Genomic DNA, 51,974 nt, shown 5'->3' with positions numbered 1-51,974 from the left:
CCGTCGCTCTTCGACCCGGCCCCGCCCCCGCTGCCGCAGGGCGCGACCGCCCTCGACGCCCTGCTGGAGGTCTATGCGGGACAGCTCGCCCGCGCCCAGGCCACGCCGCATCCCGACCGCATGGCCCTCCTCATCGCGGCGGAGTCCGCCGGCTGGCTGGTGGCGGCCGAGATGCGGCGCGCCGGCCTCCCCTGGTGCGCCGACATCCACGACGCGCTGCTGACGGAGCTGCTCGGCGGCCGCTATCCCGGCGGCCTCGAGCCCCCGCGGCTGGCCGAGCTGGCCGCCGAGATCTCCGCCGCGCTGGGCGTACGGGTCCGCCCCGACCTGCCCGCGGACGTGCTCCGCGGCTTCGCGAAAGCGGGCGTGAAGCTGCGCTCCACCCGCAAGTGGGAGCTGATGGAGATCGACCACCCCGCGGTCGCCCCGCTGCTGGAGTACAAGCGCCTCTACCGCCTGCACACCGCGCACGGCTGGTCCTGGCTGCGCCAGTGGGTGGACGCCGACGGCCGCTTCCGCCCGGAGTACGTGCCCGGCGGCACCGTGTCGGGCCGCTGGACGACGAACGGCGGCGGCGCGCTGCAGATCCCGAAGGTGATCCGGCAGGCGGTGGTCGCGGACCCCGGCTGGCGCCTGGTGGTGGCGGACGCGGCGCAGATGGAGCCCCGGGTGCTGGCGGCGATCTCCCGGGACCCGGGGCTGATGCAGGCGGCCTCGACGGACCGCGATCTGTACGGCCAGCTCCCAGGCGGCCGGGACGAGGCGAAGCTGGCGCTGCTCGGGGCCATCTACGGACAGACGTCGGGCGACGCGCTGAAGCACATGGCGGTGCTGCGGCGGCGCTATCCGGCGGCGATCGCGTATGTCGACGAGGCGGCCCGGGCCGGGGAGGAGGACCGCCTGGTCCGTACGCACCTGGGCCGGACCTGCCCGCCGTCGGCCGCCGCCGAATCGGTGTCGGGGGAGGCGGGGCTGCCGCAGGAGGCGGAGGGCGATGCGGACGCGGACGGGGGCGGGGCGCCGCGCAGCAGTCCGACGGCCCGGGCCCGGGGCCGTTTCACGCGGAATTTCGTGGTGCAGGGCAGCGCGGCGGACTGGGCGGTGTGCGTGCTGGCCCAGCTGCGCGGGCTGCTGGCGGACCGGGAGGCGGAGCTGGTCTTCTTCCAGCACGACGAGGTGATCGTGCACTGCCCGGAGGGGGAGGCCGCCTTCGTGGTGGAGGCGATCGCCGAGGCCTCGCGGGCCGCGGCGCGGGTCGCCTTCGGCGATACGCCGGTGTCGTTCCCGTTCACGACGGTGACCTGCGGCTCGTATGCGGAGGCCAAGTAGTCCGCCCCGCTCAGCCCGCTTCGGCCCGTTCTGGCATCATTTGATGCGGAAATACCGAAGCATCGCAGGAAAGGCGGGCAGCTCATGCGCATCGCGCTCGCGCAGACCGATTCCACCCTTGGAGACGTCGAGGGGAACCTCGAGGTTCATCGCGAGCAGATCGCCCAGGCCGCCGCCCAGAACGCCGATCTCGTCGTCTTTCCCGAGCTCAGTGTCAACGGCTACCACCTCGGCGCCCTCCGCCAGGACACCTCCCTCGAGCTGAAGGATCCGCGGCTGCTCGAGCTCAGCTCGCAGGGTCCCGGCGTCGTCGCCGGGTTTCACGAGCACACCAGCCTGCGCGCGTACAACACCTCCGCTTACTACGCCGCGGGCGATGTCGTGCACGCGCACCGCAAGCTCTACCTGCCGAACTACCTCGCCTGGGAGGAGCGCAAGCACGTCAGCCCGGGCCAGAGCATGCGCGCCTTCGACCTGCCCACCGTCGCCGGCGGCCGCGCCGCCACGCTGATCTGCAACGACGCCTGGCAGCCGGTCATCCCCTGGACCGCCGTCCAGGACGGCGCCGAGGTGCTCTTCATCCCGGTGAACAGCGCGGCCAGCCTGGACCCGGAGTCCATGGACACCGAGCGGTACTGGGACACCCTGCTGTCGTACACCGCGATCATGCTCCAGTGCTGGGTCGTCATGGTGAACCGCGTGGGCAATGAGCACGGAGCCTCCTTCTGGGGCGGCTCCCGCGTCATCGACCCGCGCGGGAATGTCGTCGCCCAGGCCCCGAAGTGGGAGCCGGCGCTGGTGACGGTGGACATCGACGTACACGAGGCGCGACGGAACCGCCGGGCCGTCCCGCTCGTCGCAGAGGCACGGCTCGGGCTGGTCGCACGTGAGGTACGCCGCTTGATTGACGAGGGCGGCGACAGCTGAGGAGCAGCTCGCCTCCTTTGCCACGCGCGTCACATCCGCACCAACACGCCACATCGGGAACACAGCGGAATCACTCGTTCACCACGCGTGCACGTGCATTTGCCCGTGCATACGCACGTCAACACGGCTATGATCCACGACAGTTGACCCCGGCAACGAGCTTGGAGAGACCGTGATCCACGCATATAACGGCATGGCGGCCAGGGATCTCCGGGGCGCCGTGTGGCAGAAGAGCAGGCACAGCAACTCCCAGGGCACCTGCGTGGAGTTCGCGAAGCTGCCGGGCGGGGAAGTCGCCGTGCGCAACTCCCGGTTCCCGGACAGCCCGGCTCTCGTCTACACCCCGGCAGAGATAGAGGCGATGCTGCTCGGCATCAAGGACGGAGAGTTCGACCACCTGGTCGAGAACTGAGCGGACACACCCTGCTGTTACGCGGGCTCCGGCCCGCCGGGCAGCGAGAACAGCGCCCAGACGACCTTTCCGCGCAGCGACCCGGCGAGCGGGTGCCAGCCCCAGCTGTCGCTGAAGGAGTCCACGAGAAAGAGCCCGCGCCCGGACTCGGCGGAGAAGTCCGCCTCCCCGGCGACCGGGCTGTCGGCGCTCGGGTCGCGCACGGCGCACACCAGCCGTGAGGCCCAGCGCATCAAGTGCAGCCGCACCGGCGGCATATCGGAATCCGACGCGAGCTCATCGGGGGATTGCGCCCCCTCGGGCGCATCGTGCGGCAGCGCGTGCCGCAGCGCGTTCGTCACCAGCTCGGACACCACCAGCGCGACATCGTCGCTCAGGCCGTCCAGCTCCCAGTGGTGCAGCGTGTCGCGGGTGAACTCGCGGGCGCCGCCCACCGCTTCATACGCCGCCGGCAGCGCGCACGAGGCCGCGCCGGACACCGCTCCAGGGTCGATCGGCGGCAGACCCTGCCATAAGGGGTCGAGCATGATCGATGCTTCGGTCCCCATGGCCTTCATGCGAGGCACTCCCAGGTCGCGGCTGACGTCACCCTTCACATGCTGTGCGGTGGCCCATCGTTCCGAATGCGTACGACAGATGCAAGGGCAGATGCACGTGCACCCGCCGTAATGCGTACCCCTGTCCAGGTCTGGGAGTCATGCCTGCCCCAAGGGAATCCACTTGAGTAATCATTCGGGCACGCAATGGAGCGTAAACATGGCACACTTGGCCGATGGCTTCGGGGGAGCCAGCTGAGAAGGGGCCTAAGTCGAGGTGGTGGGAGGGCTCTGATGGCCATGGACTCGTCGAGCGGTTCCGTTGTGCGCCGGATCCTGCTGGGGTCCCAGCTCAGACGGCTGCGCGAGGAGCGCGGCATCACGCGGGACGCCGCCGGCTATGCGATCCGGGCGTCCGAGTCCAAGATCAGCAGGATGGAGCTGGGGAGGGTGAGCTTCAAGACGCGCGACGTGGAGGACCTGCTGACGCTCTACGGAGTCACGGACGAGCGCGAGCGCGAGGCCCTGGTCGGGCTGGTGCGGCAGGCCAATGTCGCGGGCTGGTGGCACAGTTACAGCGACGTGCTTCCCGGCTGGTTCCCCACCTATGTGGGTCTGGAGTCGGCGGCCACGGCGATCGACGCCTACGAGGTGCAGTTCGTGCACGGCCTGCTGCAGACGGAGGAGTACGCGCACGCCGTAATCACGGCCGGCCAGCCGGACGCCCCGCGGGCGGAGCTCGAGCGCCGCGTGGGGGTGCGCCTGGAGCGGCAGAAGCGCTTGGTCGCGGAGGACGCGCCGGAGTTCAAGGTGGTGCTGGACGAGGCGTCCATCGCCCGGCCTTACGGCGGCCGCGAGGTCATGCGGCGCCAGCTGCGGCACCTCATCGACCTGTCGCACATGCCCAATGTCACCGTGCAGCTGGTGCCGTTCTCGTACGGCGGCCATGCCGCGGAGTCGGGCGCCTTCACCGTGCTCGGCTTCTCCGAGAGCGATCTGCCGGACGTGGCGTATGTCGAGCATCTGACGAGCGCGCTGTACCTCGACAAGCCCGAGGACGTCGGGAAGTATCGCGCAGCGATCGGCCGGCTGCAGCGCGTTGCCCAAAATCCGGAAGAAACAAGGCAGTTGCTGGCCGGAATCGCTCAACAGCTCTAGACCAGTCAGTAGCATGGCGTGCCATCGGGGGTCGTTAACTCAACGACGAGCACGGAGATGGCATGCGGTCTGGAGATGGGGCCTACTTCGGGGAACTGGCCTGCCAGTATATTGACGGCAAGTGGCGGCCGGGCGCCGGCTCATGGGACCTCATCGACGTCAACCCGTACACCGGTGAGAGGCTCGCGGCGCTGACGGTCGCCACGGCCGCGGAGGTCGACCAGGCCTACCGCGCGGCCGAGCGCGCCCAGCGCGAGTGGGCCAAGACGACCGCGTACGCCCGCAGGCAGGTGCTGGAGCGCGCGTTAAGGGTGGTCGAGCACCGCGAGGCCGAGATCGCCGCGGCCATCACCGCCGAGGTCGGCGGCACCCAGCTGACCTCCGGCTTCGAGCTGGCGCTGACCAAGGACGCGCTCAGAGAATCGATCCGCCTGGCGCTGCGCCCGGAGGGCGAGGTGCTGCCATCGCCGCAGGCCGGCAAGGAGAACCGGGTCTACCGGGTCCCGGTCGGCGTCGTCGGCGTCATCACCGCGCACAACTTCCCGCTCTTCCTCGCCATGAAGTCCGTCGCCCCGGCGCTCGCGCTCGGCAACGGCGTGGTCCTCAAGCCGCACCAGCAGGCGCCCATCACCGGCGGCACCCTGCTCGCGAAGATCTTCGACGAGGCCGGCCTGCCGCCAGGACTGCTGAACGTCGTGGTCTCCGACATCGCCGAGATCGGCGACGCCTTCCTCGAGCACCCGGTCCCCAAGGTGCTCTCCTTCACCGGCTCCTTCGAGGTCGGCAAGCACGTCGCGGCCATCGCCGCGCGGCAGTTCAAGCGCACCGTGCTGCAGCTCGGCGGCAACAGCGCGCTCCTCGTCCTCGACGACGCGGACATCGATTACGCCGTCGACGCCGCCGCCTTCAGCCGCTTCGCCCATCAGGGACAGGTCTGCATGGCGGCGAACCGGCTGCTCGTGGACCGATCGGTTCAAGACGAATTCACACAGAAGTTCGCAGCCAAGGTCCGCACCCTCACCGTCGGCGATCCCGCGGACCCGGCGACCCGTATCGGACCACTGATCTCCACCCGGCAGGCGGGCGCGCTGGCCGATCAGGTCGAGCGGGCGCTCGCCGAGGGCGCGACGGCGGTGGTACGGGGCGCTACGCGCGGTGCGCTGGTGGAGCCGACGGTGCTCACCGACGTGCCGCAGGACGCCGCGATCAGGCGGCGGGAGCTCTTCGGGCCGGTGGTGATGATCCTGCCGTTCGACGGCGAGGACGAGGCCGTCGCCGCGGCCAACGACAGCCCCTTCGGGCTCAGCGGCGCCGTGCACACCGCGGACATCGAGCGCGGGGTGCGGGTGGCGCGGCGGATCGAGACCGGGATGTTCCACGTCAACGACGGCACGATCCACGACGAGGCCGTGGTGCCCTTCGGCGGGGAGAAGGCCTCCGGGCTCGGCCGGCTCGGCGGGGAGGCGACGGTGGACGCCTTCACGGCGCTCAAGTGGATCTCCATCCAGCACGGCAGGACGCACTTCCCCTTCTGAGCGGGCCGGGCGATCTTCACTCGCCCGGCGGCGGGCCGCTCGCCGCCGTCCGCGGGGGCGCTCAGCATGGCGGGAGAACGGTGCCGACAGCCCGAGGAGACCGCCGATGACCGCCCCGACCGCCACCACCGCCCGCGATCTGATGAACCCGGGCGTCGAATGCGTACAGGACACCGACTCCGTGGCCGACGCCGCCCGCCGGATGCGCGCGCTGGACGTCGGCTGTATGCCCGTAGCCGGCCCCGACGGCGGGCTGACCGGCATCATCACCGACCGCGACATCGTGGTCCAGTGCGTCGCCGAGGGGAAGGACATCGCCACCGTCACGGCCGGCGAGCTGGCCGGCGGCCAGCCGTACCACGTGGATGTGAACGCCTCCAAGGAGGAGGTGCTGTCCGTCATGGGCGAGCACCAGGTGCGCCGGCTGCCGGTGGTCGAGAACGGCCAGCTGGTCGGCATGATCAGCGAATGCGACCTGGTCCGCGGCCTGGGCCGGGACGACGTGGCGGCGTTCTGCAATGCGGTGTACGGCGTCTGAGGCCGTACCCCACGACAGACGGACAACGGCCGGGCTCCCGTCACAGGGAGCCCGGCCGCTTGCCGTACGCGGGGCAGTGTCAGTCGCGCCCCAGCCGCCTGCCGGCCGCCAGCGCACCGGCGCCCACCACCAGCGCCCCGGCGGACAGGCCCGCCGGCGCGAGTGGCGAGGACGTCCCGGTCGCCGCGAGCTGGGCCCGCTCGCCCTGCGGACGCGGCAGCGCCTTGGCGTCGTCCTTGTCCTTGTCGGGCGGCGCCACCGGCACGGTCACCGGCTTGCTGGTGTTGTTGCCCGGCTTCGGGTCCTCGGGGGTCTTGGCCTTGACGGTGACCTTGTTGCCGAGGTCGCTGCCGTCACCGGTGTAGTCCGGGTCCAGGCGGACGATCAGGGTCCACGACTTCTTCTCGTCCTTCGCCAGCTCGTCGACCGGCCCGCAGGTGACCTTCTGGCCCTCGGCGGTGCAGTCGGCGCCGGACTGGAAGATCAGCCCGTCCGGGAGGGTGTCGGTGGCGGTGACGTCCTCGGCCGGGTCCGGGCCGTTGTTGGTCGCGGTCACCAGGTACCGGAAGGCGCCGCCCGGGGCCACCGGGCCGTCCGTCCTGACCTCCTTGCCACCGGCGACGTCCGCCTCCGGCGGTGCCGGCTTCGGCTCGGTGCCGCAGGCCGGGTCCTCGCTGTTCTCGGCGCAGTTGACGACCTCGGTGATGTCCTTCCCCGGCTCGCCCGGGCCCGGGGCCTCGACGATCACGTTGTTGCGCAGCTTGTCGTCGCCGGTCGGCGGGTCGTTGACGGTGACCGAGTAGGTGATGGTGGCCGTCTCGTGCGCCTTCAGGTCGCCCTTCCAGCGCACCCGCGGCTCCTCGTACGTGGCCGTGCCGGTGCTGGCGTCGGCGTCGTCGTTGTACTCCGCCTGGTCGAGGTTGTCCGACAGATCGTCGCTGAACTGGGCGTTCGGGTAGTCGACATCACTGACGTTCTGCACCTCGACCGTGTACGTGACCGTGTCCCCGGGCCGTACCGTCGTCGGCTCGGCCGACTTGGTGTACTTCAGGTCCGGGACCGGCACCGACAGCGCCACCTGGAACGGCACGTACGTGTCGCCGCGGGTGGAGAACGTCAGGTCGGCGCACGTGTCGCCGGGCTTGATCGCCCCCTCCGGGAGCTCGAACTCCTTGGCGTCCATGCCGAGCGCGTTGTCGTAGTCGGGGTCGAGCGCGTGGTCCACGGTGGAGTCGAAGAAGTTGTCGATCTCGCCGCGGGCGTTGCGCACCGCCGTGCCGTTGACCCGGAACTGGTCGCCCTTCACGCCCCGGTCGCCCTCCAGGATGGAGGTGGAGGCGCGCGGCGGCTCGCTGCCGGACTTGTAGAAGTCGCAGATCTCGACGGTGGTCGGGGTGTCCCGGGAGCCCTGCTTGACGTGCCCGTAGTAGAGGTCGACCGCGCGGCGCTGCGGGGCGTAGTCCGCGTTGGCCTCGTCGAAGGCGTAGACGAGCGTCAGCGACCAGCCGCCGACGCAGCCCTGGCCCTCGGGGGCCCAGACGTCGCCGACGTCGACGCGGAAGGGCGTCCCGTCGGGGGCGTTCTGGAAGAGCGACGTCACGTCGCTGCGGGCCGAGTAGTAGTGCGGGCCGTTCCCGGAGTCCTGGGTGAAGTCGTCGATCGACACCTTCTCCTCAGGGCCGCCGTCCACCCGCAGGATCGGTGCCGCGCCCTGCGGGCCCGGCGCGCTCGGGTGCTTCGCGGTGTTGCCGCTGCCGATGTCGCAGAGGACGCGGTTGTTCGAGCCGTACGTGCCGTCGTTGCCGCCCCACATCAGCTGGGCGTGCACGATCTTGGAGCCCGGCGGGATCTCGTACTGGCCGCTGCTGGAGTTGAAGGTCGCGGTCGACAGGCCCGCGCGGTCCAACTGGGCCATGTAGAGCGTGTTGTTGTTCGTGGTGTCGGACTCGGTGGCGCGCTCGCAGTCCGCCTGGTCCGGGGAGCCGTCACAGCCGAGCACCGTATTGCCGCCGGTGATGAAGTCGCCGTAGACGGCGTCGTCGTAGACCTTCTCGAAGGGCTTGGTCACCTCGGCGGCGGCCGGTGGTGCCATGCCCGTCAGCCCGGCGGCCGCGGCCGCCGTGGCGATCAGGGCGCCTTGGGCGGCCCTGCGGAGTCTGGAGGGGAGTGCCATGGTCGGGAAAATACGGCAATTCCGGCATTCCGCTTCTGAATCGCTGGCCCGGGCGCGTGTCGAGAGCCAGTCGCCTGACGTATGGTCAAAGTTGACTAGAGGTGATCCTCGGGTCCGTATGCAAGTCCGTACGCAAGGGAGGCGGAATGTCGGCGACGCGGCTGCTGGTCCTGGGCGCGGTGCGGCTGCACGGGCGGGCGCACGGCTATCAGGTGCGCAATGACCTGCAGTACTGGGGCGCCGACGACTGGTCGAACGTCAAGCCGGGGTCGATCTATCACGCCCTGAAGCAGATGGCCAAGCAGGGCCTGCTGCTCGCGCACGACGTCGCCCCGTCCACCGCGGGCGGCCCGCCGCGCACCGAGTACGAGCTGACCGAGGCCGGCGAGGAGACGTATTTCGCGCTGCTGCGGGAGGCGCTGCGCAGCCGTGACGAGAAGCTCGAATCCCTCGCGGCCGGTGTCGGCTTCATCGTCGACCTGCCCCGCGCCGAGGCGATCGGCCTGCTCAAGGAGCGGATCGCGGCGATGGAGGAGTGGCGCGCCGCCGTGCTGCAGCACTACTCGCCGCAGGACGACGAGGACTTCGGGCACATCGGGGAGATCATGCGGCTCTGGCTGCACACCGCCGAGTCCGGCATGGAGTGGACCCGCGGCCTGGTGGACCGGCTGGAGAAGGGGTCCTTCGTGATGGCGGGCGAGGGCGACCCGTGGGGCGCCGGCGGCTTCATCGCCGAGGAGGACCCGCGGCGCCAGGGTGACGCGGAGCACTCTTAATCAAGTTTGACTAATGGCGGGGCCGGGTTTACCTTCGCTCCAGTGGTCAAGTTTGACTACTGATCGAGGAGGAGGCACATGACCGCCATCACGGTCGAAGGACTGCAGAAGGCGTACGGGCCGAAAGCGGCGCTCGACGGTCTCGACCTGACCGTCCCGCAGGGCGCCGTGCACGGGGTGCTGGGCCCCAACGGGGCCGGCAAGTCCACGCTGGTACGGATCCTGTCGACGCTGCTCCGCCCGGACTCGGGCCGCGCCGAGGTGGCCGGTTACGACGTGACCGCCCACCCGGACGAGGTCCGCTACCGCATCGGCCTGCTCGGCCAGCACGCCGCGGTGGACGAGCAGCTGAGCGGCCTGCAGAACCTGGAGATGTTCGGCCGCCTCTACCACCTGGGCGGCAAGGCGGCCCGCGCCCGCGCGGCCGAGCTGCTGGAGCAGTTCGGCCTCGGGGAGACCGGCCGCAAGGCCATCGCCCAGTACAGCGGCGGCATGCGCCGCCGCCTCGACCTCGCCGCCAGCCTGATCATGGCGCCGAAGATCCTCTTCCTGGACGAGCCGACGACGGGCCTCGACCCCCGCGGCCGTACGGAGGTGTGGCAGGCGGTCCGCTCGCTGGTCGACGGCGGCACGACGGTGCTGCTCACCACGCAGTACCTGGAGGAGGCCGACCAGCTCGCGGACCGTATCTCGGTGGTCGACCACGGCCGGGTGATCGCCGACGGCACGGCCGCCGAGCTCAAGGCTGAGCTCGGCGGGGACCGGATCGATGTGGTGGTGCACGACGCGGCTCGGCTCGTCGCCGCGGCGGCCGTGGTGGGCAAGGCCGCGAAGGCGCCGGAGTACGAGATCGAGACCGACCCGGACGCGCGCCGCGTCAGCGCTCCGGTGGCGGACCGCATCGGCGCCCTGACCGAGACGGTCCAGGGCCTGGCCGCGGCGGGCATCGAGGCGGAGGACATCGCCCTGCGGCGGCCGACGCTGGACGAGGTCTTCATCCATCTGACGGACGGCGGACCCGCCGACACCGAGGAGGTACGGGCATGAGCCTGCAGACGGACGCCACCATCCCCGGCAAGCCCGCGCGCGGCAGCGCGCTCACGTGGGCCGTCGTCGACGGCTGGACCATGACCCGCCGCGGCTTCGCGCACTGGGCGCGGCAGCCCGGGCCGCAGATCGCCGGGCTGCTGTTCTCGGTGATGCTGCTGACGGTCTTCTACTACCTCTTCGGCGGTGGCATGACCATCGAGGGCGGCGGGGACTACAAGGAGTTCCTGATCCCCGGCATGCTCGCGCTGACCATGGCCTTCGGCCTCGAGACGACGATGACCGAGCTCACCCAGGACCTCAACAAGGGCGTCATCGACCGCTTCCGCTCCATGCCGATGGCCCGCTCAGCCGTGCTGGTCGGCCGCAGTCTTACGGACATGGCGCAGTCGGTCGTCGGCCTGCTGGTGCTGATCGGCGCGGGCCTCGCGATGGGCTGGCGCTGGCACGGCTCGGCGGGCGCGGCCCTCGCCGCGGTGGGCCTGCTGCTCCTGCTCCGCTTCGCGATGCTGTGGCTGGGCATCTTCCTCGGCCTGGTCGCGGGGCGGCCTGAGATGGTGATGGCCGTGCAGATCCTGGTGTGGCCGATCGGCTTCCTGTCCAGCGCGATCACGTCGCCGGGGATGATGCCGGGCTGGCTCGGCACGATCGCCGAGTGGAACCCGATGTCCGCCACCGCCACCGCCGCCCGCGACCTCTTCGGCAACGACCTCGGCGCGACCGGCGGCTCGTGGGTGGTCGAGCACGCGGTGCTGATGGCGGCGGTGTGGCCGGTGCTGCTGATCGCGGTGTTCTTCCCGCTGGCGGTACGGAAGTACCAGCGCCTCAGCCGCTGAGCCCCGCCTTCACCGCCTTGGCCACCTTCACGACCCGCGTCGCCTGCACCCGTGCGGCGGCGCGGGCCGTGTCGTCCACGGGCAGTGAGCCCTGGCCGTCGACGTGCGAGGTGCCGTACGGATTGCCGTCGGTGAACTTCTCCGGGTCGGTGTAGCCAGGGGCGACGAGGATGCCGCCGAAGTGATGCACCGTGTTGTACAGCGCCAGCAGCGTCGACTCCTGGCCGCCGTGCTTGGTCGCCGATGAGGTGAAACCGCTGTAGACCTTGTCCGCCAGCTTCCCCTGCTGCCACAGCCCGCCCAGGGTGTCGATGAACTGCTTCAGCTGCGACGTCACGTTCCCGAAGCGCGTCGGCGACCCGAAGATCACCGCGTCCGCCCACTCCATGTCGTCCGGCGAGGCCTCCTCGATATGAGCGGTGGCCTCGGCGTTCGCCTTCCAGGCGGCGTTGGAGTCGATCGCGGCCTGCGGCGCCAGCTCCGTGCAGCGGCGCAGCCGCACCTCCGCGCCCTCGGCCTCGGCGGTCTTGGCGATCTCCTGGGCGACGGCGGCGTTGGTGCCGGTCGACGAGTAGTAGATGACGGCGACGCGTACGGGCGAGTTGCTCATACCCGCAGATTAAGGACGATCAGCCCGCGCTGCTCATCGAGAGCTTCGCCGCGAAGCCCAGGAAGGCCGTGCCCGCGGCCGCGGAGGCGCCCGCGGTCAGCCGCTTGCGGCGGCGGAAGACCGAGGCGAGCCGGGTCCCGCTGAAGATCAGCACCGACAGATACGTAATGGAGAACAGCTGCGCCCAGGCCGCCAGCACCGCGAACGACACCGCCGGATGGGCGTACGACGGGTCCACGAACTGCACGAAGAAGGAGATGAAGAAGAGGATCGCCTTCGGGTTCAGCAGTGAGACCACGAAGGCCCGGCGGTACGGCCGCTCGGGTGCGCCCGCGGCCGCGGTCTCGGCGGAGGCGGAGGCGTCCGCCTCGGTCTGCTCGGCGACCGCCGCCTGCGCCCCGCCCTTACGGCGCCACAGCGCCCACGCGCCGCGCAGCATCCCGACCGCCAGCCAGGTCAGATAGCCGGCCCCGGCGAACTTCACCACGGCGAAGGCGGCCGACGAGGCCTGCAGCAGCGAGGCGACACCGCCCGCGGAGAGCGCCATCAGCACCATGTCGCCGCACATCACGCCGCCGGCGGCCCGGTACGCGGGCCGCACGCCGCGGCGGGCGGCGACGGAGACGACGTACAGCGAATTGGGCCCGGGCAGCAGAATGATCAGGGCGAGCCCGGCGAGATACGTCGAAAGGTCGGTGACTCCAAACACCGGATCAGGTTCACACGCCGGATCTGTGGGAAGCCAATGAGTTCCGCCTGACGGACAGTGAGACTCCTCACGCCCCATGCGCGAGCGCGACGCCCCCGTGACGGAAGCGGCTCCGCGGGCGCAGGGTAGGAGAGGTGGCCACAGGCGGAAGAGGCGGTGTGATGACCGTCATCTTATGCTTCGCCTTGAGTGGACCCGTATCCGAGAGTTGGGGGTGATGTGGGCGTGGCTGGGGAGGCCATACGGAACGGGCTCGATCCCGAGGACGGCGAGGACAAGCCGGTATCGGACGAGGTGCACAGCGCGTTCACGCCGCCGCACGGCGTGCCGATGCCGCCGGTGCCCGAGGACGAGCACCCGACCTCGGAGTTCGCGATTCCGGAGGGCCTGCGCGACCTTCCCGAGCCCGAGGCGGAGGCCTCGGCGTTCATGCCTCCGGGCGCCACGGCGCTCTCCGCGCTGTCCCGCCCGGAGCCCGCGACCGGGCCGCTGGCGAAGGCGGGCCAGCCCTGGCAGGACCGGATGCGGGTGATGCTGCGCACCCCGTCGGCGGAGCGGGTGACGCCGGAGCGCGCCTACATCACCGACGAGGTGCCGCTGCCGGTGCCCCGGATCCTCGACCTCACCCTCCGCATCGGCGAGCTGCTGCTGGCCGGCGGCGAGGGCGCGGAGGACGTCGAGGCGGCGATGTACGCGGTGGCGCACGCCTTCGGCCTCGACCGGTGCGAGACGACGGTGACCTTCACGCTGCTGTCCTGCACGTACCAGCCGTCGCTGGTCGACGACCCGGTGACGGTCAACCGCACCGTCCGCCGCCGCGGCACCGACTACACCCGGCTGTCCGCCGTCTACCGCCTGGTCGACGACATCGCGGAGCCGGAGGTGGACGTCACGCTGGAGGAGGCGTACCGCCGCCTCGCGGAGATGCGCCGCAACCGGCACCCGTACCCCACCTGGGTCCTTACCGCCGCCAGTGGTCTCCTCGCGGGCTCGGCGTCCGTGCTGGTGGGCGGCGAGATCGCGGTCTTCTTCGCGGCGGCCATCGGCGCGATGCTCGGCGACCGGCTCGCGTGGCTGGCGTCGGGGCGCGGGCTGCCGGAGTTCTACCAGTTCGTGTTCGCGGCGATGCCGCCGGCGGCGATCGGGGTGGCGCTGACGCTGGCGGACGCGGGGCTGCAGGCGTCCGCGGTGATCACCGGTGGGCTGTTCGCGCTGATCCCGGGGCGGGCGCTGGTGGCGGCGGTGCAGGACGGCCTGACCGGCTATTACATGACGGCTTCGGCCCGATTGCTGGAGATGGTCTATCTCTTCACGGGCATCGTCATCGGCGTGCTGCTCGTGTTGTACGCGGGCGAGGAGCTGGGCGCGAACCTCAACCCCGAGGGGGGCCTGAGCCGGGCCGAGTATCCGGTGGCGGCGCTGCTCGCCTCGATGGCGCTGACGGTGGCCTTCGCCATCCTGCTGCAGCAGGAGCGCTCGACGGTGGTCGCGGTGACCCTGAACGGCGGGGTGGCCTGGCTGATCTTCGGCGCGATGCACCACGTCGGCAATCTGTCGCCGGTCTTCTCGACGGCGATCGCGGCGGGCCTGGTCGGCCTGTTCGGCCAGCTCTTCTCCCGCTACCGCTACGCCTCGGCGCTGCCGTATGTGACGGCCGCGATCGGCCCGCTGCTGCCGGGCTCCGCGACGTACTTCGGTCTGCTGGGCCTGACCCAGGGCCGGGTCACGCACGGGATCGGCTCGCTGCTGACGGCGGTGGCGCTGGCCCTGGCGATCGCGGTCGGCGTGAACCTGGGCGGCGAGCTGGCCCGGCTCTTCATCAAGCGCCCGGGCCTGGAAACGGCGGCCCCGGAGCGGAAGGGCGCGAAGCGTACACGCGGCTTCTAGGTCCCTCCGGGGCCGGTGGTCCGTCGGTCAGTGACCGCCGCCGGAGGCCTGCAGGCGCTTGTACGAGGCCTCGACCTCGAGCTCGGCGTCGACGCGGCCGACCCAGTTGGCGCCCTCGACGGACTTGCCGGGCTCCAGGTCCTTGTAGACCTCGAATTGGTACCGGCTCCCGGGGCGCCATGGCGCAGCGTTATACGCGCTGGGAAAGCGAGCGGCGATAGGGCGGTCAATGGTGGTTGTTGGCGACCCGTGGCGGTGCCTTGACGGCCCAGAGACGGCCCGAGTCGGGGCCCAGAGACCGCGTGAATGGGCGGCCGACGGCCCACCCCTGAACGCGCTGTAGTGACAGCTACCGGAGCGACTGACGGACAGCGAGAGCCGCGCGTACGGTAGGACCCGAGCGTAAACGAGTGCCGGGAGGCGCGAACCGTGAGCGACCGTACATGGACCATTGAATCCATCTGTGAGGCGCTGGGGAACCCCATGCTCAGCAAGAAGTTCTTGGGCGAGATCAACCGCGCGCCTGCCCACGAGCTGCTGACGGTGTTCGCGAAGTGGCAGGGCATCGCTGCCGGCATGTCGGCGGCGGGGGAGCGCGGACGGAGCCTTGCCGAGGTTGAAGCTGCCACAGGGGAAGTACCGGGCGAATGGGTCGACGTGACCGAGCGGATTCAGGCTGAGGCTGCTGCGGCGCGCAGCCGAGGCGCTGCCTGATGACCTACCGGCTCAAGTACGACCGTGCCGCCGAAGCGGTACACGACGCTCTGCCGTCCGAGGCGAGCGAGCAACTGTCCTTAGCCCTTGCCGCAGCCTGTGACGACCCGATCGGCGCCACGGAACCGTACGGCGAAGACGACGGAGTGGTGCGGATGCTGATCACGGAGCACGTGATTGCCGTGCTCCTAGTCGGCGATGTCACAAAGACGCTGACGGTTCTCCAGCTGAGTTACCTGGGTTGAGCAGGCGGTGGCGTCTCGTCGGTGAAGCCATGCGCGCACGGGCGTGCTGGACGCTGCGCGAGCCATCCTGAGACGCGTGGTCCGCCGTTCACGGCAGTGCCTTCGAGCACCGTTCGTACGTACTGAAAGCCGTGCTGGAGGTAATACCTCTGGAGGGCTGTATTGCTGGTCCAGGCGTCAAGCCGGAGCCATTTGGCACCCGCTCTGTAGGCGCGGTCTCCCGCCCAGTCGAGTAGGCGGCCGCCGAGGTCTTGGCCAGCGTGGGTCCGGGCGACGGTGAGCTTATTGATGAAGAGCGAAGGCTCTCGGAGCTCATCGGCTGTCCACAGCCCAGCCTCCGCCTCTGGCGTGAGGGTGATGGTTGCGGCAGTCGCATCGCGGTCTCGGACCATGAAGACGGTGCCGGCCTCGATGGTGGCCAACAGCTTGTCTGCGGGATACGGACGCTGCCACTGATCAGAACCGAGGCGCGACAGCCAAGCTGCGGCCTCCTCACGGAAGGCCAGCAGCTTGGCTACGTCGTTCGGTTGGGCAGGGACGATCTTCACTTAGGTTCGTTCTCGCTTCGCCCCGAGAGATTGTCAATCTCGTAGTTCATGCGGTTCAGGTCGCCGCGGAGCGTGGTGACGGTGCACCGAACCGGGCGCTCGCCCGAGTACCCAGTTCGTGTCCAGAGGAGCACCGGGACACCCGCCCCGACCTCCAGTAGACGCGCTTCGTCCGGAGTCGGCATGCGCGTTGCGATCTCATCGAAGTACCTGTCCTGCACGGTCCCGCGCGCAGCGAGGTACCTCGTGGTGCCTTCCTCGATGTCCCCCGGCTCAGCGAGACGTGGTGCAGCGGAGACCAGCCATTCGGGGTAGTAGGTGGCCTGGGTGGACCACGGGACGTCATCCACGAACCGGTGGCAGAACCGCAGCACCGCCGTAGCGCCAGGCTCTACCTCAAGGCGCTTGGCGACGTCCTTCGACGCCGGTTGCACCTCAACGCGGAACGTCTGGTGCGGCCGACGGCCGGCACTCTTCACGTCCGTGCTGTAGGCGTCACCGTCCTGCGGAAACTCCAGGTTCTCGAACCGGGACGCGTTCAGCTCGAAGATCTCGTTGGCGTGCACCTCATAGCCGAGTCCCTGGCTTGATGAAATCAGCCCTTCCGAGACCAGCAGGTGTAGGCCCGAGCGGGCAGTGTTCCGCGAGACCTCGAAGCGCTCCATCAGCTTGTTCTCTGACGGCACACGCGCCCCGGGGGGCAGGCTGCCGTCTTCGATCTCGCGGCGTAGCGCGTCGGCCACCAGCCGGTACTTCGGTTGCTTGCTCATGCGCCCATCATGACGCACTCGGTCAACTTGTTGGTACATGTTTGCCTCAACCCCTTGACGCTTCACTCTCCGTCGGTGCACCATCACAGCATCAACTTGTTCCAATAAGTTGAACGAGTGGTGCAACAGGATCAAGTATCCACTGTGCCACTGACGACCGGCCATTGAGGCCCTTCTTTGGGCTGCTCAACGGCGGTAAGGGGCCCGGGACAGAGCGGGCCGAGGCGGCCCGGCGCCTGGTCATTAACCGGAGGGCTGAGACCGAAAGGTCATGTCTCCATACGCCTTCGCCAGGCATGGCGGCTCTACCTGAGCTGCCGCCTGAAGGAGACACCTGCACGACCTCACTGTTCCGCCGCGATCTCGCGGCGGCCGGTTGCCTCCTCCGTCCGTCTCGTACGGGCGGGGCTGAGGGGAGCCGGACGATTCCTGCTCTGCTCCGCACTTGCCCGGGCCGCTGCCTCTCGCCACTGCTTCGACCGCGGCGGCCCGGTGCTTCGCCCGCCTCTTCCCATTCCGCAGCAAGTCAAGGAGATCGCTATGACTGAGCGCACCTTCACCTCTGCTTCCGCCGGCCCGGTCGTGCTGGGGCTGGACCTGCCGGTTGGCAGCGTCCGTGTCCAGGTGCTCGACAGCCTCACCAGTGCCCGTGTGGTGCTCCGCACGAAGGACGCCAGCGGCCCGGCCGCCGACGCCGTTGCCCAGGCTCGTAGCCGTCAGGACGGGCAGGCCCTGGCGATCGAGGTTCCCGAGATGTCGGGCGACGTGAGCGGGCAGAGCACGGGCGGCATCTTCGTGCGGGGTTCCGGCAACGTCGTGTCCGGCGTCGTCATCTCCGGCGGTATGACCATGGTCAACGGCCGCGTCGTGGGCGGCAGCTCCGTGCCGACGGTGAGCGCCATCGAAGCCAGCGTGTACTTGCCCGCGGGCAGCTCGCTGGCTGCGGTGTCCACCTCCTCCACCGTGGAGGTCTTCGGCTACCTGGAGCGGGTGGAGTTCCGCTCCGTCTCCGGCGACCTGCACCTTGACGGCGCCCGTCAGCTGATCGCCTCCAGCACCTCCGGCGACATCCATGCCGGGCGCGTCACCGAGCGTCTGGCCGCGCGCACCGTCTCCGGTGACATCAGCATCCGCCTCTACGACGGCAGCCACGCAGAGCTGGACAGCACCTCCGGCGACATCATCGCGCAGGCCACCCCGGCATCGTCCGGGCTGTTCAGCGCCAGCACCGTTTCCGGCGACATCCACGCGGACGGCACCCGGCACTTGCGGGTGAACACCCACTCCGTCAGCGGCCACGTCCGCACTCACTGAGAGCAGGTTCCGCCATGGCTTTCCCGTGCGTTGAGATCACGTCGTTCGGCTATCTGCACGCCGCGCCGCCGGCCGCGCACCTGACCATCGACCTGCGGCATCACTTCCGTGACCCGCACGTCAGTCCGGCCATGAAGTACCTGACGGCGCACGACGCGGAGGTTCGCACCACGGTGCTGAACACGCCCGGCATCGGCGCACTGGTCGACTCCACCGCGATGGCCGTTGCGGCGTTCGCCCTCGGTCCGAGCGCGCAGAAGGTCCGCGTGGCCGTCGGCTGCGCGGGCGGCCGGCACCGCGCCCCGACGTTCGCTATGGCGCTGGCCGCGCAGCTGCGCGCGCTGGGCTTCGAGGTCACCGTCAATGACCTCGACCTGGCCAAGCCCGTCGTTCACCGCTGACCCCGAGACGGCCGCTCTCTCGCCAATGACCGCGGCCGTCCCGGTTCCACCTGCTCCAACCCAGCCAACTACAGGAGACAGATCATGCGTTCGTACGTCAGCGGCCACCAGGCCGTGACCGATGAAGACTTCGCAGAGCTGGCGCTCGGTACCCCGCTTGAGCTGTGGCTCGGTGCCGAGGGAGAGACGGCCGAGGAACGAGCGGCCCGCCTGGACGCGGGCCGCGACATCCTCACTGACAACCCCGCTCTGCCGTGGCGCGCGGACCGGATCGCCGACGTGATCGACAATCCGGATCTTGCGGAGATCATCACTCTGCCGCGTCCGGACCGGCGGCGCCCGCGCTCCCGGAAGGGGGCAGCGGCATGACTACCGACGACCGTGCGAGCGTCGCGCGCCGCCTGACCGGCCCGCAAAAGGCCGTACTGACCATCGCCTTCCTGCCCATGCTGGCCACCGGCATCACCGGGGCTGTGGGCACGTTCAGCAACATCTCCCACGCCTACGGCACCGGGACCGCGCTGGGTGCGGTTGCCGCCGGTGAGGGCGCCACCGCTGTACTCGCGCTGGTGCTGCTCGGACTGACCATGCTCGGACAGTCCTCGCCGTGGCCGATCAGGGCCGGTCTGTGGGCGCTGCCGACCGCGGCCGCGGTGATGGCTGCGATGGCGGGCCCGGATGCGGGCCGCACCGTCATCTACGCCGTGACCCCGATGGGCATGTGCGTATCGGCGGAAGGCATGGCCTTCCTGGCCCGCCGGATCGTGGTGCACACCGCCGGCCGGGACGCGGAAGCCGAGCGCAAGGCCGCCACGATCGTGCGGGCCCTGGCCTACCACCAGGCCCGCGCGGCCAACCACCCCGTAGACAAGGTTCGGGGGCGCTCCGAGCGCAAGTCGTGGCGGCTGGCCCGCCAGGTCGGCGGCGGCGATGTGGTGCTGGGTGAGCGGCTGTTGACGGTGCAGCGCGAACGCGTCGTCACGGGCGCGGACGCGGCCCTGGCTGGCATGTTCGCCATCACCACCGCGGACACCGGGACACCGGCTAAGACCGACCCGGAACGGTCTACCGGCGAGCTGCCTGAATCGGACCCTGCTCCGATCACGGCGACGGTGGAACGGCTGCCCGCCCCGGCTGCGGTCGACTGCCTGAAGTCGACTCCTACGCTCAAGCCGCTGCCCTCGATCGCCCCGCCGATCGGGCCGCGGACCGTGGCGGCCGATGTGCGCCGTCCGCGGCGTGCCACCGGTCGGGTGCCCGACGCTGCACGTACTCCGCGGACCAAGCGCACACCGGAGCAGCTGCTTGCCGAGGCCCGTACGGTGACCGCCGGTTGGCCCGACGCCAAGATCACGGCGGAGGGCATCCGCCGGGCGGTGCACACCTCCCCGGCCAATGCCCGGATGCTGCGGGACGCTCTGCGCGCTGAGCGGGCTGCCTGATGTCGGCGGCGTTCGGCAAGTGCTACGACCCGCACGGTGCCCGCTACGGCGTGCCCACCTACCCGTGGAAGTACGCCCCGGACGGGCTGGCCACGCGCCGGCAGCTACGGGCCCGCGGACTGCGGCCGGGCGGGCAGGACATCGCCGCGCAGCTCATGCGGCAAAACCGGCGCGCAGGCGGGGTGAGCGTGGCCTACCTCTACCGCGAAGACCTGGCCCGGCCCGTGCGGCCGATGACCTCGCGGAAGTGGGGCGCGCTGGCCCTAGCCATGCTCGCCCGCCGTACCTGCCCCAAGTGCCGGATCACCTACAGCTACTGCCTGCCGCGCTCGCTCGGCATGTGCCTGCTGTGTGCCTCTGCCGACCGTGCCGCGTGACTGCTGCACGAACAATCCATCAACCGGGCCCGGCCGCCCACCTCCTACAGCACGCGGCCGGACCCGTCCTCGCGCCATCTCTCGCGACAAGGAGTCTCCACCATGCCCGATAACGTCGTTCCCCTCTTCAAAGCCCCGCCCGATGTGGCCGACGTGCCGCCGCCGGTCGACCTCGCCCTGGTGCCGGACCACGTACCGACCCGCTGGTGGTCGAGTGCCGGCCGGTTCCTTCGTGCGGCTGCCACCCACAAGCGGGTGGGCACCATCGTGCGGCCGACGGTCCGCCACAGCGCGTACCTGCTCGGTGGCGTGCGGATTCTGACCCGTCGTGCGTGGGATGACCGCACCACCGCCCGCTATGCCCGGATGATCCGGGGCGCGGAAGCGGCCGGGAACTACGAGGAAATCAAGGAGTGGGAGAAGCGCGCCGCCGCGTTCCGCAAGGCGCGGCACAAGCGGCGCATGGACCTGCTCAAGGCCATGCTGTATGCACCGAAGGCCATCGCCTACGGGACCGCTGCTGCGGCCGGGGCGCTGCTGGTGCTTGGCATCATCCTGGCCGTGGCCAGCAAGGACGTTGGCCTGGTCCTCGCCCCGATTGCGACCGTGATCCAGCTCATCGGCTGGATCGCGTTCATAGTCGGCTTCATCTGGAATCCGCTGCTGATCGCGCTGCCGTTCCTCGCGATCGGGTCGATCTGGAATGTCGGTCGGCAGCGGCAGGCGGCCCCTCGATGGGCGCTGCCGGTCGAGGAGAAGCGGGACGTGGTGCCTGATGAGGGGGCGATCCTTCACAGCCTCAAGCACCTGTCGATCCCGAAGCTGAACCAGGCGTTCAAGGACGGCTGGCAGCCGCGCTGGTCGCAGGGCACCGTCAGGTTGGGCAACGGCTACCACTCCCGGCTGCAGCTGCCGATGGGCGTCACGGTCGAGATGATCAACGGCAAGAAGCCGGTGCTCGCGCACAACCTGCTGCGCCTGCCGATCGAGGTATGGCCGACCGAACCCCGCGACCAGCCCGGGATTCTCGATCTGTGGGTGGCTGACCAGGGCTCGCTGTCCGGGAAGGTGCCGGACTGGCCGCTGCTGACCGAGGGCACCACCGACTACTTCAAGGGCGTGCCGGTCGGCGTCTCGCAGCGCGGTGACACCGTGCACGGCAAGCTGATGGCCTCGAACTACATGGTCGGCGGCATCATGGGCTCGGGTAAGTCGTCGCTGGTCGTCTCGCTGCTGCTGGGTGCGATGCTCGATCCGCTGGTCGAGATCGACGTGTACGTGATGGCCTTCAACGTCGACTACGACCCGATGAAGCGCCGGTTGAACACCCTGGTCAAGGGCGATGATGACGAGCAGATCGAGGCCGCGGTCAAGGCCCTGCGCAATCTGCGCGGTGAGGTCACTGAGCGCGGCAAGCTTCTCGAAGCGTTCGGCGGTGACGAGGTCCGGCTGACTCGTGAGCTTGCTGAGCGGGACCCGCGGATGCGGCCCAAGGTCGTTGTCTTCGATGAGTGCCACGAGCTGTTCATGCACAAGAAGTACGGCGCCGAGGCGGCCGAACTGGCGGAGCAGGTGATGAAGAAGGCCCGCAAGGTCGGCATCACCCTGATCTGGGTCACCGTGTCGCCTACGGCGGACAGCATCCCGAAGGAGGTCACCCGCAACACCTCGCACCGGGTGGCGTTCGCCGTTGGTGACCACATCGCCAACGATGGGCTGCTGGGCACCGGCAAGCATCGTGCCGGCATCACCGCCACCAACCTGAATCCGGCCGAGGACATCGGCACCTGCCTGACGGTCGGGTTCACCCGCAACAACTTCGAGCTGGTCCGCGCGCACTACGTCCGCAAGGACGCCGAACGCGACCAGATCACGCCCGTCGTTGAGCGGGCCATGGGCCTGCGTGAGGGCATCACTCCGGCTCCCGCACAGCCTGTGGATGAGCCGGTGGACCACCTCGCCGACATCGTCGCCGTGGTGGGCGACGTGGAGCGGCCGCGTACCGACGTGGTGCGGCAGCTGCTCGCCGAGCGCAACCCGGCCGAATACCGCAGCTGGACCGCCTCGGAGCTGACCCGGGTTCTGCAGGAAGTCGGCGCGGCCCCGTACAAGTCCGGCGGCGTCATGGTCGTCAGCCGCGACCGCGTCCGCGCCGCGCTTCGCGCCCGGGACGACGACACCTCGCTCAGTGACGCTGAGTGAGGGAGTTGGCCGGGGAGGCGGGGAGTTCTCCCTACCTGCCTCCCTCGCCCTGCCTCCCTCGCCCTACCTGCGGTGACACCCCGTTAGGGAGGCAGGGAGGCGGCCCGCCGCTGGCCTGCAAAACCCCCGGAAACGCTGTCTCTCCGGGGCGTGCTCTGCCTCCCTCCCTGCACGCTCTGTAATCGTGAGAAGGGATCTCGCATGTACCCCGAACGGTACGAACACGGGTCCGTGGAACGGCCCGTGACCGTCCACCACCCGACCCCGATACCGCCCGCCGACACGGCGGCGCCGCTTGTTCCGGTGGCGCCCGGCCAAGTGCCGGCCGTGCAGAGCGTCGTGCTGCCGGACGGCCGCGTCGTCACCGGCTACGCCATCGCCCCGGCCGCGTCCGCGGCCCCGGCCGTGGTGCAGTCCCGGCCGGTGGTGTCGCGTACGGCGGTGAACATCGCGCTGGGCGGGATCGGGTTCGCCGCCATCTGCGGCGGGCTGATCCTGCTCACCTCGTTCATTGCCGCGCTCGCCGCGCTGCTCCACCAGCTCATCATCCTGGTGGCGATCGTCTTCGGCCTGTACGTCGCCGTGCAGCTCTTCGGCAGCGGCGGCGGTCGGGGCGGCGTCACGGTTAACGCCCGCAAGGCGGTCTTCAAGAACAACCACTTCCGCGGCTGAGTGGCGGCGGCGCAACGTTGCCGCCCTCGAACCGTCCCGGCCCCCTGGCCGGTCGCGCCCGGGCGCGGAGCGAGCGCAGGAAACACCGCCCCAGCGGAGTTTCCAAGCTCACAACTTGCTCCGCGCTCGCGCGGCCCGCACGCGCGCATATCACGGGACCCGGAGCCTGCCCAAGCGCACCTTCATGTCTCACGATCACCCCGTTCCGCGTGCCACGACCCGTCCGCGAGATGAGGAGGAAGAGCTGTGCCCAAGCCGCCCCAGGTGAAGTACGTGATCACCGAACCGGCCGTCCCTGGGTGGTGGCGCCTCCATCGCCATCAGGTCTACGGGATCACCTGCCTGCTGCTCGGCATGTGGCTGTGCCACGAGTGCACCGGCACTGCCGCCGACCCCGGCCACCACCCCACCCCAGGCCCAGCGCACAGCACCACCCGCGACCCGAGCATTCAGCCACTGCCGGACAAGGAGTCCACCCGATGAATCCGCATCTCAAGCCCCCGGCCCACCATGCTGAGGCCGCCGCCGAAGCCGTCCGTGCGCTCAACCACACCACGCAGGCCCGCAAGGACGGCTTCGACTATCCCAGCGACGCATACGAGGTCGTCGGGCCGCTCAATCAGCTCGCCATGCGCCTGCCGCAGAGCTTCGCGCAGCTGTCCAGCTTCCTGGTTGGCCTGTCCAAGGCCGGTGCGGTCACCGCCGATCACGGCGAGGCCAAGGAGCACCTGGGCGATGCCTGCTCCGCTCTCGCCTCATCCGCGCTCATCGCGCAGACCCTGGCGGAACACCTGGAGCGTGCTCACTCCGCTCTTTCCCCGCTCGGCTACGACACCAGCGACGAGGAAGAGCCCTGCGGCGAAGGCATGTGCATCTGCTACTGCGTCGGCGCCCGCCACCCGTGCGGGTGCGATTGCCCGCACGACGAGGACTGCGACTGCCCGTTCTGCTGGGTCGACGACTGATGAACCGCTTCCGCCACCCCCGGGGCGAAAGCGGCGGCGAAGAGTGTCTTCGCCGCTAACTTGCTCGCCCTCGGGCGGCGCGGCTCGGACACTCCGAGCCTCCATCTTGCTCGCCCCGTCGAACAGCCGGGATCACGCAACGCGAGCCCTTATAGCAGCAGATCCCCGGTTACCGAAACCGGGGATTGTCCGGACCCTTTTGCAGGTGAGGACGGGCGCTCTCTCGCCAAAGACCGCGCCCGCCCTCTCTCCCTCTGCTCCAACCACAGAACAGGAGAACACCAGCATGACGCATCCACCCGTCTCCGCCCAGCTCGCCGCTGCGCTTGACGCAGCGCGACGCGGCTGGCCCGTCTTCCCCCTCCGCCCCGGCACCAAGCGGCCCGCGCTGCACGGCAAGGACAGGTGCCCGCGCACCGGCCCCTGCACGGCCGTTCACGCCACGTGGGAGCAGCGCGCCACCACAGACCCCGAGCTGATCCGCCGCACGTGGCAGTCCGAGGCGTTCAACGTCGGTATCGCCACCGGCCCGGCCGGGCTGGTCGTCATCGACCTGGACCTTCCCAAGAACAGGAAGGACGAGAAGGACGCGCCTAGCGGCGCGACGTCCTTTGCGGCGCTCTGCGAGCGCACCGGCCAGCCTGCCCCGGCTACCTTCACGCTGCGGACCGCGAGCGGGGGCCAGCACCGGTACTTCACCACCCCGCCCGGCCTGCGGCTGGGGAACACGGCGGGCAAGCTCGCCGCGCGCATCGACACCCGCGCTTGGGGCGGCTACGTCGTCGCCCCCGGCAGCGTGGTCGACGGCCGCGCCTACGAGGTCACCGACCTCACCCCGCCCGTTCCGCTGCCCGCGTGGCTCCGGGCCGCCCTGGCACCTGCGCCGCGCCCCACGGGAGTCGTGGCCATGCCCCAGCCGGGCAACGCGCCTCGGTACGTTCTCGCTGCCCTGCGCAGTGAGGTGCACAACGTGGCCACCGCGCCCGATGGCGCCCGGAACGCGACGCTGCTGCGGGCCGCGCGGGCCCTGGGGCGGTTCATCGCCGCTGGCGACCTGAGCCGCGCCGAGGCTGAGCAGGCTCTTAGTGGGGCGGCGGCTGCCAACGCGACTCAGCCGCAGCGCTACTACGACGACGTGATTGCTCGCGGCCTGGACTGGTCCATCGCGCACAACCCGCGGGGGCGGCAGACGGCATGAACCACGAACCTCCCCCCACTAAGAGCCCCAACGCCACCCCCGACGACACCGCAGCCGCGCGCAACACGGTGGTGACCGCTGACGCAGGCGCCCGAAAAGGCGGCGGCCGTCAGGCCGTCCTCTCAGCCCCTCCTCCGGTCGCGCAGCGACCGGGCGACGGACGCGAGCCGATCGCCTGGCTGACCATCCGCGCCCCGAAGGGCGCCACACCCACCGCGTCATCGCACTGCCTATGCGGGCGCGAGCGCCGGGCGGCAGGCCGCAGGCGGGTGCTGCACCTGATCGCAGACCACGAGGAGCACCGGGGGAGCTGCCCGCTGCGCCATCCACACGAGAGGAGGGCCGCATGACCGGCACCGAAGAACTCCCCGCACCCTCCAACCCCCTCGCGGTCGCGCGGCGGCTGCTGCCCGACTGGCAGAACGACGGCGGGCACCTGGTCTGCCGCCGCTGGCGCGGCTCGTGGATGCGCTGGTCTGGCACCTGCTGGCGGGAGCTGGACGAACCGCAGTTGCGCGCCGCCCTGTACGCGCGCCTGGAGTACGTCACCTACCGGGCCGGGACCGACAAGGACGGGCAGCCCGAATTCCGCGACTGGGCCCCGACGAAGCAGAAGCTCGGCAATCTGCTGGATGCACTCGGGGCGGTGACGCTGCTGCCCACCGACACCGATGCCCCGGCCTGGATCGGCCGGCAGTCGGCCGCGCAGGACGGCAGTCCGATCGTGGCCTGTCAGAACGGGCTGCTGCGCATCCGGGATCGGCGGCTGCTGGTGCACAGCCCGGAGTTCTTCAACCTCGTCTCCGTGCCGTTCGCCTACGACCCGCAGGCCACCGCCCCGACCTGGGATGGCTTCCTGCGGCAGATCTGGCCGGACGACCCGGACGCCATCGCGGCGCTGCAGGAGTGGTTCGGCTACGTGCTGTCCGGGCGCACCGACCAGCAGAAGATCCTGCTCATGGTCGGCCCGTCCCGCTCGGGCAAGGGCACCATCGCCCGGGTGCTGAAGGAGCTGGTCGGCAAGGAGAACCTGGCCGGACCGACCCTGGCCGGGCTGGGGACGAACTTCGGGCTGTCCACCCTGATCGGCAAGCCGCTCGCGGTCATTGCCGACGCGCGGCTGTCGGGCAACGACAACAGCCAAGTAGTGGAGCGGCTGCTGACGATTTCTGGTGAGGACACCATCGACATCGACCGGAAGTACCGGGAGGTGTGGACCGGCAAGCTGCCCACCCGGCTGGTGATCCTGTCCAACGAGCTGCCGCACTTCGGCGACGCCTCCGGCGTCATCGCGCGCCGCTTCGTACTGCTGAACATGACGGTGTCGTGGCTCGGCAAGGAAGACCCGACGCTGTTCGCGCGGCTGTGCTCCGAGATGCCCGGCATCCTCAACTGGGCGCTGGACGGGCTGACCCGGCTGGAGGCCAAGGGCCGGATCACGGAACCTGCCTCCAGCCGCGAAGCGGTCACCACCATGCAGGACACCGCCTCACCCACCAGCGCCTTCGTCCGCGAACGCTGCACCGTCGGGCCCGCCTGCACGGTGCCCGTCGACGCGCTGTGGGACGCCTGGCGCGACTGGGCCGAGGACAACGGCGTACGCGGCACCGGCACCAAGCAAATGTTCGGCCGCAACCTGCTGTCCGTCGTGCCCCAACTGCACCGGGCCAAGCCGCGCGACGACTACGGCCGACGGATGCCCATCTACACCGGGATCACGCTCAACCCGTCCGAACCACATTAGCCAGGGGCGCGGCCCATCGCGGCCCACCCATTCTGACCTGCGGCTTTCCCTGGCATCTCGTATGGCCCACCGCGGCCCAAAGACCCGTGGCAGCGCGGGCCGCGATGGGCCGCACAGAGCAGGCGAAAAACCGCAGGTCACAGCCTTGGGCCGCGATGGGCCGCGTCCCACAGGAATGTGGCTCGACCTCTCCCGCATGCCTTCGCTGACCAAATCTCTCGCCAGGAGGACCCAATGACCGCCGCCCCGATCCCCGAGGCCGTGAACACACTGCGGGCCGGACTGCCGGACCGCTACCTGACGCCGGAGGACATCTCCGTCACCTTCGTCGTCCCCGTAGAGACCGTCTACTACTGGCGCAAGCGGCGCATCGGCCCGCCCGGATTCCGGGTGGGTAAGCACCTCCGCTACGACCCCGCTGCCGTGCGGGCATGGGCGCGCGAGCAAGAGGGGCGCGACCTGGACGAAGCGGCCTGACCAAAGCGGGGGTGGGGCGATGCCTCACCCCCGCTCATGAACCTCGACCGATTCCCTGTGGCGGGGCGAACCCAACGCCTCTGCCCCGCCCCTGCGCGAAAGGCTTCAGACCCATGGCTGGGCACGTCCAAGACCGCTGGTACAAGACCGTCACCGACGCTGACGGCAAGCCCCGCAAGACCAAGACCGACCGGTATGGGAAGGGCAACCGCTACCGCGCCCGCTACATCGGACCGGACGGCACCGAGCAGTCCAAGAGCTTTGCCGATGGGCAAAAGCGGCTGGCAGAAAAGTGGCTCAACAAGATCGAGGCCGACATGGCCGACGGCACGTACATCGCCCCATCGGCCAGTCGGGTCACGTTCGGGCAGTACGCGGAACAGTGGCTCGAATCACAGGGTGGCGAGGTGACGACTCGTTCGTCCGCAGCCACCTGTGTGCGGCGGCACGCGGTGCCCTACCTGGGATCGAGGCCGCTCACCTCATTCCGCCCGGAGCACATTCGTACATGGCTCTCCGAGCTGGAACAGAACGTGGTGTCCGCCTCGTATCGGTCGGCCATCTTCCGGATCACTTCGACGGTGCTCAGCGCCGCCGTGGACGACGGCTACCTGAAGGCGAACCCGTGCCGCGCCCGCAGCGTGCGCCCGCCGAAGGCGATCAGCACTCGGGTGCGCCCGTGGCTGCCGGAGACGGCCCGTGCCGTACGCGAGGCGCTGCCCGAGCGGTACCGGGCCATGGTCGACGCGGCTGGGGGCTGTGGCCTGCGGCAGGGGGAGGTGTTCGCCCTGGCGGTCGACAGCATCGACCCCGAGGCCGGATGGCTGCACGTGACGTGCTCGGTGAAGCAGGTCGGGCGACACCTGATGTTCGGCCTGCCCAAGGGCGGCAAAGAGCGCGATGTACCCCTGGCGCCGGCAGTCGCGGAACGGCTGGCCGCGCACATGGCGCAGTTCCCTCCTCAGCCGGTCACCCTGCCGTGGCAGACCCCGGACGGACCGCCAGTGACCCGGGAGCTGCTGTTCCTCCGGGACGGCAAGGCCCTGGTCGTGCACCGCAACGTCTTCAACAAGGACGTGTGGAAGCGGGCCCTAGCCAAGGCCGACGTCATCCCGGACGAGGTCAAGGATGGGCGATACGCCGCGGCGCGCGAGCACGGGATGCATGCGCTGCGCCACATGTACGCCTCGGTTCTGCTGGACGCGGGCGAGAACGTTAAGGCGCTCAGCCAGTACCTCGGACACCACGATCCGGCGCTCACCCTGCGGGTGTACGCGCACCTGATGCCGAGCAGCGAAGGCCGCGTCCGCAAGGCCGTGGATCGCACTCTGTACGGCTCTGACGGCCCAGAGACGGCCCAAGCCGCCTGATCGGCCTACGCGGCCACGACAGGCATGGGCCTGCCGCCGTCCCGTGATCGGGTACGGCGGCAGGCCCATGCCTTCAGCGTGTCACCCCGAAATGGAGGTAAAACCGCAGGTCAGGGTCAGTGACCGCCCGACGCCTGGAGTCGCTTGTACGAGGCCTCGACCTCGAGTTCGGCGTCGACGCGGCCGACCCAGTTGGCGCCCTCTACGGACTTGCCGGGCTCCAGGTCCTTGTAGACCTCGAAGAAGTGCTGGATCTCCAGGCGGTCGAACTCCGACACATGGTGGATGTCGCGGAGGTGCTCGACCCGGGGGTCGGACGCCGGCACGCACAGCACCTTGTCGTCGCCGCCCGCCTCATCGGTCATCCGGAACATGCCGATCGCCCGGCACTTGATGAGGCATCCGGGGAAGGTCGGCTCGTCCAGAAGGACCAGCGCGTCCAGCGGGTCGCCGTCCTCGCCGAGCGTGTCCTCGATGAAGCCGTAGTCTGCCGGGTAGCTGGTTGATGTGAAGAGTCGACGGTCCAGGCGGATCCGACCGGTCTCGTGATCCACCTCGTACTTGTTCCGCGAACCCTTCGGGATCTCGATGGTGACGTCGAACTCCACGGGTGGCTCCTCCATGATCAGCACATACTTCGGGTGATTAAGTGTCCCCCACGAGAGTGTGTGGTGGCGAAAGGGGCTGGTCCGCGTTGACGGTCAGGCAGCGGCAGCGCCTCACGGCGTGGTGGGCGGCGCAGGAGCGGCAGGAACGGCGCACCCTGCAGCTCACAGCGGGCTCAGCCGCGCTCGGCCTCGTCATCGCGGCCGGGACGGCCGCGCTGGCCGGCCCCTGGGACAACGGTCAGCGTACGGCCGAGCGGGACCGGGCGTACGCCCAGGACCACACGGGTGACGGGCGTCACGGCCGATCGGGTACCGAGGTGCTGCCCGAGGCGCCGCAGGCTCCGGGCGTGCTGACGGCGCTCGGCCCCGGCCTCGGCGCCCCCGCGGGCGCCGCCGACGGCGCGCGCAGCGGCGCCCCGGCGCCGACGGCCACCGGCCTGAAGAGCGCGCTGGAGCCGCTGCTGAAGGACAAGGCCCTCGGCCAGGTCCGTACCGCCGCGGTGTGGGACGTCGCGACCGGCCGGGAGCTCTTCGGTCAGGGCGAGGGCAAGGCGGCGGTCCCCGCCTCCACGGTGAAGCTGGCGACGGGCGCGGCCGCGCTGGCGGCGCTCGGGCCAGGGCACCGGATCGAGACCGAGGTGCTGGGCAGCGGGAGCCGCGATGTCTGGCTGGCCGGCGCGGGCGACCCGGTGCTGAGCAAGGAGCGGATCGGCGACCTGGCGAAGGAGGCCGCGGGGGAGCTGAAGGGCGCGAAGGACCCGGTCCGGGTCCGGTACGACACCGGCGCGTACTCGGGGCCCGACCTGCACCCCTCGCTCGGCCGCAACGACAACCTCGCCCCGGTCGTCCCCCTGATGATCAACGAGGGCCGGCTCGACGGCAGCGGCCACGGCCCCGCCCCGCGCGCCATGGACCCGGCGAAGGACGCCGCCACGGCCTTCGCGGACGCACTGCGCAAGGCGGGCGTGAAGGTCGCGGACGGCGCACCGAAGGAGCAGGGCACGCCCAAGGGCGCCGACCGGCTCGCGGTGACCAGCTCGCCCAAGGTCGCCGACCTGGTCGAGCGGATGCTGGTGCACAGCGACAACGACATCGCCGAGCACCTGGCCCGCCAGGTCGCCCTGAAGGCCGGGAAGCCGGCCAGCTTCAAGGGCGGCGAGGACGCGGTCGCGGCCGAGCTGAAGAAGCTGAAGCTGCCGCTGAAGGGCGCCCGCTTCGCCGACGGCAGCGGCATCGACCGCGCGGACAAGGTGTCGGCGGAGCTGCTGACCCAGCTGCTGGTGCTCGCCTCCTCACCGAAGCAGCCCGACCTGCGCCCGCTCCTGACCGGGCTGCCGGTGGCGGGCTTCAACGGGACGCTGAAGAACCGGTACGCCGACTCGGGCGCGGAGGCGGGGACCGGGCTCGTACGGGCGAAGACCGGGACGCTCACGGGGGTCAACTCGCTTGCCGGCACGGTGGTGGACGCCGACGGGCGGCTGCTGGCGTTCGCCTTCATGACCAACGGGACGAAGGACCGCGGCGCGGCGCAGCAGGCGCTGGACGCGATGGCGGCGGCGGTCGCCAACTGCGGCTGCCGGTAGGGGCTTGAACCGAACCGCCGCTCGTTCCTCGGGTTATCCACACGCTCTGTAAATCGTCACCTCCGCATGGCAGCATCCCCAACTGGACCGCAGTTACGGGATCTTTGGACCGGAGGTCACATGCGTGGGGGAAGCGTCGCCGTGAGTACCGCCCTGGTCATCGGCCTGGTCGGCGGCTGGGCCGTGCCCAGCGCCTCGGCCGAACCGAGACCGGAACCGACGCCTACGCAGACGCTTTCCATAGAGGAAGTCCACGCCAAGGTGACCGAGTTGTACGAGAAGGCGGAGGCCGCCACCGAGGCGTACAACGCCGCGGAGGAGCAGGCGAAGAAGCAGTCGGCGGCGGTGGTGAAGCTGGCCAGGGCGGCGGCTTCGGCGCAGGCGAAGCTCGAGCGGCTGCAGAAGAAGGCCGGCGCCGCGGCTCGCGCGCAGTACCGCGGCGGCGGGCTGCCCGCCGAGGCCCAGCTCCTCCTCAGCCGCAATCCGGAGAATTTCGTCGACGATCTGCAGCTCGCCCGCAAGGGGCAGGCCGGCGCCGGGCGGCTGCTGAACCAACTGGTCACGACGAAGAGCCAGTTGGAGGGGTATACGGCGGACGCCGCCGATCGCTGGGAGCGGTTCGAGAGCAAGCGCAAGGCCAAGGAGAAGGCCAAGAAGGAGATCAAGTCCCAGCTGGCCGCCGCAAAGAAGCTGGAGCAGCGGCTGGCGGCGGAGGAGCGCGCCCGGCTCAAGGAGCTGGACGAGCAGAAGGCGCGGGACGCGCAGGCCAAATGGCTCGACTCCGGGATATTGGACGAGATCAACGGCAAGGCCAGCAAGGCCGGCAAGCAGGCGGTGAAGTACGCCACCGAGCAGCTCGGCAAGGACTATGTGTGGGGCGCCGAGGGACCCGACACCTTCGACTGCTCAGGCCTGACCCTGCGCGCCTGGCAGTCCGCGGGCCACACGATCCCGCGCACCTCGCAGGAGCAGGACCGGCAGCTGCAGCACATCAACATCAAGGAGATGCGCCCCGGCGACCTCATCATCTACAAGGGTGACGCCTCTCACGTCGGCATATATGTGGGCAAGGGCGCAATGATCCACGCGCCACGGCCGGGCCGCCAGGTCACGGTCGCGGGCGCCGGATCGCTGCCGATCAAGTCGGTGGTGCGCCCGGACGCGTAGGCGGGCTTCCGCAATCAACCCCGAGATCGCCGCATGCGTCCTCCATCACGTGAGGAATGTCATGGCTGGGGGCAAAACCCCAGCAGATCCCGGCATATGACAGCGGCGAATCGCCGTCAGGCGTTCCGTACCGGTGTGCGAAACCGCTAGGGTCCACCCTGGCGGTCCGCCGAACGGCGGCCGTCGACCCTCGGGGGGAGGGAAGGAAGACCGCAATGCCCGTTACCGGGCGGCCCTCTGTGCTGCCGAGGCAGCGCCCCGCGGCCGGTCGAGCGCAGCTCGCGACCGGGCCGCTCACCGTGCTGCTCATCGAGAATGACCCCGAAGGCGGCATCAGCGTCCCCCGGATGCTGGAGCAGGCCGGCGGGGTGCGCCGCGATGACAGCATCCGCATCCGCACCGCCCGTAACCTCACCGAGGCCGCGCGGCTGCTCACCCACGACGTGCACTGCATCCTGCTCGACCTCGACCTGACCAGCGGCGCGAGCGCCGAGCGCGCCGAGAGCGGCGCTGTTCAGGCGGAGGCCGAGTCGTCCGAGCCCGCCGTGGACGACCAGCTCGACACGCTCCGCGCCGTGCTGCGCATGGCCCCCGCGCACGCCGTCCTCGCCCTCACCGGCGAGGACGACGCCGAGCGCGGCGCCGAGGCGGTACGGGTCGGCGCCCAGGACTTCCTCTACCGCGACGAGCTCGACGGGCGGCTGCTCGGCCGCGCCATCCGCTACGCCGTCGAGCGCAAGCGCGCCGACCTGGCCCAGCGCCAGCTCACCGCCACCCGGCTGCGCGCCCAGGAGAACGCCCGCCTCGAGCGCGGCCTCCTGCCCACCCCGCTGCTGGAGGGCTCCGGGCTGCGCTTCGCCGCCCGCTACCGCCCGGGCCGCAGCCGCGCCCTCCTCGGCGGCGACTTCTACGACACGGTGCGTACCGCCGACGGCTCGGTGCACGTGATGATCGGCGACGTCTGCGGCCACGGCCCGGACGAGGCCGCCCTCGGCGTCGAGCTGCGCATCGCCTGGCGGGCGCTCACCTTCGCCGGCCTCTGCGGCGACGAGCTGCTCTCCACCCTCCAGCAGGTGCTGGAGAACGAGCGCTCCGACGACGAGATCTTCGCCACCCTGTGCACGGTCGACATCGCCCCCGACGGCCGCCGCGCCGGCCTCTGCCTCGCCGGCCACCCGGCCCCGCTCCTCACCCGCCCCGGCCAGGCGCCGCAGCTGCTCCCGTACGACAAGGGCGGCCCGGCGCTCGGCCTGCTGCCGAACGCCCGCTGGCCCCGGGAGCAGGTGGAGCTCGGCGGCGCCTGGAGCCTGATGATGTACACCGACGGCCTGATCGAGGGCCGCATCGGCGAGGGCAAACAGCGCCTCGGCCAGGACGGCATGGTGGAAATGATCGAGGCCCTCCGGGAGGAGGGCCTCGGTGGTGAAGCACTGCTGGACGCGGCGGTACGACAGGTCCGCGAGCTCAACGGCGGAGAGCTGACGGACGACGTCGCGGTGCTGCTGCTCGATCGCGAGGGCCGCTGAGGTCCTGGGCCCGGCCCGCGGCCCGCGCGGGCCGCAGCACCACCAGCGCCACCAGGAAGGCGACCGCCATCAGCCCGGCCCCCACCCCGAAGGCCAGGTGATAGCCGCTGGTCAGCGCCTCGGCCTCGTTGCCGCCCGCTGCCAGCCGGCCCTCGGTACGGGACGCCGCCAGCGTCGTGAGCACCGCGACGCCCGCCGCCATGCCGATCTGCTGGGTCGTGTTGAACAGCCCGGACGCCAGCCCCGCGTCGCTCTCCGAGGCGCCTGACATGCCGAGCGACGTCAGCGCGGGGAGGGCGAGCCCGAAGCCGGCCGCCAGCAGCATCACCGGCAGCAGGTCGGTGACGTAATTCGCCTGCACCGGCAGCCGGGTGAGCAGCCCGAGCAGCACCGTCAGCAGCGCGAGCCCGGTCAGCAGCACGGCGCGCTCGCCGTAGCGGCCGATCAGCCGGGTGGAGACGCCCAGCGACACCACGCCGATGATCACCGCGGCCGGCAGCATCGCGAGGCCGGTCTCGGCGGCGCCGTAACCGAGCACCTTCTGCAGGTACAGCGCGACGAGCACCTGGAAGGAGAAGAGCGCGGCGACCATGAGCGCCTGGACCGCGTTGGCCCCGGAGACATTGCGCGAGCGGAGGATCCGCAGCGGCATCAGCGGGGTCGCCGCCGTCGCCTGCCGCACCACGAAGCCGGTCAGCAGCACCGCGGCGAGGCCGCCGAAGCCGAGCGTGTGCGCCGAAGTCCAGCCGTACGACTCGACCTTGACGACGCTGTAGATGCCGGTCATCAGCCCGGCGGTGACCAGCACGGCCCCCGCGACATCCGCGCCGGCGGCGAGGCCGAGCCCGCGGTCGGCGGGCAGGGCGCGGACGGCCAGGGCGAGCGCCGCGATGCCGATCGGCAGGTTGATGAAGAAGATCCAGTGCCAGTTCAGCGCGTCGGTGAGGACGCCGCCGAGCACCTGCCCGATCGACGCCCCGGCGGCGCCGGTGAAGCTGAACACGGCGATGGCCTTGGCGCGTTCGGCGGGCTTGGTGAAGAGCGTGATCAGGATGCCGAGGCTGACCGCCGACGACATCGCGCTGCCGATCCCCTGCAGGAACCGACCGGCGATCAGCACCGCGGGCGAGGTGGCCGCGCCGGCCACCAGCGAGGCGGCGGTGAAGACCCCGACCCCCGCCAGGAACATCCGCTTGCGGCCGATCAGATCACCGAGCCGCCCGGCGAGCAGCAGGGTGCTGCCGAAGGCGATCAAGTACGCGTTGACGACCCAGCTGAGCCCGGCCGGGGTGAAGCCGAGGTCGGTCTGCATGGCCGGCATGGCCACGGTGACGATGCTGCCGTCGAGGATGGTCATCAGCATGCCGGTGGATAGGACACCAAGGGCGAGCTGGCGAGACATGGGCGATCTCTCCTGTCGGTGGGTGGAGCAGTAGCGGGCGACAGGAAAGACCGTAGCAGATAGTTCTGTTGCAGACTATCTATCTGTGCATCACTTCTCGCGCTGACGTGCCCGGCGGGCCGGGCGGGGGGATTCGGCGGGGGTGGAGAGATGCCCGCTGACCAGCAATTTCAAGGCATGCAGCAGCGCCTTGCGATCGGTGGCGGGGAGAGAGTCGAGCGCGTCGTGGTGGACCTGGTCCACGACCTCCTGGCTGCGCTCGGCCATCCGGGCGCCCTCCTCGGTGACCGCGATGATCCGCGCGCGCCGGTCCGTACTGGACGGGCGCCGCTCGGCCAGGCCGGCCTTCTCGAGGGCGTCGACGGTGACCACCATCGTGGTCTTGTCCATGTCGCCGATCTCGGCGAGCTGCGCCTGGGTGCGCTCCTCGCCGATGGCGTGCACCAGCACGCAGTGCATGCGCGCGGTCAGGCCGAGCTCGGCGAGCGCGGCGGACATGCGGGTGCGCAGGACGTGGCTGGTGTGATCCAGCAGAAAGGAGAGGTCGGGCTCGCTGCGATGGGGCGCCATGGCGGTCATGGCGCCCAGTGTAGGGTTCCGTCCCGTAGCGGACTATCTGCTACGGGCTGTTCGGTGGGGTCTGCTACCGGCCACCGTTGTACGGCCCGTACGGCCCGTCCGAGCTGGAGCCGCGCCGGCCGCCGCCCTTGCCGGAGACCTGCCGCAGCGCCGGGCGCACGTCCACCATGAAGACGATGGCCGCGATCACGGCGATGATCTGCAGGAACATCATCGGCACCAGCAGCATGATGGCGAAGGCCACGCCCAGAATGATCAGCCAGAACTGCTTGGTGTTCTTGCTCGCGGCGCGGTACGCGTCCTCGCGGGCGATCGCCGCCATCACGAGCGCCACGCCCGCGAACACGGTGAGAGCCAGGAAGATCCAGCTCACCACCGAGTAGAAGCCGTTGACCAGCACCCGAACCACCGCCAGAAAATTGAGGGCCTCAGCTTAGGAAACCGTACCCGTACAACGGGCCGGACACAGGGTATGTGCCCGGCCCGCCGACGGCTGCGGTCTCGCTCAGCTGTCGTTCTTGGGGGACGCCGTCTTCTTGGCGGGGGTCTGGGTCGCCTTGGCGGTCGTCGTCTTCTTCGCGGCCGGCTTCTTCGCGGCGCTGGTCTTCTTCGCCGCGGGCTTGGCGGCGGCCGGCTTCGGCTCGTCGGCGGCCTTGGGCTCCGGCTTCGGCTCGGCCTTCGGGGCGACCTCGGGCTCCGGCGCCGGCCGGACGACCTCGGTGGTCACCTCGATCTTCTCGGCGGCCTCACCGCGCCACTCCTTGACGGCCTTCTGCCCGCGCTCGGCCAGCTCGTCGTACGTCTCCCGCGCCTTGACCGCGTACTCCGCGGCCCGGCCGACACCCTGCAGCGCCAGGTCCTGGGCGGACTCGCGCAGCTTCTTGATGTCGGTGTCCAGGGTGCCGAGCGCGTCGCTCAGCTTGGCCTGCGCCTCCTTGGCCCGCTCGGTCGCGCGCTCCTGGTAGACCTTCGGGTCGGTCTTGCGCACGGCCTCGATACGGTCCGGGGCCTGCTCGCGCAGCTTCTCGACCAGCGCGGGCACCTCCCGCAGCTTCTCGATGGCGAGGTCGGCGGTGCCGGCCACGGCGTAGAGCGGGGTCGGGTCGGAGAGCGTCTTGCGGACGTCGTCCTGAATGGTCATGAGGGTTCCCTCCCTGAGGAATCGCCTGCGTCGGCGTGATCTTGGTGCTCGTTCTCCTTGCGGAAGGAGTCGTAGATCTGCAGCAGCGCGTGCTTCTGCCGCTCATTGATCGAGGGGTCGACGAGAATCGCGTGCCGCACCGCGGCACCGGCCGGCGTCTCGCCCTCCCCCTCCCGCTCGGGCTCGAGGATCCCGGCCCGCACATACAGCGTCTCCGCGGAGATCCGCAGCGCCTTCGCCAGCTGCTGCAGGATCTCGGCGCTCGGCTTGCGCAGGCCGCGCTCGATCTGGCTCAGATACGGATTGGACACCCCGGCGGCATCGGCGAGCTGCCGCAGGCTCAGCTGCGCGTTGCGCCGCTGCTCCTTCAGGAACTCGCCGATACCGCCGGGATTGAGTGAAGCCATGCCTCAAGGCTGCCGCGCCGTGCTAACTATTGCAAGCACTTGCTAGCTACTGTGTCACACGCCACATATCGCGACTGTATCGCGAGTTACTTCCCCTCGAAGAGCTCGACGAGCCCGTCCTTCCCGAACATCCGCGCCGTATCGACGGCCGACGGTGTCCCGGCGCCAGGATCGGCCCCGTACTCGACCAGCACCCGCACCACGTCATCCGCCCCCTTGAAGACGGCCCCGGCCAGCGGCGTCTGCCCGCGGTCATTGGCCTGATCGGCATCCGCCCCGCGCTCGAGCAGCACCCGCACGGCGGCGGCATGCCCGTGATAGGCGGCCAGCATGACGAGGGTGTCCCCCTTGTCATTGGTCAGCGTGGCCGGCACCCCGGCATCCACATACGCCGCAAGGGTGTCCGCCTCCCCCTGCCGCGCCAGATCAAACACCTTCCCGGCCAGCTCCAGCACCTCAGGATCGTGCGCGTGCTCGGTGTTCTCGGGCGATGCGTCGGTCATGCCTCCACCTTACGCACCGGCGCCCGGATCTCAGGTGCGGCTCGGAGCGGGGGCGCTGCGGTGGCGCAGCCAGGCGCGCAGCGCTTGGCTGATCTCCCGCTGCTTCGGGGGCTGAATCTCGGCCACGGCCAGGGCGCGGGAGATGTTCTCGGCGGCGCCTGCCAGCGCCCAGGGCGACGGGTGGGACTTCAGGCTCTGAGCCGCGCGCATGGTGTCGGTGAGTACGGACTGCGCGCGCTCGAAGGCGACGTAGACGGCGAGGTCGTAGTCGATCTCGTGGCCGCGTCCGAACCGCTGCTTCCACAGCTCGACCACGGTCTCCCACTCCTCGTCGCGGTAGCCCATCCGGACCAGGTGGGTGGCGAGTTCGTGCAGCGGGTCGCCGTACAGGGCGATCTCCCAGTCGATGACGAGGAGCTCGTCGCCGCCGGGCAGCAGCACGAGATTGCCGCGGTGGAGGTCGGTGTGCAGCAGGCAGAAGTCGCGGCGGGCGAGGCCGGCGGCCGGCTTGTCGAAGCGGGTCACGACGTCGTGCGGTATGCCGACGCTGTCGAAGAGCCCGCCGAAGTCGGACCGGTAGCGCTGCCGCACCCGCTGCTCCGCGAAGCGGACCAGCTGCCGCAGGAATTCCGGGCTGTCGCCGCTCTTGGGCCAGCCCTGGGGGCGCGGTGGCACGGCCGCTGACGGCACGTCCGCGATCTGCTTCATCACCTCGACGATCCGCACCAGTACGCGCTGGTCGATGCGGTCCCCGCGGGCGTAGCGATAGCCGAGCGGCAGGCCTTCGACGTACGTGTGCAGCGCCTGCTTCTTGCCCACCCGGGCCAGCGGCGTCGGTACGTGCCGCACGTGACCCTGCACCGCGTCCAGCACGTCCTGCTCGTCCTCCCAGCAGCGCGGCACGACTTCGAGGGTGCGCAGCGGTATCCGGAACTTCGCGTACGTACCCGGCGCACACCCCGCTATCGCAGCGAGCCCCTTCCCCAGCGGCGCAACGTAATTCCGGTTGTGATACCCGGCAAGCAGCCTCCGCCCGGGATGCCGCTTGTTCAACTCAAACCGCAACCGAAGCCGCAGACTGCCGCGCGCGGGCCGCCGTGGAATGCCGCGACTCATGGGACTCCAGGGTCGTAATCCTGGGCAATGGTGTCCCACCAGGAGTTGAACCATGCCTGGGACTCCTGCACGAACGCCGTGTCGTGGCTGCCGACCTGCAGCTCGTCGGCGCGAGAGCGGAAGAGCTTGGTGGTGTGACCCTTGAAGTCGTAGATCTCCATCTCGCTGCCGGTCGGCGAGCTGTCGGATACCTCGTGCCGGAGCACTGGGTAGTACCCCATCAGTGCCTCGATCTTGTTGATCAGGTACAGCTTGAACGACGGCGTCACCGGAACGGTCTTGATCGCGAGGTCCACGTCCCCGGGCCGGGCGAGTGAGGTGACGTTGTGCTCGAAGAGGCTGAGCTGGCTACGCATGAGCTGCTGCAGGCGGCGCAGCGGTCGCGGATCGTCGGGGTCGTCGACCAGTTTCGGCAGCGCGAGCCGGGTGTCCGCAGTGGGCACCATGAGCCGCACCTTGAGCGAGGCGGGCTGGGTGAGCTCGCCCATGGTCACGGCGGTGTGCGTGTTCCGCAGGGCTGTGTTGAGGGTCTCGGTGGTGAGGGTGAACGCGTCGAGCACCACGTGCTTCTGCCGGAAGGCCGCGATGATTCGCTCCTCCAGAGCAGTGATAGCGGGCTCCGGGTCCACCTGCTGGCCCGTCGGCAGCTCGGCGACCTTCGGCGGTGCGCCTCGCCCGACATTCGTCAGCAGCTTCTCGGCCTTGAGCCGCTCCAGTGCCAGCCGCACCGCAGCCCGCTCCACGCCGAACTGTTCCGTCAGCTCCTTCTGCGTAGGCAAGGGATCGCCCGGCACCAGCGCACCCGAGCGGATGCGGTTGCGCAGGGCGTCCGCGACTGCCTCGGGAGAGGGCGAGCCGTTCGACCGTTCGGTGCTCACGGGCCAACGGTAGGGCTTGTGGGCGTGGGTCTCTACGGGGCGTCATAGTGGGGTTGTTGACGCCATTGGTGGGAGCTACGACACGTACACCCCGCCCGGTCGTTAGGGGAGGGTGCGTATCGATCACACTGGCACCGTGCAGATGGGTCACGAGCGGTGCGGGACGACGGTTGGCGCGGGACTGCTGGCCGAGCAGCTGACGCGGTGTGAGGCGGTGCTCTACGACTTCGACGGTCCGGTGACCAGGCTTTTCCATGGGTACCCAACGCTGGTTGCCGCCAAGGAAGTCAAGGAGATCGTCAGGGCGTGGCTCGGCGGGCCGCTGCCTGCCGTGATGGAGGAGTCGGAGGATCCGCACGGGGTTCTGCTGCAGGTCAGATCGCTACGGCTCGGGGTCGGTCTGCTGGAGAAGCATCCGGACTCCTTCCTGCGCAGGCTGGACGCCGTCATCGAAGCGCATGAGCTCATCGCTGCCCGTACGGCCGAGCCCACTCCCGGATTCGCCGATCTGTTCGCCGGACTGGCCGAGAAATCGGTCCGGCAGGCAATCGTGACCAACAACGCGCCCAAGGCCGTATTGCAGTACTTGGTGCGGCAATGGCTGCTCGGCGGCGTACACAGCATTCATGGCCGGCTGCCGAACGAGCCGTTGCTGATGAAACCTCACCCGCGGAGCCTGCTGAGCGCGCTCAGCAGCCTCGATCTCCCGGCTGAAGCCTGCCTGTTCATCGGCGATCAGCCATCCGACTTGGCCGCGGCGGGCGCGGCAGGGGTGCCGTTCGTCGGCTTCGCGCACAATGATGCGAAGTTCCTGAGGCTGCGGAATGCCGGTGCGGACGTGATTGTCCGTTCGATGGGGGAGATTTCCGATGTGCTGCGGCTAGCGCGACGTCCGGGTCAGCCAGTTCGCGCAGATGCTGTTCACCGCCGCCGGTGACGGCACGGTGTCGATCGGCAGTTTCAGAGACTCGCCGGCCTGGTGAAGGACTTCGTGGATGACCCCCGCCGACTTCGCCAACTGCTCTTCCCGCTCCAGTGGCCGAGTGGTCCGGAGGGTCATCGCCTGGCGGACGACATCGGTGCACAAGGACTGCAACTGCTTGTAGGCCAGGAGGAGGGGCAGATCCTCGTCCATGCCGGCCGTGGCATCGAAGCGCGTGTCCCCTGCGGCTTCACGCCAGCGCTCGCGGACCTCTTTCTCCTGCTCGCCCGGGTACTTCATCAGATGGAGATGAGTTGCCAGCTCGTAGAGGGGGTCGCCGATCATGGCGAGCTCCCAGTCGATGACCCACAATTGATCGAAGTCGTCGATGATGAAGTTCTCGCTGTGCAGATCCGCGTGCAGCAGCGAAAAACTCCGCGACGCCATCCTGTGGGACTTGACGGTTTTCCTGAACCGCCGAAATAACGGGCGCCGAATGCTCAGAGCGTCGAAGAGCTGGCCGTATTCGCCTCTGAACTGGCGGTACACTTTCTTGTCCGTGTAGCGCAGCAGGCCGAGCAGAAAGTCGCCCGTATTCCCGGCGCCGGCCCGGTCCCTCTTGCTGCAGATGCGTTCGAGGTGGCTCAACTCGTACGGCTCGACCGATACCGCCTGGTTGATTCTTTCCAGGATCTGGTCGATGTACTGCTTGGGAACCGTTTCGCCGGGACTTCGGGTCGACCCCAGCGTATGGCCCTCGATGAACTGCTGGACGGTGGCGCCGGACAGCGATTCGACGTCGGGTACGTTATTGATCCTGCCGCGCAGGGATTTGAGCAGCAAACCCTCGGATTTGAAGCAGCGGCGGTCGAACCAGAACACGTGCGCGCGGGGATCCTTGAACTTCACCCAGGCGAAATGAGGCGGCAGGCCTGAATCGGGGCCCAGCCGTACCGCGTAGGTTTCGTGGTGGTTCCCCTTGAGCGGACCTACAATGTCTCCGGGCACGACATTGAGGCGGGCGATCGTCTGCTCCATTGGTGTCATTGCCGTGGCTTCCGGAGTGCTGGTCGGTGGGAGGGTTCTCCCGCGTATGGAACAACGAATGGGTTGCGGGGCAGTTGTGGGCGCCGGGCGCCCGGCGACCGGACGGTGGGCTAGTGCCGCACGGTTCTGGCGGCTTCGAGCAGCTCCTCCAGTGAGGTCACGATCGTGCGGGCGCCCGCTTCGCGCAGCGCGTGCTCCCGGGACTCCTGCGATGCGAAGCCGATGAAACCCACCCCGGCCCGCCGGGCGGCTTCGTAGTCGGCCGGCGCATCGCCGATCATCAGCGTCTGGTCGCGAGCCGCACCCGTCGAGTCGAGAGCGCACACGAGGCAGTACGGGTCGGGCTTGAGGTGCTCGGCCGACTCGGCGCGTCCGTAGACGGACTCGAAGCACGAGCCGACGCCGGCACGGGTGTTGAGGTATTCGTGTATGGCGCCGGGGGAGTTGTTGGACGTGATGGCCAGGGTGTGGCTACTGGCCAGCGTGCGGATGAGGGGGTCCGCGTACTCCGTGGGCCGGGCATGCACGGCGGCCCGCCGCTCCTCCCGCGCCAGCAACTGCTCGACCTGCCGCACCAGAGGACTGCCAGGTCTCGCTGCGGCGACGGACCTCAGGATCCCCAAGGGGTCGGCGCCTTGCCGCTGTTCGTCCGTGAGCAGGTCCGGTTCTGACCTGTCCACGGCGGCTGCCAGCGTGGCGGTGACATCCGCCGCCGAGTGGGCGGCGAACAGCTGGCATACGGGACCGTCGAAGTCGAAGAGCACGCACTCGGCGGACTCCAGGAGCGTCTGCAGATGGGTCACATCTGTCCCGTCCGTCGGTTGGCCGCTGGTCAAGGGCCAAGTGTCCAGGACGAAGAGATCGTTGACCAGTACGACTCGAACCAGAGTTGCCAGTACTCGACCAGCGCCATGTCCTGCTCGTCCCGGGCGTCCTGAGCGGCGGAGAAGCGGAAGAGCTTGGCTTCCAGGCCCATGACGTCGTAGATCTCGAGCTGCTCGCCGCGCGTGCCGGGGGCGATCTTGACCTTGCGGATCTCGACGGCGTACGGACTGAACAGCGCCTCGGTGCCGTTGAGCAGATAGAGCTTGTGGGTCGGGGTCATGTCGAGGGACTTGATCTCGATCTTCACTTCGGGCACCACGCCGCGCTCCTGGAGGTCGAGAAGCGCGTGCTGCAGGTTGGTGGCGTTCAGCCGGATCAGGCTGTGCAGGCGCTTGCCCGGCCGTTCGTCGTCCGGATCGGCGGTCGACTTCGGGAGTGCCAGGCGGGTCTCGGGTGACGGGAGCATGATGCGTACCTTGATCGACTCCGGCGCCTCCGACTCGCCGGATTCGATGTCGAGTATCTGCGTCGCGATCGCCTTGTTCAGGGTCTCTGTCGTCAGCGAATAGACGTCCAGGGTCACGTGCTTGGCCTGGAAAGCCGCCCCGATCCGGTCAGCCAGAGCCACTCCCGCCGACTGCGGCGCGTCACCGAGCGTAGTCGCCACGGTCGGTGGCGAGCCCCGGCCGACGTCCGCGAGGAGCTTCTCCTGCTTGAGCCGGGCCAGCGCCTGGCGGACCGTGCCGCGGGTCACGTGGAACTCGTCTTCCAGCTCTTTTTGCGTCGGCAGGCTCGCGCCTGGCGCCAGTTCCCCCGAGCGGATGCGCGCTCGGAGGACATCCGCCACGCCCTCGGGGGTGCGTCTGGCGCCGTTTACGGAGGGTTCGTTCGCGCTCACGCTGCCAACAGTATTCCTTCCGGCCAATCAGCGGGAGTTGTTTGGTAGTTGTTTTGGAGTCGTGACCAACTGGGCACATAGTCAGTGGAGTTGGTTGCCAACTTGACCATCTAGGCAAGGTCGGGGTGGGTTGGCACACAGACCCGCTCCGCGATCTCCCCGCCCGTTCAACGGCGCATGGGCGGCACCCAGAGTGCACGTGGCCAGACGGTGATGAAGGGGGGAGCACCATGCCGGTATTCGGTCTCGCCATGGCGGCCCTCGTCGTCGGGTTCGAGTGGTTCGTACAGGCGTCGTTCGGCCCGGTCGGGGTCGTGGCGCTGGTCTTCCTGGCGGTGGGGTTGAAGGCAGGGCACACCGCATGCAGTTGCGTCGGGGCGGCGATGCTTGCCGTGCTGGTCGCCCAGCTGATCTAAGAGGAGCTCGGGGGATGAGGAGGCTGATCACATGCTCTACGCCATATTCCTGCTCATCCTCATCCTCCTCGTGCTCGACGAGGACTTCGGGGGCGGGTGCCTGATCCTGCTGACGATCGGGATCGTGGTGCTGACCGCCGTCGGTTACCTCAGCTAGCAGCGTACGAAGGGACTCAGAAGATGTCGGGGCACCACGGGCGCCGGGACGTACGCAGCAGCCCATCCGCCGCTGCCGCCGCCCCCGCGCGCTCCTCCGTGACCCGGCCGAGCGCGGCGAGCCGTACCGCGGACTCGTCGCCCAGGCTCAGCGCCGCGAGGTCGCCGGCGCCGAGGGTGAGGTCGGCGGTCCTGGTGGTCGGGGTGCAGGTCGCCTGCGCCGCGCCCGCCGGGCCTTCGGCCTCCAGGAGGAAGCGGCCGCTCGCTAGGCCCGCCTTGTCGTGCAGGTCGAGGACGAGCGAGCCGGGGGTTCCGTAGGTACGGGACTCCAGCAGTCGCGGGACGTCCAGTGGACGGATCCACAGGGTGTCCGCGTGCAGGGCCATCCGGGCCGCCCGGGGATCTCCCAGGTAGGAGGGGAGGAGATCGTCGGGCGCCCGGTGGCCCGTGACGACCTCGGTCACCCAGTCGACCGAGAAGAGATAGAGCCACAGGGCGCGGTCCGCCTCCGGGGTGGTGGCGAAGTGCGCGTGCACCTCGGCCTTCCCGGTCGGCTGCAGCCCGCTGCGCTCCCATTCCACGTCGACCGTGTACGAGACCAGGCCCTGCACCTCGCCGGCCGCGTCCCGGTAGACCGCGTAGAACGGCTGCTTCCAGCCCGGCGCCGCCCCCTCCGTGCCGGTGGCCGCCGTCCACCAGCCGGGCCGGCGGCTGACCGCGCCGGGCTGCACCGCGCGGAACCGCTCGTGCACCTCGGGGCCGAGCTCCCGTACCGCCGCCCCGTCCACCAGCTCGACCGCACCCTGCGGCGGCGCCGCGTAGCGCGGGTCGAGGCCGGCCCGGGTCAGGTCGACCGCCCATTCCGCGGCATGCGCGGCCGGGCCGAAGCCGTAGCGGCCGTAGATCGGGTACTCGGCGGCGATCAGCGTGGACACCACGTCGCCGCGCTCCTTGGCCGCCGCCAGGTCCTCCGCGATCACCTTGCTGAGCAGGCCGCGGCGGCGGTGGGTGGCGGAGACGGTGACGTTCGAGACCGCGTTCGCGCTGACGAAGGCGCCGCCCGGGACCGTCACCTGCTGGTCGAAGCTGCGATACGTGCCCACGCACCGCGCGCCGTCGAAGGCCCCGTACACCCGGTCGGCCGCGAACCACTTCCGCCGCAGCGCCACTTCCTCGTCGGTGATCACCGGTGGCCGCAGAAAGCCGGTGGCGAGGGCGGTCAGCCAGGCCGGGTACTCGTCGTCGGTGATCGGGCGGAAAGCGGTGTCACGGCTCATGCTGCTTACGCTAAGCGGGACGGGCTCAGAAAGTCGCGCGGATTTCTCCGACCCGCTCCCCGCCGCCCAGCAGCGGCGCCGAGCCGATCCGGTCCAGCACCGGGCCGGAGACGCCGAGCCGCGTCAGCGCCCGCGCCAGTACGGGCCCCAGCGCCCGCAGCCCGCCGTCGTCGACCTTGAAGGCGAGCGCCCGGCCGTCCGGCAGCGCCACCGCCTGCACCGCCTCCGCGCCCATCTTCGACAGCGCGCCCGGCACCCCCTGCATCAGCCAGGTGTCGGCGCGCCGGGTCCCGGCCACGTACTCGGGATGCGCCCGCATCGCGTCCGCCACCCGCCGCTCCGGCGTCGCCGGATCCGCGAGCACGAAGCTGCGGAAGGCGCGGGCCAGGCCGGTCAGGGATATCGCCATCAGCGGGGCCCCGCAGCCGTCCGTGCCGACCGCGGCCACCTGCTCGCCGCTCGCGTCCTCCACCACGTCGTGGACGAGGCGCTGCAGCGGGTGCTCGGCGGCGAGGTAGTTCTCCAGCGGCCAGCTGTTCTGCTTGCAGGCGGCGAGCATGGCGGCGTGCTTGCCGGAGCAGTTCATGGTCACGCGCTCCCGGCCGCGGCCCGCCGCCAGGTACGTCTCCTTCTCGACGGAGTCGAGCGGGAGGTCGGGCGGGCACTGCAGGTCGGACTCGGTGAGGCCGTGCTCGGCGAGCATCTTCTGCACCAGGTCGAGGTGGAAGCCCTCGCCCGAGTGGCTGGCGGCGGCCAGCGCGAGGCGCTCGCCGGAGAGGTCGAGGCCGGCGCGGAGCACGGCGGCGGCCTGCAGCGGCTTGTTCGACGAGCGGGGGAAGACCGGCGCCGTCACATCGCCCAGGGACTCCAGCACGCTGCCGTCGGCGGCCAGCAGCACCAGCGAGCCCCGGTGCCGCCCCTCGGTGAAGCCGGAGCGGACGACCTCGGCCAGGACGGGGGCGGGCTGGGATATCGCGGGCCGGTCTATCCCGGATATCGGGGCGTTGTCGTGCATGAGGGCGGTGGCCTTTCCGGTACGTGCTCAGGGCAGCAGGTCGTCGACCTGTGCTTCCCCTTCACGGTACCGGCGGGCGATCTCGGTGCTGCACTCGTCCGCCGTGCGCTGCAGCTGCTGACGGCGGCGGGAGACCTGCTGCTCGTAGCGGGCGAGGCGGCGCAGACCTTCGTGCAGCTCGTCCTCCGTCCGGGCGACGAGGTCGGAGAGACCCACCTCGTCGAGCATCCGCTCGGCCAGCTCGCGGTACTCCTCGCGCAGCGGGGTGCCGAGCGTGACATGGCGGGCGGAGGACCGTACCGGAGAAGGGGCGTCGGTGAGGATCTCCGGCAGCCGGTCCAGCACGGGGGTCTGCGGGTCGGTGCGGCGGGCCAGCTCGGCGCGCAGGATGTCGATGCGGCCGTGCAGCAGCCGGCGGACGTAGGAGAGGTCGGCCTCCTCCTGCTGGGAGGAACGGCGCAGCTCGCGCAGCTCCGGGAGGCTGAGGCCGCCCAGGGGCGGGCCCTGCGGTTCGGTCTCGGGGAGCCGCGGCGCCGGTGTGCGCGGATGGCGCGAGGCGTTTTCGGCGCGGGCGGTGGGCACCGGCCCGCTGGGTGAACTCATGCGTGTTTTCCGTCCCCTTCGTCCGGACACGTAAGCGACATCGTGCCACTACGGAGCGTGCGGTCGCAGCCACCTGCGCCCGAATGGGCATGCCCGGGCATGATGGGCGGCATGCGAGCAGTAGTGCAGAGGGTGGACGGCGCGGCGGTCACGGTCGACGGGGAGACGACCGGGGAGGTGGTCGGCGAGGGGCTGTGTGTGCTGGTCGGGGTCACGCATGACGACACGCCGGCCAAGGCGGCGCAGCTGGCGCGGAAGCTGTGGACGCTTCGGATTCTTGCGGGAGAGAAATCCTGTTCGGATACGGGCGCGGCGCTGCTCGTCGTCAGCCAGTTCACGCTTTACGGTGACGCGCGCAAGGGCCGCCGCCCGACCTGGAACGCCGCCGCGCCCGGCGATGTGGCCGAGCCGCTGGTCGACGAGGTGGTCAAGCAGCTGCGGGAGCTCGGCGCCGAGGTACACACCGGGCGCTTCGGCGCGTCAATGCGCGTGGGTCTGACGAACGACGGGCCGTTCACGGTGCTGCTGGAGATGTAAAGGGCTCTTTCCGGGGCTCTGTCCGGGCCTCTTTCCGCCCTTTACGGCTCGACGACGATCTCCTGTGCCGCCGGTGTGCCCTCCGCCAGGAGCTGCGCGTCCGCCGGAACGTTCCGCTTCACCAGGGCCAGGGCGATCGGACCCAGCTCGTGATGGCGCGCCGACGTCGTGACGAAGCCGAGCTGGCGGCCCTCCTCGCCGTCCGCGGCCAGCCGGATCGGGGCGCCGTGGCCCGGCAGGGTCACCTCGCTGCCGTCCAGGTGCAGGAAGACCAGGCGGCGCGGGGGCTTCCCCAGGTTGTGGACGCGGGCGACCGTCTCCTGGCCGCGATAGCAGCCCTTCTGCAGATGCACCGCGGAGCCGATCCAGCCGACCTCGTGCGGAATCGTGCGGTGGTCCGTCTCGCGGCCCAGCCGCGGCCGGTGCGCCTCGACGCGCAGCGCCTCGTACGCCAGCACCCCGGCCGGCGGGCCGGCCTCCGCCGCGAAGGACTTCAGCTCCGTACGCGGCAGGAAGACGTCGCGGCCGTACGCCGTCTCCCGTACCGCCGCATCCGCCGGGACCGGCGCGATCGAGCCTGCGGGGAGGTGGACCACCGCATACTCCTCGGTGCGGTCCGTAACCTCGACCCGGTAGAAGAACTTCATGCTCTCCAGATAGGCGATCAGATCGCCCGCCGTGCCCGGCTCCACATGCGCCCACGTCGTGGTGCCGTCGTCGACCAGGTAGAGCGCGTGCTCGATGTGGCCGTTGGCGGAGAGGATCAGCGACTCGGTGGCGACGCCGGGCTGGAGCTGCTCGACATGCTGCGTGAGCAGCAGGTGCAGCCAGGAGAGGCGGTCGTCGCCGGTGATCGTGACGATGCCGCGGTGCGACAGGTCGACGAAGCCGTCGCCCGCCGCCAGCGCGCGCTGCTCACGGAAGAGGTCGCCGTAGTGCGCCGCGACGCCCTCGTCCGGGGCCTCGGCGGCGACCGCGCCGGGGAGGGACAGCAGCGGGGAGCCTGTCGATGTCGGAGTATCGCCCATACGACCAGCCTACGACTCGGCTATGACTCCTTGGCAGCGCACTTCCCGCAGCGGCCGTAGATGGCGAAATGCTTGAGGTCCGTCTCGAAGCCGAAGGTCTCGCGGAGCGAGGCCGCGAAGGGGGCCGCGATGGCGGCGTCGGCCTCCAGCACCTCGTCGCAGCCGCGGCAGACCAGGTGGAGATGGTTGTGCCGGGAGGCGATGTGGTACGTCGGCGCGCCGTGGCTGATGTGGGCGTGGCTGACCAGGCCGAGCTCCTGGAGCAGGTCCAGGGTGCGGTAGACCGTGGAGATGTTGACCGACGACGCCGTCTTGCGGACCTCGGTGAGGATGTCCTCCGGGGTCGCGTGCTCCAGCGCGTCGACCGCCTCCAGCACGAGCTGGCGCTGCGGCGTCAGCCGGTAGCCCCGCTCGCGCAGGTCGGTCTTCCAGTCCTTGGTCTCCACAGTGCCCAAGTGTATGGACTAGCGGAAAAAGGCGATGCCGTCGTCCGGCAGGTCCTTGATGTCCTTGGCCCATTCACTCGGGTCGACGACCTTCTTCAGGTGCGCCGACATGTACGGCCGCAGCGGCACCTCGGGCGTCGCCTTCTCGCCGACCCACATCAGGTCGCTCTTGACGTAGCCGTAGAGCCGCTTGCCGCCCGTGTACGGCTCCGAGGCCGCCGTCCGCGCCACCGCGTCCGTGGCCAGGTCGATCTGCGGCTTGCCCTCGGCCATCTCGCCGGCCCAGACCTCGGCCACGCCGCCGTCACGGATCATGACGACGTCGACCTTGCGGTCCTTGTCGATCCGCCAGTAGCCGGACTCGGTCTCCAGCGGCTTGACCTTCTTGCCCTCGTCGTCCAGCACCCAGGTGCGGGACGTGTACTCGAGGAAGTCGCGGCCGTCGTGGGTGAAGGTGACTTCCTGGCCGAAGTTGCACTTCTCGCCGCCGGGGAAGTCCGATACGCCCGCGCCCTCCCAGTTGCCCAGCAGGAACGCCAGGGGGACCAGGTCGGGGTGCAGGTCGGAGGGAATCTCGATCATGAGTGGTCAGCGCTGTCCCTGGTAGAGCTTCTTCACGGTCAGTGCCGCGAAGCCCGCGGTGGCGACGGCGACCAGGACGAGCAGTGCGGTGAAGAAAGCCTCGAGCACGGGGGCGCTCCTTGAGCGGGTACGGGGGTCATGAACCGGTGCCGAGTCTAACCGCCCGCGCCCGGGCTCTCCTCCCGAGGTCGGCCGCCCGGGGGGTCACCCCAGCAGCTGCTGCTGCAACACCAGCGCCTGCCGGAACGGCACCCGCGGCGCCTCACCCTTCCGGGACTGGGCGACGAGGGCGATGGTGTCCCCTGCGACGATGTACGCCTGGCGGACGTGCTCGGCGCCGCGTGGCTTGGCTTCGTCGTAGACGTCCAGCTCGAGGTCGTCCAGCTCGTCCTCGTCCCGCCAGCTCTCGTCGACCTCGGCGGTCGGCGCCCCGAGCAGCCGGCTCTCCGGCTCCAGGGCGCCCTGGAGGCACTGCTCGTGGAAGTGCAGGGCGGTCGCGGCGGTGTTGAAGCGCAGCAGGTAGATGCGGGTGCGGGTGCCGTCGGGGGTGGTCCAGCCGGTGGCCGCGATGTGCCGGACGGCGTTGTCCGAGAGCTCCTGCAGCAGCTCGTCGCGGTCGTCCTTGGCGTACGCCTTCGCGTACCCGGCACTGGACAGCCAGCCGTTCTTGCCGGGCAGGTCCGGGTCCGGCTCGGCGCCCGCGGGGGCTGGGAGAAGCAGATCGCGGAGGTCGGCGTGGTGGATGTGTCCGGTGTTGGCCTTCGCGAAGGGGGCCGGGGCGCCCGCCGGGAGCGTGGGGAGCTTCAGCTCCGGGTAGTCCCAGCGGTCGTCGCTCTTCGTGGTCAGGGCCGGGAGATCGCCGCGGTCGGCCTCGGTGGTGGCGTAGTAGCTGCCGCCGCCCGCGAGCGCGAGGGCGAGCAGCGCGGCGGCGGCACGCAGCCAGGGGCCTTTGCCGCGACGGGGCGGCGCGGGAGGAGCGACCGGCGGCGGGGGCGGCGGGGACGCGTACGGCTGATACGGCTGGTACGGCGGCTGCGCACCCGTGCTGCCGTACTGCTCCGGCGGATACTCGCTCACACCGACTCACCCGGCCCCTCGACGTGCTCGAGCTGCTTGCCCAGCAGCGTCGCGGCGTCCGACCGCGGGCCGCCGTACGCGGTCATCGTCACCAGCAGGTCCCCCTCCGTGGCCGTGCAGTACATCGCGTCGATCGGCGCGTTCTTCGACGTCGGCAGCAGGAAGCACTCCGCGCCGCGGTGGCCCTCGATCCGCGGGCCCTTGCGGAAGCCGCGCAGCGAGTTGGCGACCTGGGCGCGGTACGCGGCGATGCCGGCCGCGGCTGCCTTGTTCTCCATCTGCGCCAGCTGCACCTCGGCGACGAGGCCGCCGCGCTCGGCCGCGTACGACCGCATGCCGATGCCCTTGAGCCGCAGCTTCTCCACCGCCGCGCCCTGCGCCTGCCGCTGCGCGGGCGGCAGGCCGCGGCCGCTCGCCTTGAACACGGCGGTGGCCTGCCGGCTGGTGAGCACGGTGTCGTTGCCGTACTCCTGGATGTCCGGGCCGAGCCGGTAGCCGGCCGGCGGCGGCAGCTGCTTGCCGCCGAGGGCGTGTGCCGGGGCCGGGGCCTTGGGCGGGCGGGCCTTCGTGGTCCGCCACAGCTTCGTCGATACGGTCCGGTCCGCGTCCTTGACCTGCAGCGACGTATAGCCGATCGCGCCGGCGACGGCGGCCAGGACGAGGACGGCGACGATCACGGGCAGCACCCGCGTGCGCGCGCTCACAGCCGCCCCAGCTGCTTCTTGGCGAGGCCCATGGCGTACGAGCCGCTGATCGAGCCGGGGCCGACGATGACGATCTCCATCACGATGTCGCCGCGCCGGGCGATGGCGAGGACCTGGTTGAGCGACTGGTAGCCGGGCTTGGCCGCCGGCGGCAGGCCGGTGTAGACGCGGCCGTTGCCGGAGCCGGGGATCCGGGTGCCGGTGCCGCCCTTGGCGGCCCGTACGAGCTGGTGCTCCTGCTGCTGGAAGGAGTACGAGCTGAGGCCGGCGTCGTCGTGGAACTGATACAGCCGCACCAGCACCACCCGCGCCTGTCCCTCCTTCCACACGACCTGCGCCGTCCGCCGGAAGCCCATGCCGACGAACGCCTTGAACACCGGCTCGGCCCGCGGGAACTCCGCCGCCAGCTGATCCGCCGCCAGCCAGCCGTCGCGACCGGCGGGCAGGGCGCTCTCCGGCGCGTCCTGGTCCGCGCCCGCGGGGGCGTCGACGAGCAGCTTGCGCAGATCCCCGTCGGTCTTCACGCGTCGGTCGTCCTTCGCCGCGACCGGATCGTCCGCGCCGGGGGCGAGGCGCTTGTCCGGGTAGCGCAGGTCGGACTGGGAGAGGGGCTGTCTCT

The 51,974-nt window shown here is 70.2% G+C and carries 59 protein-coding genes and 1 pseudogene; 32 read left to right on the top strand and 28 right to left on the bottom strand.

Translation table 11 applies throughout. From position 1 onward, the window contains the following. From G5C51_RS09490 to G5C51_RS09480, 3 genes are all read left to right on the top strand, one after another. Positions 1-1,329, top strand: a 1,329-nt coding sequence (locus tag G5C51_RS09490) for a bifunctional 3'-5' exonuclease/DNA polymerase (protein WP_165234860.1), incomplete at its 5' end; no start/stop codon positions are given. Between the two features lie 84 nt (positions 1,330-1,413). Further along, a complete protein-coding gene (locus G5C51_RS09485) occupies positions 1,414-2,256 on the top strand; it encodes a nitrilase-related carbon-nitrogen hydrolase (protein WP_165234856.1) in 843 nt (280 codons plus the stop codon). Positions 2,257-2,428: 172 nt separating this feature from the next. Next, the gene (locus tag G5C51_RS09480) at positions 2,429-2,668 is read left to right on the top strand and encodes a DUF397 domain-containing protein (protein WP_165234853.1); all 240 of its coding nucleotides are present in this window, start codon (positions 2,429-2,431) and stop codon (positions 2,666-2,668) included. 17 nt (positions 2,669-2,685) lie between these two features. Here the strand turns inward: G5C51_RS09480 and G5C51_RS09475 are convergent, their stop codons facing one another. Next, positions 2,686-3,216, bottom strand: a complete 531-nt coding sequence (locus G5C51_RS09475) for an ATP-binding protein (protein WP_206313636.1) — start codon at positions 3,214-3,216, stop codon at positions 2,686-2,688. A gap of 282 nt (positions 3,217-3,498) precedes the next feature. Between G5C51_RS09475 and G5C51_RS09470 the strand changes: the two genes are divergently transcribed. The 3 genes from G5C51_RS09470 to G5C51_RS09460 all read left to right on the top strand — a co-directional run bounded on the left by G5C51_RS09470 (position 3,499) and on the right by G5C51_RS09460 (position 6,435). Continuing rightward, a complete protein-coding gene (locus tag G5C51_RS09470; RefSeq protein WP_165234850.1) occupies positions 3,499-4,362 on the top strand; it encodes a Scr1 family TA system antitoxin-like transcriptional regulator in 864 nt (287 codons plus the stop codon). 62 nt (positions 4,363-4,424) lie between these two features. Then, positions 4,425-5,897 carry an aldehyde dehydrogenase family protein gene (locus tag G5C51_RS09465; RefSeq protein ID WP_165234847.1) on the top strand — a complete coding sequence of 491 codons (1,473 nt, stop codon included), beginning with the start codon at positions 4,425-4,427 and terminating at the stop codon, positions 5,895-5,897. Between the two features lie 106 nt (positions 5,898-6,003). Then, positions 6,004-6,435, top strand: coding sequence for a CBS domain-containing protein (locus G5C51_RS09460; RefSeq protein WP_165234844.1), 432 nt, complete (start codon positions 6,004-6,006; stop codon positions 6,433-6,435). Positions 6,436-6,514: 79 nt separating this feature from the next. On the opposite strand, the gene G5C51_RS09455 is transcribed toward G5C51_RS09460, so the two are convergent. Beyond that, a complete protein-coding gene (locus tag G5C51_RS09455) occupies positions 6,515-8,608 on the bottom strand; it encodes a DUF7927 domain-containing protein (RefSeq protein ID WP_165234840.1) in 2,094 nt (697 codons plus the stop codon). A gap of 146 nt (positions 8,609-8,754) precedes the next feature. On the opposite strand from G5C51_RS09455, the gene G5C51_RS09450 reads away from it, so the two are divergent. From G5C51_RS09450 to G5C51_RS09440, 3 genes are all read left to right on the top strand, one after another. Continuing rightward, on the top strand, positions 8,755-9,384 hold the full coding sequence (locus tag G5C51_RS09450) for a PadR family transcriptional regulator (protein ID WP_165234837.1): 630 nt from the start codon (positions 8,755-8,757) through the stop codon (positions 9,382-9,384). Positions 9,385-9,462: 78 nt separating this feature from the next. Continuing rightward, complete coding sequence (locus G5C51_RS09445; RefSeq protein WP_165234834.1) at positions 9,463-10,431, top strand: ATP-binding cassette domain-containing protein; 969 nt, start codon at positions 9,463-9,465, stop codon at positions 10,429-10,431. After that, a complete protein-coding gene (locus G5C51_RS09440) occupies positions 10,428-11,267 on the top strand; it encodes an ABC transporter permease (protein WP_165234831.1) in 840 nt (279 codons plus the stop codon). Before G5C51_RS09445 ends, G5C51_RS09440 begins: the two co-directional genes overlap by 4 nt. On the opposite strand, the gene wrbA is transcribed toward G5C51_RS09440, so the two are convergent. Together wrbA and leuE are read right to left on the bottom strand one after the other, a co-directional pair. Beyond that, a complete protein-coding gene (gene wrbA, locus G5C51_RS09435; RefSeq protein ID WP_165234828.1) occupies positions 11,257-11,877 on the bottom strand; it encodes an NAD(P)H:quinone oxidoreductase in 621 nt (206 codons plus the stop codon). The two genes, G5C51_RS09440 and wrbA, sit on opposite strands and share 11 nt — an antisense overlap. Before the next feature lie 19 nt (positions 11,878-11,896). After that, positions 11,897-12,586, bottom strand: coding sequence for a leucine efflux protein LeuE (leuE, locus tag G5C51_RS09430; protein ID WP_165234825.1), 690 nt, complete (start codon positions 12,584-12,586; stop codon positions 11,897-11,899). 225 nt (positions 12,587-12,811) lie between these two features. On the opposite strand from leuE, the gene G5C51_RS09425 reads away from it, so the two are divergent. After that, positions 12,812-14,473, top strand: a complete 1,662-nt coding sequence (locus G5C51_RS09425) for a threonine/serine exporter family protein (protein ID WP_338118069.1) — start codon at positions 12,812-12,814, stop codon at positions 14,471-14,473. Positions 14,474-14,500: 27 nt separating this feature from the next. On the opposite strand, the pseudogene G5C51_RS09420 reads toward G5C51_RS09425, so the two are convergent. After that, positions 14,501-14,629 (bottom strand): annotated as a pseudogene (locus G5C51_RS09420) (inorganic diphosphatase); the annotation flags it as partial. Between the two features lie 273 nt (positions 14,630-14,902). Here G5C51_RS09420 and G5C51_RS09415 point away from each other — a divergent pair. Both G5C51_RS09415 and G5C51_RS09410 read left to right on the top strand, forming a co-directional pair. Beyond that, positions 14,903-15,187, top strand: coding sequence for a hypothetical protein (locus G5C51_RS09415; protein ID WP_165234823.1), 285 nt, complete (start codon positions 14,903-14,905; stop codon positions 15,185-15,187). Next, positions 15,187-15,432 carry a hypothetical protein gene (locus tag G5C51_RS09410; protein ID WP_165234820.1) on the top strand — a complete coding sequence of 82 codons (246 nt, stop codon included), beginning with the start codon at positions 15,187-15,189 and terminating at the stop codon, positions 15,430-15,432. Before G5C51_RS09415 ends, G5C51_RS09410 begins: the two co-directional genes overlap by 1 nt. On the opposite strand, the gene G5C51_RS09405 is transcribed toward G5C51_RS09410, so the two are convergent. Then, positions 15,420-15,980 (bottom strand): GNAT family N-acetyltransferase, encoded by a 561-nt coding sequence (locus G5C51_RS09405; RefSeq protein ID WP_165234817.1) that lies wholly within the window; start codon positions 15,978-15,980, stop codon positions 15,420-15,422. The genes G5C51_RS09410 and G5C51_RS09405 overlap by 13 nt on opposite strands. Beyond that, positions 15,977-16,750 (bottom strand): GntR family transcriptional regulator, encoded by a 774-nt coding sequence (locus tag G5C51_RS09400; RefSeq protein WP_165234814.1) that lies wholly within the window; start codon positions 16,748-16,750, stop codon positions 15,977-15,979. The genes G5C51_RS09405 and G5C51_RS09400 overlap by 4 nt, the downstream gene beginning before the upstream one ends. A gap of 540 nt (positions 16,751-17,290) precedes the next feature. Here G5C51_RS09400 and G5C51_RS09395 point away from each other — a divergent pair. The 13 genes from G5C51_RS09395 (at position 17,291) to G5C51_RS09335 (ending at position 28,912) form a co-directional block, all read left to right on the top strand. Then, entirely contained in the window at positions 17,291-18,064 is a 774-nt protein-coding gene (locus G5C51_RS09395; RefSeq protein ID WP_165234811.1) for a DUF4097 family beta strand repeat-containing protein, read from the top strand. 14 nt (positions 18,065-18,078) lie between these two features. Then, positions 18,079-18,465 carry a RapZ C-terminal domain-containing protein gene (locus G5C51_RS09390; protein ID WP_165234808.1) on the top strand — a complete coding sequence of 129 codons (387 nt, stop codon included), beginning with the start codon at positions 18,079-18,081 and terminating at the stop codon, positions 18,463-18,465. A gap of 84 nt (positions 18,466-18,549) precedes the next feature. Continuing rightward, on the top strand, positions 18,550-18,834 hold the full coding sequence (locus G5C51_RS09385) for a hypothetical protein (RefSeq protein ID WP_165234805.1): 285 nt from the start codon (positions 18,550-18,552) through the stop codon (positions 18,832-18,834). Further along, a complete protein-coding gene (locus G5C51_RS09380) occupies positions 18,831-19,907 on the top strand; it encodes a conjugal transfer protein (protein WP_165234803.1) in 1,077 nt (358 codons plus the stop codon). The genes G5C51_RS09385 and G5C51_RS09380 overlap by 4 nt, the downstream gene beginning before the upstream one ends. Next, positions 19,907-20,284 carry an RRQRL motif-containing zinc-binding protein gene (locus G5C51_RS09375; RefSeq protein WP_165234800.1) on the top strand — a complete coding sequence of 126 codons (378 nt, stop codon included), beginning with the start codon at positions 19,907-19,909 and terminating at the stop codon, positions 20,282-20,284. The genes G5C51_RS09380 and G5C51_RS09375 overlap by 1 nt, the downstream gene beginning before the upstream one ends. Positions 20,285-20,386: 102 nt before the next feature. Next, a complete protein-coding gene (locus G5C51_RS09370; protein WP_165234798.1) occupies positions 20,387-22,486 on the top strand; it encodes an FtsK/SpoIIIE domain-containing protein in 2,100 nt (699 codons plus the stop codon). 201 nt (positions 22,487-22,687) lie between these two features. Then, on the top strand, positions 22,688-23,158 hold the full coding sequence (locus tag G5C51_RS09365) for a hypothetical protein (RefSeq protein ID WP_165234795.1): 471 nt from the start codon (positions 22,688-22,690) through the stop codon (positions 23,156-23,158). A 246-nt stretch (positions 23,159-23,404) separates the two neighbouring features. After that, positions 23,405-23,641 (top strand): hypothetical protein, encoded by a 237-nt coding sequence (locus tag G5C51_RS09360; RefSeq protein ID WP_165234793.1) that lies wholly within the window; start codon positions 23,405-23,407, stop codon positions 23,639-23,641. After that, positions 23,638-24,123: a hypothetical protein gene (locus tag G5C51_RS09355; protein ID WP_165234790.1), complete on the top strand. Its 486-nt coding sequence runs from the start codon at positions 23,638-23,640 to the stop codon at positions 24,121-24,123. The genes G5C51_RS09360 and G5C51_RS09355 overlap by 4 nt, the downstream gene beginning before the upstream one ends. Positions 24,124-24,409: 286 nt before the next feature. Next, positions 24,410-25,321, top strand: coding sequence for a bifunctional DNA primase/polymerase (locus G5C51_RS09350; protein WP_165234787.1), 912 nt, complete (start codon positions 24,410-24,412; stop codon positions 25,319-25,321). A 346-nt stretch (positions 25,322-25,667) separates the two neighbouring features. Further along, on the top strand, positions 25,668-27,065 hold the full coding sequence (locus tag G5C51_RS09345) for a DNA primase family protein (protein ID WP_240929509.1): 1,398 nt from the start codon (positions 25,668-25,670) through the stop codon (positions 27,063-27,065). Positions 27,066-27,299: 234 nt separating this feature from the next. Beyond that, positions 27,300-27,542 carry a helix-turn-helix domain-containing protein gene (locus G5C51_RS09340; RefSeq protein ID WP_165234781.1) on the top strand — a complete coding sequence of 81 codons (243 nt, stop codon included), beginning with the start codon at positions 27,300-27,302 and terminating at the stop codon, positions 27,540-27,542. Between the two features lie 113 nt (positions 27,543-27,655). Next, positions 27,656-28,912 carry a tyrosine-type recombinase/integrase gene (locus G5C51_RS09335; protein WP_165234779.1) on the top strand — a complete coding sequence of 419 codons (1,257 nt, stop codon included), beginning with the start codon at positions 27,656-27,658 and terminating at the stop codon, positions 28,910-28,912. 116 nt (positions 28,913-29,028) lie between these two features. Here the strand turns inward: G5C51_RS09335 and G5C51_RS09330 are convergent, their stop codons facing one another. Then, positions 29,029-29,520 carry an inorganic diphosphatase gene (locus G5C51_RS09330; RefSeq protein ID WP_165234872.1) on the bottom strand — a complete coding sequence of 164 codons (492 nt, stop codon included), beginning with the start codon at positions 29,518-29,520 and terminating at the stop codon, positions 29,029-29,031. Between the two features lie 86 nt (positions 29,521-29,606). Between G5C51_RS09330 and dacB the strand changes: the two genes are divergently transcribed. The 3 genes from dacB to G5C51_RS09315 all read left to right on the top strand — a co-directional run bounded on the left by dacB (position 29,607) and on the right by G5C51_RS09315 (position 33,796). Next, entirely contained in the window at positions 29,607-31,103 is a 1,497-nt protein-coding gene (gene dacB / locus G5C51_RS09325) for a D-alanyl-D-alanine carboxypeptidase/D-alanyl-D-alanine endopeptidase (protein ID WP_206313632.1), read from the top strand. Positions 31,104-31,223: 120 nt separating this feature from the next. Beyond that, on the top strand, positions 31,224-32,270 hold the full coding sequence (locus G5C51_RS09320; protein WP_165234776.1) for a C40 family peptidase: 1,047 nt from the start codon (positions 31,224-31,226) through the stop codon (positions 32,268-32,270). Positions 32,271-32,485: 215 nt separating this feature from the next. Continuing rightward, positions 32,486-33,796 (top strand): PP2C family protein-serine/threonine phosphatase, encoded by a 1,311-nt coding sequence (locus G5C51_RS09315; protein ID WP_240929508.1) that lies wholly within the window; start codon positions 32,486-32,488, stop codon positions 33,794-33,796. Here G5C51_RS09315 and G5C51_RS09310 read toward each other — a convergent pair. The 8 genes from G5C51_RS09310 to G5C51_RS09275 all read right to left on the bottom strand — a co-directional run bounded on the left by G5C51_RS09310 (position 33,735) and on the right by G5C51_RS09275 (position 39,822). Continuing rightward, complete coding sequence (locus G5C51_RS09310) at positions 33,735-35,198, bottom strand: MFS transporter (protein ID WP_165234770.1); 1,464 nt, start codon at positions 35,196-35,198, stop codon at positions 33,735-33,737. The two genes, G5C51_RS09315 and G5C51_RS09310, sit on opposite strands and share 62 nt — an antisense overlap. Before the next feature lie 90 nt (positions 35,199-35,288). Then, complete coding sequence (locus G5C51_RS09305) at positions 35,289-35,777, bottom strand: MarR family winged helix-turn-helix transcriptional regulator (protein WP_165234767.1); 489 nt, start codon at positions 35,775-35,777, stop codon at positions 35,289-35,291. Positions 35,778-35,841: 64 nt separating this feature from the next. Further along, positions 35,842-36,177: a DUF2516 family protein gene (locus tag G5C51_RS09300; RefSeq protein WP_165234866.1), complete on the bottom strand. Its 336-nt coding sequence runs from the start codon at positions 36,175-36,177 to the stop codon at positions 35,842-35,844. Between the two features lie 105 nt (positions 36,178-36,282). Continuing rightward, positions 36,283-36,918 carry a hypothetical protein gene (locus tag G5C51_RS09295; protein WP_165234764.1) on the bottom strand — a complete coding sequence of 212 codons (636 nt, stop codon included), beginning with the start codon at positions 36,916-36,918 and terminating at the stop codon, positions 36,283-36,285. Then, positions 36,915-37,325: a helix-turn-helix domain-containing protein gene (locus G5C51_RS09290; protein ID WP_165234761.1), complete on the bottom strand. Its 411-nt coding sequence runs from the start codon at positions 37,323-37,325 to the stop codon at positions 36,915-36,917. Before G5C51_RS09290 ends, G5C51_RS09295 begins: the two co-directional genes overlap by 4 nt. 86 nt (positions 37,326-37,411) lie before the next feature. Beyond that, entirely contained in the window at positions 37,412-37,828 is a 417-nt protein-coding gene (locus G5C51_RS09285) for an ankyrin repeat domain-containing protein (protein ID WP_165234758.1), read from the bottom strand. Positions 37,829-37,858: 30 nt separating this feature from the next. After that, a complete protein-coding gene (locus G5C51_RS09280) occupies positions 37,859-38,944 on the bottom strand; it encodes a phosphotransferase family protein (protein WP_240929507.1) in 1,086 nt (361 codons plus the stop codon). After that, positions 38,941-39,822 (bottom strand): GntR family transcriptional regulator, encoded by an 882-nt coding sequence (locus G5C51_RS09275; RefSeq protein WP_165234752.1) that lies wholly within the window; start codon positions 39,820-39,822, stop codon positions 38,941-38,943. The genes G5C51_RS09280 and G5C51_RS09275 overlap by 4 nt, the downstream gene beginning before the upstream one ends. A 142-nt stretch (positions 39,823-39,964) precedes the next feature. On the opposite strand from G5C51_RS09275, the gene G5C51_RS09270 reads away from it, so the two are divergent. Continuing rightward, a complete protein-coding gene (locus G5C51_RS09270; protein ID WP_240929510.1) occupies positions 39,965-40,759 on the top strand; it encodes an HAD family hydrolase in 795 nt (264 codons plus the stop codon). On the opposite strand, the gene G5C51_RS09265 is transcribed toward G5C51_RS09270, so the two are convergent. The 3 genes from G5C51_RS09265 to G5C51_RS09255 all read right to left on the bottom strand — a co-directional run bounded on the left by G5C51_RS09265 (position 40,703) and on the right by G5C51_RS09255 (position 43,514). Further along, positions 40,703-41,782: a phosphotransferase family protein gene (locus G5C51_RS09265; RefSeq protein ID WP_165234746.1), complete on the bottom strand. Its 1,080-nt coding sequence runs from the start codon at positions 41,780-41,782 to the stop codon at positions 40,703-40,705. The genes G5C51_RS09270 and G5C51_RS09265 overlap by 57 nt on opposite strands. Before the next feature lie 119 nt (positions 41,783-41,901). After that, positions 41,902-42,627 (bottom strand): HAD family hydrolase, encoded by a 726-nt coding sequence (locus G5C51_RS09260; RefSeq protein WP_240929506.1) that lies wholly within the window; start codon positions 42,625-42,627, stop codon positions 41,902-41,904. Beyond that, positions 42,624-43,514, bottom strand: a complete 891-nt coding sequence (locus G5C51_RS09255; RefSeq protein WP_165234743.1) for a GntR family transcriptional regulator — start codon at positions 43,512-43,514, stop codon at positions 42,624-42,626. The genes G5C51_RS09260 and G5C51_RS09255 overlap by 4 nt, the downstream gene beginning before the upstream one ends. 230 nt (positions 43,515-43,744) lie before the next feature. Between G5C51_RS09255 and G5C51_RS09250 the strand changes: the two genes are divergently transcribed. Both G5C51_RS09250 and G5C51_RS43720 read left to right on the top strand, forming a co-directional pair. Next, positions 43,745-43,930, top strand: a complete 186-nt coding sequence (locus G5C51_RS09250) for a hypothetical protein (protein WP_165234740.1) — start codon at positions 43,745-43,747, stop codon at positions 43,928-43,930. Between the two features lie 31 nt (positions 43,931-43,961). After that, the gene (locus G5C51_RS43720) at positions 43,962-44,087 is read left to right on the top strand and encodes a hypothetical protein (protein ID WP_276617610.1); all 126 of its coding nucleotides are present in this window, start codon (positions 43,962-43,964) and stop codon (positions 44,085-44,087) included. 16 nt (positions 44,088-44,103) lie between these two features. Here the strand turns inward: G5C51_RS43720 and G5C51_RS09245 are convergent, their stop codons facing one another. From G5C51_RS09245 to G5C51_RS09235, 3 genes are read right to left on the bottom strand one after another with little or no spacing between them, the layout of a single operon-like run. After that, entirely contained in the window at positions 44,104-45,363 is a 1,260-nt protein-coding gene (locus G5C51_RS09245) for a GNAT family N-acetyltransferase (protein ID WP_165234737.1), read from the bottom strand. 25 nt (positions 45,364-45,388) lie between these two features. Next, complete coding sequence (locus tag G5C51_RS09240) at positions 45,389-46,378, bottom strand: asparaginase (RefSeq protein WP_165234734.1); 990 nt, start codon at positions 46,376-46,378, stop codon at positions 45,389-45,391. Between the two features lie 27 nt (positions 46,379-46,405). Continuing rightward, positions 46,406-46,981, bottom strand: a complete 576-nt coding sequence (locus tag G5C51_RS09235; RefSeq protein ID WP_165234731.1) for an RsiG family protein — start codon at positions 46,979-46,981, stop codon at positions 46,406-46,408. A gap of 111 nt (positions 46,982-47,092) precedes the next feature. Between G5C51_RS09235 and dtd the strand changes: the two genes are divergently transcribed. Further along, positions 47,093-47,518: a D-aminoacyl-tRNA deacylase gene (gene dtd, locus G5C51_RS09230; protein ID WP_165234727.1), complete on the top strand. Its 426-nt coding sequence runs from the start codon at positions 47,093-47,095 to the stop codon at positions 47,516-47,518. Between the two features lie 41 nt (positions 47,519-47,559). On the opposite strand, the gene ygfZ is transcribed toward dtd, so the two are convergent. The 6 genes from ygfZ to G5C51_RS09200 all read right to left on the bottom strand — a co-directional run. Continuing rightward, positions 47,560-48,546 (bottom strand): CAF17-like 4Fe-4S cluster assembly/insertion protein YgfZ, encoded by a 987-nt coding sequence (ygfZ, locus tag G5C51_RS09225; RefSeq protein WP_165234724.1) that lies wholly within the window; start codon positions 48,544-48,546, stop codon positions 47,560-47,562. A gap of 20 nt (positions 48,547-48,566) precedes the next feature. Then, the gene (locus tag G5C51_RS09220; RefSeq protein ID WP_165234721.1) at positions 48,567-48,992 is read right to left on the bottom strand and encodes a transcriptional repressor; all 426 of its coding nucleotides are present in this window, start codon (positions 48,990-48,992) and stop codon (positions 48,567-48,569) included. An 18-nt stretch (positions 48,993-49,010) separates the two neighbouring features. After that, positions 49,011-49,574: a heme-binding beta-barrel domain-containing protein gene (locus G5C51_RS09215; protein WP_165234718.1), complete on the bottom strand. Its 564-nt coding sequence runs from the start codon at positions 49,572-49,574 to the stop codon at positions 49,011-49,013. A 204-nt stretch (positions 49,575-49,778) separates the two neighbouring features. Continuing rightward, on the bottom strand, positions 49,779-50,651 hold the full coding sequence (locus G5C51_RS09210; protein WP_206313629.1) for a hypothetical protein: 873 nt from the start codon (positions 50,649-50,651) through the stop codon (positions 49,779-49,781). Then, complete coding sequence (locus tag G5C51_RS09205) at positions 50,648-51,355, bottom strand: hypothetical protein (protein WP_165234715.1); 708 nt, start codon at positions 51,353-51,355, stop codon at positions 50,648-50,650. Before G5C51_RS09205 ends, G5C51_RS09210 begins: the two co-directional genes overlap by 4 nt. Beyond that, positions 51,352-51,974: hypothetical protein (locus G5C51_RS09200; RefSeq protein WP_165234712.1), on the bottom strand; the 623-nt coding region annotated here is incomplete at its 5' end. The genes G5C51_RS09205 and G5C51_RS09200, both read right to left, overlap by 4 nt.

Source organism: Streptomyces coryli (assembly GCF_011044975.1).
GTDB classification, from domain to species: domain Bacteria; phylum Actinomycetota; class Actinomycetes; order Streptomycetales; family Streptomycetaceae; genus Streptomyces; species Streptomyces coryli.
The sequence above is the reverse complement of the archived record's forward strand: the minus strand, read 5'-3'. Positions and strand labels throughout refer to the sequence as shown.

What these genes read in the sequence shown, in the direction of transcription:
- G5C51_RS09485 (WP_165234856.1), top strand. Translation starts at nt 1,414, where the DNA reads ATGCGCATCGCGCTCGCGCAGACCGATTCCACCCTTGGAGACGTCGAG.
- G5C51_RS09475 (WP_206313636.1), bottom strand. Translation starts at nt 3,216, where the DNA reads ATGGGGACCGAAGCATCGATCATGCTCGACCCCTTATGGCAGGGTCTG.
- G5C51_RS09470 (WP_165234850.1), top strand. Translation starts at nt 3,499, where the DNA reads ATGGCCATGGACTCGTCGAGCGGTTCCGTTGTGCGCCGGATCCTGCTG.
- G5C51_RS09465 (WP_165234847.1), top strand. Translation starts at nt 4,425, where the DNA reads ATGCGGTCTGGAGATGGGGCCTACTTCGGGGAACTGGCCTGCCAGTAT.
- G5C51_RS09460 (WP_165234844.1), top strand. Translation starts at nt 6,004, where the DNA reads ATGACCGCCCCGACCGCCACCACCGCCCGCGATCTGATGAACCCGGGC.
- G5C51_RS09455 (WP_165234840.1), bottom strand. Translation starts at nt 8,608, where the DNA reads ATGGCACTCCCCTCCAGACTCCGCAGGGCCGCCCAAGGCGCCCTGATC.
- G5C51_RS09450 (WP_165234837.1), top strand. Translation starts at nt 8,755, where the DNA reads ATGTCGGCGACGCGGCTGCTGGTCCTGGGCGCGGTGCGGCTGCACGGG.
- G5C51_RS09445 (WP_165234834.1), top strand. Translation starts at nt 9,463, where the DNA reads ATGACCGCCATCACGGTCGAAGGACTGCAGAAGGCGTACGGGCCGAAA.
- G5C51_RS09440 (WP_165234831.1), top strand. Translation starts at nt 10,428, where the DNA reads ATGAGCCTGCAGACGGACGCCACCATCCCCGGCAAGCCCGCGCGCGGC.
- wrbA (WP_165234828.1), bottom strand. Translation starts at nt 11,877, where the DNA reads ATGAGCAACTCGCCCGTACGCGTCGCCGTCATCTACTACTCGTCGACC.
- G5C51_RS09410 (WP_165234820.1), top strand. Translation starts at nt 15,187, where the DNA reads ATGACCTACCGGCTCAAGTACGACCGTGCCGCCGAAGCGGTACACGAC.
- G5C51_RS09400 (WP_165234814.1), bottom strand. Translation starts at nt 16,750, where the DNA reads ATGAGCAAGCAACCGAAGTACCGGCTGGTGGCCGACGCGCTACGCCGC.
- G5C51_RS09395 (WP_165234811.1), top strand. Translation starts at nt 17,291, where the DNA reads ATGACTGAGCGCACCTTCACCTCTGCTTCCGCCGGCCCGGTCGTGCTG.
- G5C51_RS09390 (WP_165234808.1), top strand. Translation starts at nt 18,079, where the DNA reads ATGGCTTTCCCGTGCGTTGAGATCACGTCGTTCGGCTATCTGCACGCC.
- G5C51_RS09385 (WP_165234805.1), top strand. Translation starts at nt 18,550, where the DNA reads ATGCGTTCGTACGTCAGCGGCCACCAGGCCGTGACCGATGAAGACTTC.
- G5C51_RS09380 (WP_165234803.1), top strand. Translation starts at nt 18,831, where the DNA reads ATGACTACCGACGACCGTGCGAGCGTCGCGCGCCGCCTGACCGGCCCG.
- G5C51_RS09375 (WP_165234800.1), top strand. Translation starts at nt 19,907, where the DNA reads ATGTCGGCGGCGTTCGGCAAGTGCTACGACCCGCACGGTGCCCGCTAC.
- G5C51_RS09370 (WP_165234798.1), top strand. Translation starts at nt 20,387, where the DNA reads ATGCCCGATAACGTCGTTCCCCTCTTCAAAGCCCCGCCCGATGTGGCC.
- G5C51_RS09365 (WP_165234795.1), top strand. Translation starts at nt 22,688, where the DNA reads ATGTACCCCGAACGGTACGAACACGGGTCCGTGGAACGGCCCGTGACC.
- G5C51_RS09355 (WP_165234790.1), top strand. Translation starts at nt 23,638, where the DNA reads ATGAATCCGCATCTCAAGCCCCCGGCCCACCATGCTGAGGCCGCCGCC.
- G5C51_RS09350 (WP_165234787.1), top strand. Translation starts at nt 24,410, where the DNA reads ATGACGCATCCACCCGTCTCCGCCCAGCTCGCCGCTGCGCTTGACGCA.
- G5C51_RS09345 (WP_240929509.1), top strand. Translation starts at nt 25,668, where the DNA reads ATGACCGGCACCGAAGAACTCCCCGCACCCTCCAACCCCCTCGCGGTC.
- G5C51_RS09340 (WP_165234781.1), top strand. Translation starts at nt 27,300, where the DNA reads ATGACCGCCGCCCCGATCCCCGAGGCCGTGAACACACTGCGGGCCGGA.
- G5C51_RS09335 (WP_165234779.1), top strand. Translation starts at nt 27,656, where the DNA reads ATGGCTGGGCACGTCCAAGACCGCTGGTACAAGACCGTCACCGACGCT.
- G5C51_RS09320 (WP_165234776.1), top strand. Translation starts at nt 31,224, where the DNA reads ATGCGTGGGGGAAGCGTCGCCGTGAGTACCGCCCTGGTCATCGGCCTG.
- G5C51_RS09315 (WP_240929508.1), top strand. Translation starts at nt 32,486, where the DNA reads ATGCCCGTTACCGGGCGGCCCTCTGTGCTGCCGAGGCAGCGCCCCGCG.
- G5C51_RS09310 (WP_165234770.1), bottom strand. Translation starts at nt 35,198, where the DNA reads ATGTCTCGCCAGCTCGCCCTTGGTGTCCTATCCACCGGCATGCTGATG.
- G5C51_RS09305 (WP_165234767.1), bottom strand. Translation starts at nt 35,777, where the DNA reads ATGACCGCCATGGCGCCCCATCGCAGCGAGCCCGACCTCTCCTTTCTG.
- G5C51_RS09295 (WP_165234764.1), bottom strand. Translation starts at nt 36,918, where the DNA reads ATGACCATTCAGGACGACGTCCGCAAGACGCTCTCCGACCCGACCCCG.
- G5C51_RS09290 (WP_165234761.1), bottom strand. Translation starts at nt 37,325, where the DNA reads ATGGCTTCACTCAATCCCGGCGGTATCGGCGAGTTCCTGAAGGAGCAG.
- G5C51_RS09285 (WP_165234758.1), bottom strand. Translation starts at nt 37,828, where the DNA reads ATGACCGACGCATCGCCCGAGAACACCGAGCACGCGCACGATCCTGAG.
- G5C51_RS09280 (WP_240929507.1), bottom strand. Translation starts at nt 38,944, where the DNA reads ATGAGTCGCGGCATTCCACGGCGGCCCGCGCGCGGCAGTCTGCGGCTT.
- G5C51_RS09270 (WP_240929510.1), top strand. Translation starts at nt 39,965, where the DNA reads ATGGGTCACGAGCGGTGCGGGACGACGGTTGGCGCGGGACTGCTGGCC.
- G5C51_RS09265 (WP_165234746.1), bottom strand. Translation starts at nt 41,782, where the DNA reads ATGGAGCAGACGATCGCCCGCCTCAATGTCGTGCCCGGAGACATTGTA.
- G5C51_RS09250 (WP_165234740.1), top strand. Translation starts at nt 43,745, where the DNA reads ATGCCGGTATTCGGTCTCGCCATGGCGGCCCTCGTCGTCGGGTTCGAG.
- G5C51_RS43720 (WP_276617610.1), top strand. Translation starts at nt 43,962, where the DNA reads ATGCTCTACGCCATATTCCTGCTCATCCTCATCCTCCTCGTGCTCGAC.
- G5C51_RS09245 (WP_165234737.1), bottom strand. Translation starts at nt 45,363, where the DNA reads ATGAGCCGTGACACCGCTTTCCGCCCGATCACCGACGACGAGTACCCG.
- G5C51_RS09240 (WP_165234734.1), bottom strand. Translation starts at nt 46,378, where the DNA reads ATGCACGACAACGCCCCGATATCCGGGATAGACCGGCCCGCGATATCC.
- G5C51_RS09235 (WP_165234731.1), bottom strand. Translation starts at nt 46,981, where the DNA reads ATGAGTTCACCCAGCGGGCCGGTGCCCACCGCCCGCGCCGAAAACGCC.
- dtd (WP_165234727.1), top strand. Translation starts at nt 47,093, where the DNA reads ATGCGAGCAGTAGTGCAGAGGGTGGACGGCGCGGCGGTCACGGTCGAC.
- ygfZ (WP_165234724.1), bottom strand. Translation starts at nt 48,546, where the DNA reads ATGGGCGATACTCCGACATCGACAGGCTCCCCGCTGCTGTCCCTCCCC.
- G5C51_RS09215 (WP_165234718.1), bottom strand. Translation starts at nt 49,574, where the DNA reads ATGATCGAGATTCCCTCCGACCTGCACCCCGACCTGGTCCCCCTGGCG.